The 54,679-nt window shown below is 67.9% G+C and carries 54 protein-coding genes and 1 tRNA gene (1 of these 55 cut by a window edge); 27 read left to right on the top strand and 28 right to left on the bottom strand.

Features of this window, described 5'->3' with window-relative positions; all coding sequences use genetic code 11:
- Positions 1-477: the 5' end (the start) of a UDP-N-acetylglucosamine 1-carboxyvinyltransferase gene (gene murA / locus AC07M9_RS18680; RefSeq protein WP_494885838.1), read on the bottom strand. The gene continues 807 nt to the left of window position 1, outside the view; the window shows 477 of its 1,284 coding nt (coding positions 1-477); its start codon is at positions 475-477; its stop codon lies beyond the left edge, outside the window.
- A 167-nt stretch (positions 478-644) separates the two neighbouring features.
- Here murA and AC07M9_RS18675 point away from each other — a divergent pair, with 167 nt between their 5' ends.
- A complete protein-coding gene (locus AC07M9_RS18675) occupies positions 645-1,526 on the top strand; it encodes a UTP--glucose-1-phosphate uridylyltransferase (protein ID WP_494885836.1) in 882 nt (293 codons plus the stop codon).
- Positions 1,527-1,671: 145 nt separating this feature from the next.
- On the opposite strand, the gene AC07M9_RS18670 is transcribed toward AC07M9_RS18675, so the two are convergent.
- From AC07M9_RS18670 to AC07M9_RS18655, 4 genes are all read right to left on the bottom strand, one after another.
- A complete protein-coding gene (locus AC07M9_RS18670) occupies positions 1,672-2,346 on the bottom strand; it encodes a lytic transglycosylase domain-containing protein (RefSeq protein WP_494885834.1) in 675 nt (224 codons plus the stop codon).
- 130 nt (positions 2,347-2,476) lie between these two features.
- Positions 2,477-3,586, bottom strand: coding sequence for a phytase (locus AC07M9_RS18665; RefSeq protein WP_494885833.1), 1,110 nt, complete (start codon positions 3,584-3,586; stop codon positions 2,477-2,479).
- The gene (locus AC07M9_RS18660; RefSeq protein WP_494885832.1) at positions 3,586-6,399 is read right to left on the bottom strand and encodes a TonB-dependent receptor; all 2,814 of its coding nucleotides are present in this window, start codon (positions 6,397-6,399) and stop codon (positions 3,586-3,588) included. Before AC07M9_RS18660 ends, AC07M9_RS18665 begins: the two co-directional genes overlap by 1 nt.
- A gap of 276 nt (positions 6,400-6,675) precedes the next feature.
- Positions 6,676-6,750: transfer RNA gene (locus AC07M9_RS18655), tRNA-Thr, on the bottom strand.
- A 126-nt stretch (positions 6,751-6,876) separates the two neighbouring features.
- On the opposite strand from AC07M9_RS18655, the gene AC07M9_RS18650 reads away from it, so the two are divergent.
- From AC07M9_RS18650 to AC07M9_RS18610, 9 genes are all read left to right on the top strand, one after another.
- Positions 6,877-7,083 (top strand): hypothetical protein, encoded by a 207-nt coding sequence (locus tag AC07M9_RS18650; RefSeq protein WP_494885830.1) that lies wholly within the window; start codon positions 6,877-6,879, stop codon positions 7,081-7,083.
- A 63-nt stretch (positions 7,084-7,146) separates the two neighbouring features.
- Positions 7,147-7,833 (top strand): 2,3-diphosphoglycerate-dependent phosphoglycerate mutase, encoded by a 687-nt coding sequence (gene gpmA / locus AC07M9_RS18645; RefSeq protein WP_494885829.1) that lies wholly within the window; start codon positions 7,147-7,149, stop codon positions 7,831-7,833.
- Between the two features lie 33 nt (positions 7,834-7,866).
- Positions 7,867-8,322, top strand: coding sequence for a 5-(carboxyamino)imidazole ribonucleotide mutase (gene purE / locus AC07M9_RS18640; RefSeq protein WP_494885991.1), 456 nt, complete (start codon positions 7,867-7,869; stop codon positions 8,320-8,322).
- 28 nt (positions 8,323-8,350) lie between these two features.
- Positions 8,351-9,409 carry a 5-(carboxyamino)imidazole ribonucleotide synthase gene (locus AC07M9_RS18635; RefSeq protein WP_494885990.1) on the top strand — a complete coding sequence of 353 codons (1,059 nt, stop codon included), beginning with the start codon at positions 8,351-8,353 and terminating at the stop codon, positions 9,407-9,409.
- Positions 9,410-9,421: 12 nt separating this feature from the next.
- A complete protein-coding gene (locus AC07M9_RS18630; protein ID WP_494885827.1) occupies positions 9,422-9,907 on the top strand; it encodes a dihydrofolate reductase in 486 nt (161 codons plus the stop codon).
- A gap of 12 nt (positions 9,908-9,919) precedes the next feature.
- Positions 9,920-10,849 carry a bifunctional riboflavin kinase/FAD synthetase gene (locus AC07M9_RS18625; protein WP_494885825.1) on the top strand — a complete coding sequence of 310 codons (930 nt, stop codon included), beginning with the start codon at positions 9,920-9,922 and terminating at the stop codon, positions 10,847-10,849.
- A 54-nt stretch (positions 10,850-10,903) separates the two neighbouring features.
- Positions 10,904-13,900: an isoleucine--tRNA ligase gene (locus AC07M9_RS18620; RefSeq protein WP_494885824.1), complete on the top strand. Its 2,997-nt coding sequence runs from the start codon at positions 10,904-10,906 to the stop codon at positions 13,898-13,900.
- Entirely contained in the window at positions 13,900-14,436 is a 537-nt protein-coding gene (lspA, locus tag AC07M9_RS18615) for a signal peptidase II (protein WP_494885823.1), read from the top strand. Before AC07M9_RS18620 ends, lspA begins: the two co-directional genes overlap by 1 nt.
- A gap of 4 nt (positions 14,437-14,440) precedes the next feature.
- On the top strand, positions 14,441-14,881 hold the full coding sequence (locus AC07M9_RS18610) for a DUF3035 domain-containing protein (protein WP_494885822.1): 441 nt from the start codon (positions 14,441-14,443) through the stop codon (positions 14,879-14,881).
- A gap of 295 nt (positions 14,882-15,176) precedes the next feature.
- Here the strand turns inward: AC07M9_RS18610 and AC07M9_RS18605 are convergent, their stop codons facing one another.
- On the bottom strand, positions 15,177-16,511 hold the full coding sequence (locus tag AC07M9_RS18605; RefSeq protein ID WP_494885821.1) for a hemolysin family protein: 1,335 nt from the start codon (positions 16,509-16,511) through the stop codon (positions 15,177-15,179).
- A 189-nt stretch (positions 16,512-16,700) separates the two neighbouring features.
- Here AC07M9_RS18605 and AC07M9_RS18600 point away from each other — a divergent pair, with 189 nt between their 5' ends.
- Both AC07M9_RS18600 and AC07M9_RS18595 read left to right on the top strand, forming a co-directional pair.
- A complete protein-coding gene (locus AC07M9_RS18600; RefSeq protein WP_494885819.1) occupies positions 16,701-17,375 on the top strand; it encodes a YiaD family glycine zipper/OmpA-like lipoprotein in 675 nt (224 codons plus the stop codon).
- Between the two features lie 158 nt (positions 17,376-17,533).
- Positions 17,534-19,090: a DUF1570 domain-containing protein gene (locus tag AC07M9_RS18595; RefSeq protein WP_494885818.1), complete on the top strand. Its 1,557-nt coding sequence runs from the start codon at positions 17,534-17,536 to the stop codon at positions 19,088-19,090.
- Between the two features lie 37 nt (positions 19,091-19,127).
- Here the strand turns inward: AC07M9_RS18595 and AC07M9_RS18590 are convergent, their stop codons facing one another.
- On the bottom strand, positions 19,128-19,922 hold the full coding sequence (locus AC07M9_RS18590; RefSeq protein WP_494885817.1) for a 3'(2'),5'-bisphosphate nucleotidase CysQ: 795 nt from the start codon (positions 19,920-19,922) through the stop codon (positions 19,128-19,130).
- Positions 19,923-20,110: 188 nt separating this feature from the next.
- Between AC07M9_RS18590 and sucC the strand changes: the two genes are divergently transcribed.
- The 6 genes from sucC (at position 20,111) to AC07M9_RS18560 (ending at position 25,002) form a co-directional block, all read left to right on the top strand.
- On the top strand, positions 20,111-21,310 hold the full coding sequence (sucC, locus tag AC07M9_RS18585) for an ADP-forming succinate--CoA ligase subunit beta (protein ID WP_494885815.1): 1,200 nt from the start codon (positions 20,111-20,113) through the stop codon (positions 21,308-21,310).
- A gap of 255 nt (positions 21,311-21,565) precedes the next feature.
- Positions 21,566-22,312: an electron transfer flavoprotein subunit beta/FixA family protein gene (locus tag AC07M9_RS18580; RefSeq protein ID WP_494885813.1), complete on the top strand. Its 747-nt coding sequence runs from the start codon at positions 21,566-21,568 to the stop codon at positions 22,310-22,312.
- Positions 22,312-23,244 (top strand): electron transfer flavoprotein subunit alpha/FixB family protein, encoded by a 933-nt coding sequence (locus AC07M9_RS18575; RefSeq protein WP_494885812.1) that lies wholly within the window; start codon positions 22,312-22,314, stop codon positions 23,242-23,244. The genes AC07M9_RS18580 and AC07M9_RS18575 overlap by 1 nt, the downstream gene beginning before the upstream one ends.
- Before the next feature lie 122 nt (positions 23,245-23,366).
- Positions 23,367-24,272, top strand: coding sequence for an energy transducer TonB (locus tag AC07M9_RS18570; RefSeq protein ID WP_494885811.1), 906 nt, complete (start codon positions 23,367-23,369; stop codon positions 24,270-24,272).
- Entirely contained in the window at positions 24,272-24,544 is a 273-nt protein-coding gene (locus tag AC07M9_RS18565) for a hypothetical protein (protein WP_494885809.1), read from the top strand. The genes AC07M9_RS18570 and AC07M9_RS18565 overlap by 1 nt, the downstream gene beginning before the upstream one ends.
- A gap of 8 nt (positions 24,545-24,552) precedes the next feature.
- A complete protein-coding gene (locus tag AC07M9_RS18560) occupies positions 24,553-25,002 on the top strand; it encodes an energy transducer TonB (RefSeq protein ID WP_494885807.1) in 450 nt (149 codons plus the stop codon).
- On the opposite strand, the gene AC07M9_RS18555 is transcribed toward AC07M9_RS18560, so the two are convergent.
- The 6 genes from AC07M9_RS18555 to AC07M9_RS18530 form a co-directional block, all read right to left on the bottom strand.
- Positions 24,999-25,526, bottom strand: a complete 528-nt coding sequence (locus tag AC07M9_RS18555; protein ID WP_494885806.1) for a GNAT family N-acetyltransferase — start codon at positions 25,524-25,526, stop codon at positions 24,999-25,001. The two genes, AC07M9_RS18560 and AC07M9_RS18555, sit on opposite strands and share 4 nt — an antisense overlap.
- 17 nt (positions 25,527-25,543) lie before the next feature.
- Positions 25,544-26,752 (bottom strand): DUF445 domain-containing protein, encoded by a 1,209-nt coding sequence (locus AC07M9_RS18550; protein WP_494885804.1) that lies wholly within the window; start codon positions 26,750-26,752, stop codon positions 25,544-25,546.
- A 94-nt stretch (positions 26,753-26,846) separates the two neighbouring features.
- The gene (locus AC07M9_RS18545; RefSeq protein WP_494885802.1) at positions 26,847-30,275 is read right to left on the bottom strand and encodes an efflux RND transporter permease subunit; all 3,429 of its coding nucleotides are present in this window, start codon (positions 30,273-30,275) and stop codon (positions 26,847-26,849) included.
- A 17-nt stretch (positions 30,276-30,292) separates the two neighbouring features.
- Positions 30,293-31,546 carry an efflux RND transporter periplasmic adaptor subunit gene (locus AC07M9_RS18540; protein WP_494885800.1) on the bottom strand — a complete coding sequence of 418 codons (1,254 nt, stop codon included), beginning with the start codon at positions 31,544-31,546 and terminating at the stop codon, positions 30,293-30,295.
- A 296-nt stretch (positions 31,547-31,842) separates the two neighbouring features.
- On the bottom strand, positions 31,843-32,142 hold the full coding sequence (gene sciP, locus AC07M9_RS18535; RefSeq protein WP_160984234.1) for a CtrA inhibitor SciP: 300 nt from the start codon (positions 32,140-32,142) through the stop codon (positions 31,843-31,845).
- Positions 32,139-32,489 carry a hypothetical protein gene (locus tag AC07M9_RS18530; protein ID WP_494885799.1) on the bottom strand — a complete coding sequence of 117 codons (351 nt, stop codon included), beginning with the start codon at positions 32,487-32,489 and terminating at the stop codon, positions 32,139-32,141. The genes sciP and AC07M9_RS18530 overlap by 4 nt, the downstream gene beginning before the upstream one ends.
- Positions 32,490-32,635: 146 nt before the next feature.
- Between AC07M9_RS18530 and mnmA the strand changes: the two genes are divergently transcribed.
- Positions 32,636-33,790 carry a tRNA 2-thiouridine(34) synthase MnmA gene (mnmA, locus tag AC07M9_RS18525; RefSeq protein ID WP_494885988.1) on the top strand — a complete coding sequence of 385 codons (1,155 nt, stop codon included), beginning with the start codon at positions 32,636-32,638 and terminating at the stop codon, positions 33,788-33,790.
- Positions 33,791-33,947: 157 nt separating this feature from the next.
- On the opposite strand, the gene AC07M9_RS18520 is transcribed toward mnmA, so the two are convergent.
- Complete coding sequence (locus AC07M9_RS18520; RefSeq protein ID WP_494885797.1) at positions 33,948-34,310, bottom strand: hypothetical protein; 363 nt, start codon at positions 34,308-34,310, stop codon at positions 33,948-33,950.
- A gap of 74 nt (positions 34,311-34,384) precedes the next feature.
- Here AC07M9_RS18520 and AC07M9_RS18515 point away from each other — a divergent pair, with 74 nt between their 5' ends.
- A complete protein-coding gene (locus AC07M9_RS18515) occupies positions 34,385-35,548 on the top strand; it encodes a serine hydrolase domain-containing protein (RefSeq protein WP_494885986.1) in 1,164 nt (387 codons plus the stop codon).
- Positions 35,549-35,684: 136 nt separating this feature from the next.
- On the opposite strand, the gene AC07M9_RS18510 is transcribed toward AC07M9_RS18515, so the two are convergent.
- Genes AC07M9_RS18510 through AC07M9_RS18470 form a run of 9 tightly spaced genes read right to left on the bottom strand, consistent with a single transcriptional unit; the run spans position 35,685 to position 42,209 of the window.
- On the bottom strand, positions 35,685-36,056 hold the full coding sequence (locus tag AC07M9_RS18510) for a HesB/IscA family protein (protein ID WP_494885796.1): 372 nt from the start codon (positions 36,054-36,056) through the stop codon (positions 35,685-35,687).
- Positions 36,053-36,556 (bottom strand): GNAT family N-acetyltransferase, encoded by a 504-nt coding sequence (locus tag AC07M9_RS18505; RefSeq protein ID WP_494885795.1) that lies wholly within the window; start codon positions 36,554-36,556, stop codon positions 36,053-36,055. The genes AC07M9_RS18510 and AC07M9_RS18505 overlap by 4 nt, the downstream gene beginning before the upstream one ends.
- Positions 36,553-37,020, bottom strand: a complete 468-nt coding sequence (locus AC07M9_RS18500; protein ID WP_494885794.1) for an SUF system Fe-S cluster assembly protein — start codon at positions 37,018-37,020, stop codon at positions 36,553-36,555. The genes AC07M9_RS18505 and AC07M9_RS18500 overlap by 4 nt, the downstream gene beginning before the upstream one ends.
- Complete coding sequence (locus AC07M9_RS18495) at positions 37,017-38,222, bottom strand: aminotransferase class V-fold PLP-dependent enzyme (protein ID WP_494885793.1); 1,206 nt, start codon at positions 38,220-38,222, stop codon at positions 37,017-37,019. Before AC07M9_RS18495 ends, AC07M9_RS18500 begins: the two co-directional genes overlap by 4 nt.
- Positions 38,219-38,956, bottom strand: a complete 738-nt coding sequence (locus tag AC07M9_RS18490) for a SufD family Fe-S cluster assembly protein (RefSeq protein WP_494885792.1) — start codon at positions 38,954-38,956, stop codon at positions 38,219-38,221. Before AC07M9_RS18490 ends, AC07M9_RS18495 begins: the two co-directional genes overlap by 4 nt.
- Positions 38,953-39,705: a Fe-S cluster assembly ATPase SufC gene (gene sufC, locus AC07M9_RS18485; RefSeq protein ID WP_494885791.1), complete on the bottom strand. Its 753-nt coding sequence runs from the start codon at positions 39,703-39,705 to the stop codon at positions 38,953-38,955. Before sufC ends, AC07M9_RS18490 begins: the two co-directional genes overlap by 4 nt.
- A gap of 7 nt (positions 39,706-39,712) precedes the next feature.
- The gene (locus tag AC07M9_RS18480; protein ID WP_494885790.1) at positions 39,713-40,207 is read right to left on the bottom strand and encodes an endonuclease domain-containing protein; all 495 of its coding nucleotides are present in this window, start codon (positions 40,205-40,207) and stop codon (positions 39,713-39,715) included.
- A 42-nt stretch (positions 40,208-40,249) separates the two neighbouring features.
- Positions 40,250-41,755: a Fe-S cluster assembly protein SufB gene (gene sufB / locus AC07M9_RS18475; RefSeq protein ID WP_494885788.1), complete on the bottom strand. Its 1,506-nt coding sequence runs from the start codon at positions 41,753-41,755 to the stop codon at positions 40,250-40,252.
- A gap of 1 nt (position 41,756) precedes the next feature.
- On the bottom strand, positions 41,757-42,209 hold the full coding sequence (locus AC07M9_RS18470) for an RrF2 family transcriptional regulator (RefSeq protein WP_494885786.1): 453 nt from the start codon (positions 42,207-42,209) through the stop codon (positions 41,757-41,759).
- Between the two features lie 438 nt (positions 42,210-42,647).
- On the opposite strand from AC07M9_RS18470, the gene AC07M9_RS18465 reads away from it, so the two are divergent.
- The 3 genes from AC07M9_RS18465 (at position 42,648) to AC07M9_RS18455 (ending at position 47,324) form a co-directional block, all read left to right on the top strand.
- On the top strand, positions 42,648-43,694 hold the full coding sequence (locus AC07M9_RS18465) for a quinone-dependent dihydroorotate dehydrogenase (RefSeq protein ID WP_494885784.1): 1,047 nt from the start codon (positions 42,648-42,650) through the stop codon (positions 43,692-43,694).
- A gap of 10 nt (positions 43,695-43,704) precedes the next feature.
- Complete coding sequence (gene ggt, locus AC07M9_RS18460; RefSeq protein ID WP_494885782.1) at positions 43,705-45,423, top strand: gamma-glutamyltransferase; 1,719 nt, start codon at positions 43,705-43,707, stop codon at positions 45,421-45,423.
- A gap of 83 nt (positions 45,424-45,506) precedes the next feature.
- A complete protein-coding gene (locus AC07M9_RS18455; RefSeq protein ID WP_494885780.1) occupies positions 45,507-47,324 on the top strand; it encodes an AMP-dependent synthetase/ligase in 1,818 nt (605 codons plus the stop codon).
- 7 nt (positions 47,325-47,331) lie between these two features.
- On the opposite strand, the gene AC07M9_RS18450 is transcribed toward AC07M9_RS18455, so the two are convergent.
- Complete coding sequence (locus AC07M9_RS18450; RefSeq protein ID WP_494885778.1) at positions 47,332-48,444, bottom strand: calcium:cation antiporter; 1,113 nt, start codon at positions 48,442-48,444, stop codon at positions 47,332-47,334.
- Between the two features lie 159 nt (positions 48,445-48,603).
- Here AC07M9_RS18450 and AC07M9_RS18445 point away from each other — a divergent pair, with 159 nt between their 5' ends.
- Positions 48,604-49,722, top strand: coding sequence for a zinc-binding metallopeptidase family protein (locus AC07M9_RS18445; protein ID WP_494885777.1), 1,119 nt, complete (start codon positions 48,604-48,606; stop codon positions 49,720-49,722).
- Positions 49,723-49,731: 9 nt separating this feature from the next.
- On the opposite strand, the gene AC07M9_RS18440 is transcribed toward AC07M9_RS18445, so the two are convergent.
- The 4 genes from AC07M9_RS18440 to AC07M9_RS18425 all read right to left on the bottom strand — a co-directional run bounded on the left by AC07M9_RS18440 (position 49,732) and on the right by AC07M9_RS18425 (position 51,846).
- Positions 49,732-50,259: a hypothetical protein gene (locus AC07M9_RS18440; protein ID WP_494885984.1), complete on the bottom strand. Its 528-nt coding sequence runs from the start codon at positions 50,257-50,259 to the stop codon at positions 49,732-49,734.
- Between the two features lie 136 nt (positions 50,260-50,395).
- Complete coding sequence (locus AC07M9_RS18435; protein ID WP_494885775.1) at positions 50,396-51,199, bottom strand: bifunctional sulfur carrier protein/thiazole synthase protein; 804 nt, start codon at positions 51,197-51,199, stop codon at positions 50,396-50,398.
- A 44-nt stretch (positions 51,200-51,243) separates the two neighbouring features.
- Positions 51,244-51,456 carry a sulfur carrier protein ThiS gene (thiS, locus tag AC07M9_RS18430; protein ID WP_494885774.1) on the bottom strand — a complete coding sequence of 71 codons (213 nt, stop codon included), beginning with the start codon at positions 51,454-51,456 and terminating at the stop codon, positions 51,244-51,246.
- An 18-nt stretch (positions 51,457-51,474) separates the two neighbouring features.
- Positions 51,475-51,846 carry a MerC domain-containing protein gene (locus tag AC07M9_RS18425; protein WP_494885772.1) on the bottom strand — a complete coding sequence of 124 codons (372 nt, stop codon included), beginning with the start codon at positions 51,844-51,846 and terminating at the stop codon, positions 51,475-51,477.
- A gap of 143 nt (positions 51,847-51,989) precedes the next feature.
- On the opposite strand from AC07M9_RS18425, the gene AC07M9_RS18420 reads away from it, so the two are divergent.
- The 3 genes from AC07M9_RS18420 to rpsI all read left to right on the top strand — a co-directional run bounded on the left by AC07M9_RS18420 (position 51,990) and on the right by rpsI (position 54,215).
- Complete coding sequence (locus AC07M9_RS18420; protein WP_494885771.1) at positions 51,990-53,060, top strand: COX15/CtaA family protein; 1,071 nt, start codon at positions 51,990-51,992, stop codon at positions 53,058-53,060.
- Between the two features lie 151 nt (positions 53,061-53,211).
- Complete coding sequence (gene rplM / locus AC07M9_RS18415; RefSeq protein WP_007687966.1) at positions 53,212-53,691, top strand: 50S ribosomal protein L13; 480 nt, start codon at positions 53,212-53,214, stop codon at positions 53,689-53,691.
- Complete coding sequence (rpsI, locus tag AC07M9_RS18410; protein WP_494885769.1) at positions 53,691-54,215, top strand: 30S ribosomal protein S9; 525 nt, start codon at positions 53,691-53,693, stop codon at positions 54,213-54,215. The genes rplM and rpsI overlap by 1 nt, the downstream gene beginning before the upstream one ends.
- Positions 54,216-54,679 lie beyond the last annotated feature (464 nt).

The raw sequence follows: 54,679 nt of genomic DNA, 5'->3' as shown, positions 1-54,679 counted from the left end.
GCCGCCGTCGGGCGCAATGGCGCGCACGTATCCGGCCGCCATCTCGATCGTCGCGCCCAGCGCTTCCATGACCTTGAGATGCAGGTCGATCGGGCGGTTGCCGATGGCACAGCCGCCGGGCAGCGACACGGTCGCCTCGCCCATGCGCGCCAGCATGGGCCCCAGCACCAGGATCGAGGCGCGCATCTTGCGCACGAGATCGTAGGGCGCGACCGAGCTGGTGATCCGCGTCGCCTGCAGCGTCATGACGCGGCCGAAGTCCTCGGGACGGCTGCCGGCGATCGCGGTCGAGACGCCGAACTGGTTCATCAGGTGCTGGAAGCCGTCGATGTCGGCAAGGCGCGGCAGGTTGCGCAGCGTCAGCGGCTCTTCGGTGAGCAGCGCGCAGGGCACCAGCGTCAGCGCGGCGTTCTTGGCACCCGAGACGGGAATCGTGCCGGAAAGGCGCTTGCCGCCCTCGATGATGATCTTGTCCATCCCCGTCCTTTAGCGGCAAACGCGGGCCGGGCAACGGGGCGGCGAGGCGTTCCAGCCGAAAAGAACGGCGGATTAAAGCTTCCTTAGGGTTAATATGGCCTTGTTGCGCAATACGCATTTAACGGCTTTAACCGCACTGCAACATGAGCGAGGCACGATCCGGTTCCATGAGTGACAACACCTTCCGCAAGCCCGTCCGCAAGGCCGTCTTCCCCGTCGCCGGCCTCGGCACCCGCTTCCTCCCCGCCACCAAGGCGATTCCGAAGGAACTGCTGCCCGTCGTCGACCGGCCGCTGATCCAGTACGCCGTCGATGAGGCGCGCGAGGCGGGGATCGAGGAATTCGTGTTCGTCACCGGCCGCGGCAAGACCGCGATCGTCGAGCACTTCGACACCGCCTACGAGCTGGAAGCAACGATGACCTCGCGCGGCAAGTCGCTCGAGCCGCTAGAATCCACGCGCATCCAGCCGGGCAACCTCGTCACCGTGCGCCAGCAGGTTCCGCTCGGCCTCGGCCACGCGGTGTGGTGCGCGCGCGCGGTGATCGGCGACGAGCCTTTCGCGATCTTCCTCCCCGACGAACTGATGTACGGCACCCCCGGCTGCATGGCGCAGATGGTCGAGGCCTACAACGAAGTGGGCGGCAACCTCGTCTCGGTGCTCGAAGTGCCGATGGAGGAGGTTTCCAGCTACGGCGTCATCGCGCCCGGCGCGGTCAACGGCGCACTCACCGAGGTCAAGGGCCTGGTCGAGAAACCCAAGGTCGCCGACGCGCCCTCGAACAAGATCGTCTCGGGCCGCTATATCCTCCAGCCCGAAGTCATGGGACTGCTCGAAACCCAGGGCAAGGGCGCGGGCGGCGAGATCCAGCTGACCGATTCGATGGCCAAGCTGATCGGCCAGCAGCCGTTCCACGCCGTCACCTTTGCCGGCCGCCGCTTCGACTGCGGTTCCAAGCTGGGCTTCGTCGAGGCGACCCTGGCCATTGCGCTTGACCGTCACGACCTGCGCGACGATGTGCGCGCCATGGCGAAGAAGCTGCTGGGCTGAGTTTCGATCCTCGCGGATTTCTCAAGAGCGCGCTGCCGGGAGGCGGCGCTCTCTTTCTTTGCGTGAGCTGCCCCCTAACTCGTCATCCCCGTGAAGGGGTTTTTGAAATCAAAGGTAAGTCTTGATCGGGAAGGATGGCGGTCGGCTACTGCCGGACCGGATCGGTCAGCCGTGCCATGATGGCGGCGACGTAGAGCTGGGTCTCGCGGATGTTGGGGATGCCGCCGGCCTTGACCACGCGCGCGGGGCCGGCGTTGTAGGCGGCGAGCGCCTTCTCGATGTTGCCGCCGAAGGCGTCGAGCTGCATGCGCAGGTAGCGCGCCCCGCCTTCGAGGTTGGAGGTCGGATCGGCGGAGTTGACGCCCATCTGCGCGGCGGTGCCGGGCATCAGCTGGGCAAGGCCGCGCGCGCCGACAGGCGACATGGCGCGTTCGTTCCAGCGGCTTTCCTGCCAGACCACCGCTTCGAGCAGGGCGGGGCTGATGTCGTATTTGGCGGCCAGGGCCGCGACGCTGGTCCGCCAGCGGGTGGGACCGGCGGAGTCGAGCGCCTGCGTGAGGGACAGCGGATGGGGCTCGGCATCGACCGCGAAGGGCGTTTCCGCGACCTCTGACGGCGCGGTGGCGACCGTGGTGCCGATGAAGCCGACGCCGGACGCGGGGTCGACCTGTGCAAGATCGGGCAGCGCAAGCGCCGTGGGGCCGCCCGCGACCCACTCGGCGCCGGCATCGCCGATCTGCATGACGTCGGCATGAGCCAGGCCGGGCGAGACGCTACCCAGCAGCGCCAGAACGGCACCCAGAGCATCCTTGCGCGTCATCGATACGATTCCCTGACCATGGCCGTCGTCCTGTTGCATCCGCGGCACGAATGACATGCGGATGCGCGTCTTTCGTTTGTCGTCCCCGGCCCGGCTTCACCGGGAGGTTGCGCGGCCGGGCCTCTGCCTTTTACTTCATTCCCAGTGCGGTGCGAATGGCCTTCCAGGACAGCATCTTGAAGTTCTGCGCCTTGGGGGCGTTGTCGCCGTCCTGGGCGATGAACAGGCCCTCGGGGAAGGCCGGGCCGAAATCGCCGAGGATCACTTCGATGCCGTCGGTGTCGCTGGTGCCGCCGAGCGTGCCGCCCTCGATGCGGAAGCGGCCGGCAGGCTTGTCGGTGTCGAGGTCGAACAGCGCATAGGCGTTGTCGCCCTGGCTCGAGGCGACCAGCCAGGCGCGGCCATCGGCCTGGCGCGCGATGGCGAGGCCCTCGATATCATCGACGAGCCCGTCCGTCTCGCCGACCCTGGCGTAGCTCTGGGCGGTGAGCGCCGCGCCTGAGAGCGGGACCTTCCAGATCGCGACGTCTTCCTCGGCGACGTAGAGCGTCTTGGTCACGTCATCGACCACGCAGCCCTCGGACTGGGTTGCGAACTTGACGTCGCGCAGGTGCTCGGCCGCGACCTTGCCGCCGCGCTCGACGAGGCGGCTTTCGGCGACGGTGCCGTCCTTGAGGACGACATAGGCGCGCGCCAGTTCGCCGGGGGCGAGGGGGGCGCCCATGCAGAAGCCGTAGGCTTCGGCCGGGGCGTGGCCGGGCTTGAGGAACGGCTCGGTTCCCAGCACCGTGAGCTTGCCGGTCGCGCCGTCGAGCGTGAACAGGGCGATCTTCGGCTCGGCGCGGTCGGTGCGGTCGCTGGCGCCGACGAGGATGCGGGGGGCGCCGCCGGGCATGCGCACTTCGCGCAAATCGGCGTTGTTCAGCGCTCCGGCGGGGGAGAAATCGCGCACCTGGCCGTCGAGGCCGTAGACGTAGAGCCCCGCCTTCTTGTCCGTCCCCAGCACGAGGCTGGCGGCGGGGTTGGCGGCGTTGCGCCAGATCGCCGGGTCGTCGGCGGCATCGGCATTGCCGGTGCCGACCGGGACCGTCTCGGCCTGCGCGGGGACATTAGCAGCGGGATAGCGTGGGCGTAAGGCCGCATCAGCGGCAACGCCGGTGCCGGTGGAAGCGCAGCCGGCCAGCAGCAGGGCCGGGAGCACTGCTCCCGAACCCAGCTTTGCGAGGGCAAGAAGGCGCATCAGAACGACACCCGCGCGCCGAACTTCACGGTCGAGCCGTATTCCTCGTACTGCAGCACGCGCTTGGCGCCCGCGAGGTTCTGGTAGGCGAAGTACTTCGCGTTGTTGACGTTCACCCAGTCCGCGAAGAGGCGGATGTTGTCGGTCAGCTTGTACTTGGCCGAGAGGTCGACCTGGAAGTGCTGGTTGACCACGCGGTCCTCCTCGCTGTCGCCGCCCACCTCGTCGAGGTACTTGTCGCGGAAGGTGCCGGCGGCGCGCAAGGACACCGGGCCCTTCTCGTAGCCGAGCACGACGTTGAAGGTGTTCTTCGCCGAGCTGGGCAGCGAGATGCGGCGTTTGATGTCGATCGCGTTGCCCTCGGCGTCCTCGCCTTCCTGCAGCACGGTGCCGCGCGCGTAGGTGTAGGTGTAGTTCACCTGGGCGAGCAGGCCGTCGAACGGCGAAGGCAGCATCGAGAAGACCTGGCTGTAGCTGACTTCCACACCGGCGATCTCGGCGGTGTCGCCGTTCACCGGGATCGTCACCTGGTCGTAGGCGACGCCGTCGATCACGGCGCCGTCACGCAGCACCTGCTCGTAGGTGTAGTCCTTTACCGACTTGTAGAAGCCGCCGACCGAGAGCGCGCCGTTGTTGGCGAAGTAGTATTCGAAGCCCGCGTCGAGGTTCCAGGCCTGGTAGGGCTTGAGGTCCGGGTTGCCGAACTCGGCCTCGTTGTCCTCGTTCACGGTGTAGCGCGGGGCCAGCTGCGAGAACTTGGGGCGCACGACGGTCTTGTAGCCGGCGAGGCGGGCGACGAGGTTCTGCTGCGGGCTGAAGCGCAGGGTCAGGCTCGGCAGCCAGTTGGTGTAGCTGCGCTTGTACTGCACGGGGTCGACGATGACCTCTTCCTCTTCCTCGAGGTCGGTGACGAGGTTGCCGTTCAGTTCGTTCTTGGTGTGCTCCATGCGTACGCCGCCGATGACGCGCAGCGTCGAGCTGTCCCAGCGCGCCAGCGCGTAGCCGGCGATGATGTCTTCCTTGACCGAGTAGTCGTCGGTCGCCGAAGCAAGGTCGCTCTCGTAGGGGTTCACCTCGAAGGCGTCGGGATTGGCGTCGAGGAAATCGCGCGGGCCGGTCTTGCTGGAGACCGGGCCCATGTCGACCAGGCGGTAGGTCTGCGTGCCCAGCACGTCGGCCAGCGTGTAGTCGGCGCCGTCGGCCAGATCGAGGTACGACATGTTGAAGTTGTACGACTTCTTGCGCCAGCGCGCCTTGGCGCCCGCCTGGACGGTGAAGTCGCCGTCGCTGCCGGCGAACGTGCGGGCGAGGTCGGCCTTGAGCGCCCATTCCTCGTCCCGGCTGTCGGACAGGGTGGTCAGCTCGGTCTTGTCGAACTCGTATTCCGACGCATCGTTGAAGCTGTCGGCGCCGCTGGTGACCGAATAGGTCGGGTAATAGGTCTTGCTGTTGTCGATGGCGACGACCGTGCCCGAGCGGAAGCGCGCGCGGAACGAGGTCGGGTCGATCGAGCCGTTCTCGTACTCGGTCGACTTGGCGTAGCTGCCCAGCCAGTTGAACTTCCAGGTGCCGGTATCGGTGTCGCTGCCGATCGAGACCGAGCGGATGCGCTGGCGCTCGAAGCGGTCCTTGAGGTCGCGCTCGACGGTGATGCGCTGGTCGGCGCCGTCGAAGGTCGCGCTGGAGTCGGTGATCGAGCTCGGGCCGTCATCCTCGAAATCGCCGAAGTCGAGCGTGGTGCGGCGGCGGTATTCGTGGTCGTCGAACTGGGCCCAGTTGCCGCGCACGAAGGCCTTGGTGGTGTCGGACACGCGCCAGTCGGCCGAAAGCGCCGCGTTGATGCGGGTGCGCTCGACGTCGTAGTCGCGGTACTCGACCGAGTCGGCCCAGGCCTGGCCGTCGTCGCCCGCGTGCCAGCCGCCGGTCTCGACGTTGTCGGTCTCGAACTTGCGCTTGTAGTAGCTGACCGAGCCGGCGATGCCGAAGTCGTCGCCGATCTTCTGGGTGAAGTCGAAGGCGCCCTTCGGGGTCACCTTGCCCGAATAGTCGTTCCAGCTGCCCTCGGCGGTGACCGAGTAGCGGTTCTTCTTCGAATCGAACGCGCTGGTGGTGTTGATCTCGACCGAGGCGCCGATGAAGTCGCCGTCCATGTCGGGGGTGAAGCTCTTCTTCACCTCGATCGATTCGATGGTGTCCGAAGAGATGACGTCGAGCGCGACCGAGCGGACGTCCGATTCGGGAGCGGGCATGCGCACGCCGTTGACCGACGTGCCGTTGAGGTCGGGGTCGAGGCCGCGCACCGAGACGAAGCGGCCTTCGCCCTGGTCGTTGAGGATGTTGACGCCGGGGAGGCGGCGCAGCGATTCGGCGACGTTCTGGTCGGGGAACTGGCCCACGGCATCGCGCGTCAGGACCGATTCGACGCCGTCGGCGGCCTTCTGGCGCGACAGGGCGCTGGTGAGGTTGGCGGTCTGGCCGGTGACGAGGATGTCGCCGCCGCCCACCGCGTCGAGGTTGAAATCGTTCGAAACGCGGCCGCTCGCGGGGACGGTGAGGCTCTGCGTGGTGACTTCGGCGCCGACGTAGCGGGCCTCCAGCGTGTAAGTGCCGGCGGGCACGTCGCCGAACACGTAAGTGCCGGCACGGTCGGTCTCGGCGGTGCGGTTCAGTTCGACGATGCGGACCGTGGCCGACTGCAGGCCGCGCGCGCCGGTGGCGTCGTTGACGTGGCCGGCGACCTCGCCCGCGTGGGCGATCGTGGCGAAGGAGGCCGAGGCGAGCAGCCCCGCGAGGAGCTGGATCGAACGAGTCATGTCTGGAAAGATTCCCTGTACGACGTTGTATGTCTTGCAGGGGCCCCTAAGCGGGTTTCATGACAGTCCGGTGGTGTTGTGATGACGGTTCGATGACAGTGCGCACGGCCTCCACGGCACCGGGCCATGCCGCGTCGTACCCTTGAGAAGAGAGCGTGCCCCATCCCACCTGCGACGCGGCGTTCGGACCCGAACGCGCGCGGCCTCGGCGGCGGTCCCCGGTCAGGCCGGGGACGACGCGGTGTTTCGATGTCGTCGCAGGGAGTTGGGGGAGAATGGTGCTGCTAGGGAGGATTGAACTCCCGACCTCGTCATTACCAATGACGCGCTCTACCACTGAGCTACAGCAGCGCCGTTCCGGCCCCGGCGGCGGGGCATGTCCCGGTCACCCGGGGCAGGGCCGCGCTATTGTCCGTGGCCGCGCCGCTTGTCAAGCGCCGCTTGCGCTTTTTCGGGCGCGGCGCCATTGCCGGGGGCATGAGCGACGATCGAGGGACACCGGCGCGGGCGCCCAAGGCGGCGGAAAAGCTGGCGCGCGAGGACAGGCTGGCCGCCAAGCTGCGCGAGAACCTGCGCCGCCGCAAGGCCCAGGCCCGCGCGCTCTCGGCTTCCGGCCCGGACGACGGCGCGATCAATGCGGATGGCGAATCGGTCAGGCTTCCCAAAGCGCCCCCGGAAAGCTAGGGGCTCCCCAGCAGTTTGATCGACCTCGCGGCGCGGCGCGTCGCCAGCAAAGGGAGCTATGCCTTGCCTCGCCTGATCCTTCTCCGCCACGGCCAGAGCCAATGGAACCTCGAGAACCGCTTCACCGGCTGGTGGGACGTCGACGTCACCGCGAAGGGCGAGGCCGAGGCCCGCGCCGCCGGCGCGCTGCTCAAGGACAAGGGCCTGCTGCCCGACGTCGCCTTCACCTCGCTGCAGACCCGCGCGATCAAGACGCTGCACTTCGCGCTCGAAGCCGCCGGCATCCTGTGGATCCCCGAGACCAAGGACTGGCGCCTGAACGAGCGCCACTACGGCGGCCTCACCGGCCTCGACAAGGCGGAGACGGCGGCCAAGCACGGCGAGGACCAGGTGAAGATCTGGCGCCGCAGCTTCGACATCCCGCCGCCGGTGCTCGAGCGCGGCAGCGAGTTCGACCTGTCGAGCGACGAGCGCTACGCCGGCATCGACGTGCCGATGACCGAAAGCCTCAAGGACACCATCGCGCGCGTCCTGCCTTATTACGAAGGCTCGATCGTCCCGCACCTCCACGCCGGATCGACCGTGCTGGTCGCCGCACACGGCAACAGCTTGCGCGCGCTGGTCAAGCACCTCTCGGGCATTTCCGACGAGGAGATCACCGGCCTCGAGATCCCGACCGGGCAGCCGATCGTCTACGATCTCGACGACGATCTCGCCGTGCTCGACCGCTACTACCTTTCGGAGCGTTGATAGGTGGCTGAGACGGTTCCCGTTGCTATCGTCATGGGCAGCCAGTCCGACTGGCCGACCATGATCAAGGCCGCCGAGATGCTCGACAAGCTGGGCGTCGCTTGGGACGCGCGGATCGTCTCGGCGCACCGCACGCCCGAGCGGCTGGTGGACTTCGCCAAGGGCGCCGAGGCCGAGGGCTTCAAGGTGATCGTCGCCGGAGCCGGGGGCGCCGCCCACCTGCCCGGCATGGTCGCCTCGATGACGCACCTGCCGGTGCTGGGCGTGCCGGTTCAGTCCAAGGCGCTCTCGGGGCAGGACAGCCTGCTCTCGATCGTGCAGATGCCCGCCGGCATCCCGGTCGGCACGCTGGCGATCGGCGAGGCGGGGGCGGCCAACGCAGGCCTGCTCGCCGCCGCGATCCTCGCAACTGCGGATGATGCGCTGGCGGCCAGGCTCAAGGACTTCCGCGCGGCGCAGACGGCGAGCGTCGCCGAGCGTCCGGCCTGACCCTCATACGGATACTGATCGAGGCATGATGATCCCCCCCGGCGAAACCATCGGCATTCTCGGCGGCGGCCAGCTCGGCCGGATGATCGCCGTGGCCGCCGCGCAGCTCGGCTACCGCTGCCACGTCTACGCGCCCGAGGCCGACTCCATCGCCGCCGACGTCTGCGCCCAGTTCACCTGCGCGCCCTGGGACGACGCCGAGGCCATGGCCCGCTTCGCCGCCGACTGCGCCGTCGTCACCTATGAGTTCGAGAACGTCCCCGTCGCCCCGCTCGCCGCGCTGGGCGATACCCCGCTGCTCGCCCACGCCCGCGCGCTGGAGACGGCGCAGGACCGTCTCAACGAGAAGCGCTTCGTCAGCGATCTCGGCGGTATCCCGGCGCCCTTCGCTCCCGTCGACAGCGCCGCCGACCTCGCCGCGGCCATCGCGAGCATCGGCGCGCCCGGCATCCTCAAGACCCGGCGCGACGGTTACGACGGCAAGGGCCAGTGGCGCATCATGGCGCCCGAGGACGCCGATGGCCTCGTCCTGCCCGACACATCGCTGGTCTACGAAGGCTTCGTCACCTTCTTCGCCGAGTTCTCGGTGATCCTGTGCCGGGGCGCGGACGGCGACATCCGCTTCTTCGATTCGGCGCACAACGTCCACGAGAGCGGGATCCTCGCGCTCAGCACCCTGCCTGCGCCGGGCGCCCTGCTCGCGCAGGTCCCCGCCGCGCGCGAACTCGCCGCCAGGGTCGCCAAGGCGCTCGACTACGTCGGCGTGCTGACGCTGGAGTTCTTCGCGACCGAAGAGGGGCCGGTGTTCAACGAGATGGCCCCGCGCGTCCACAACTCCGGCCACTGGACCATCGAGGGCGCGGTCACCTCGCAGTTCGAGAACCACGTCCGCGCCATCTGCGGGCTGCCGCTGGGCGGCACCGGCATGGCCGCGAAGGGCGTGGAGATGCGCAACCTCATCGGCGACGAGGCGCACGACTGGCCGGCGATCCTCGCCGATCCCGCCAACCACCTCCACCTCTACGGCAAGGCCGCCGCGCGCCCCGGTCGCAAGATGGGCCACGTCACCCGTCTGACACTGGGCTGAGGCGGCAGGGGCGTGGCGCAGGACCTCTTCCTCATCTACGCCCGCGCGGGCAACGGCACGATCGGCCGCGACGGCGCGCTGCCCTGGCGCCTGCCGGCCGACCTCAAGCGGTTCAAGGCGCTGACCATGGGCAAGCCGATGGTGATGGGCCGCAAGACCTTCGAGAGCTTCCCGTCCCCGCTTCCCGGCCGCCGCCACATCGTGCTCACCCGCGATGCCGCATGGAGCGCGCCGGGCGCCGAAGTCGCGCATTCGGTGGACGAAGCGCTCGCGCTGGCGGGCGAGGGCGAAGTGGCGGTGATCGGCGGCGCGCAGATCTATGCGCTGTTCCGCGATCGCGCCGACCGGATCGAGCTGACCGAAGTCCACGCCGACTACCCCGGCGACACCCACATGCCCCCGCTCGGCCCCGACTGGCGCGAGACCGCGCGCGAGGAGCATCCGGCTGACGGTTCCTATCCGGCGCACGCTTTCGTGTCGCTCGCGCGCGCCCTATAGGCCCTTGCACCCATGATTCGCCTCGACAACCGCCTGCCTGTTCCCGATTCGCTGCGCGGCGCCGTGCTGGCGCTGGGTAACTTCGACGGGTTCCACCAGGGCCACCAGGCCGTCGTGGGCGAGGCGATCCGCTGGGCGAAAGCCGAGGGCCGCCCGGCCATCGTCGCCACCTTCGATCCGCATCCCGTCCGTCACTTCAAGCCCGACGCCGAGCCCTTCCGCCTCACTACGCTCGACCAGCGGCAGGAGCTGTTCGCCGCCGCCGGGGCGGACGCGATGCTGGTGCTGCATTTCGACGCGGCGATGGCGGCGATGCCCGCCGACCACTGGGTCGAGGAAATGCTGGTGCGCCACATGGGCGCGGCGGGCGTCGTGACCGGAGACGACTTCACCTTCGGCCGCGCGCGCGGCGGCAACCCGCGCGTCCTCAGCGAAGTCGGCGCGCGGCATGGTCTGGAAGGCCGCACGGTCGGCCCGGTCAGCGACGCCGAGGGCACCGTCTCCTCCAGCCGCATCCGCGCCGCGCTGAAATCGGGCGACTGCGAGACGGCGGCGCGCCTGCTGACCCGCCCCTTCGCCATCCGCGGCCGCGTGCAGCACGGCGACAAGCTGGGCCGCACCATCGGCTTTCCCACCGCCAACCTCGACATGGCGACGTACCTGCGACCGCTCTACGGCATCTACGCGGTGACCGGCCGCATGCCCGACGGCCGCGTGGTGACCGGCGCCGCCAACATCGGCATCCGCCCCACCTTCGACCCGCCCAAGGAACTGCTCGAACCGCACTTCTTCGACTTCGCGGGCGACCTCTACGGGCAGGAGATCGAGGTGGCCTTCCACCACTTCCTGCGCCCCGAGGCGAAGTTCGATTCGCTCGACGCGCTGATCGAGCAGATGGGCTGGGACTGCGACCGCGCACGGGAACTGCTGGCGAAGCTGTAATCGGTCTGCCCACACTTCCAACAAACCTGCATTTGCTCTAGTGCGCGTCCCGTCATGACCGAACAGCGCGATTACAGAGCAACCGTCTTCCTGCCGAAGACCGATTTCCCCATGAAGGCCGGGCTCCCCCAGAAGGAGCCGGGCATTCTCGCGCGCTGGCAGGCCGACGATATTTACCGCAAGACCCGCGACGCCCGCGCGGGGCGCGAAAAGTTCATCCTCCACGACGGCCCGCCCTACGCCAATGGCGACATGCACATCGGCCATGCGCTCAACCACATCCTCAAGGACATGGTGGTGCGCACGCAGACGCTGCTGGGCAAGGACGCGCCCTACGTGCCCGGCTGGGACTGCCACGGCCTGCCCATCGAGTGGAAGGTCGAGGAAGAGTACCGCAAGAAGAAGAAGAACAAGGACGAGGTTCCCGCCGAGGAATTCCGCGCCGAATGCCGCGCCTATGCCCAGAACTGGGTCAACGTGCAGCGGGAGCAGTTGAAGCGCCTCGGCATCAACGGCGACTGGGACAACCCCTACCTGACGATGGACTTCCAGGCGGAGGCCACCATCGTCGGCGAACTCCTCAAGTTCGCGGCTAACGGCATGCTCTATCGCGGCGCCAAGCCGGTGATGTGGAGCCCGGTCGAAAAGACCGCGCTGGCCGAAGCCGAAGTCGAGTACGAGGACATCGTCTCGACCCAGATCGACGTGGCGTTCGAGATCGTCGAATCGGCGGTGCCCGAACTGGTCGGCGCCCATGCGGTGATCTGGACGACGACGCCCTGGACGATCCCGGTGAACCAGGCTTTGGCTTATGGGCCGGATATCCCATATACTTTAGTCGAGTTGTCCCTTGAGTACGGCGGTAGTCGAGAAATAAGCAGAGAAGAATTTGACACCGCGATATCTCGTTTGAGGACATCCGGAGTTCTTCCTGAAGGTAGATTCTTGATCGCAGAGTCTCGAGTAGATGAATTTTTGGGCCGCATGAAGCAGGCGGCACTCCAAATCGACCTGTCCGACTTGGGCATGACCGTGCTGGGTATCATCGGCTGCCCAGTCAGAGGTCGAATAAATGGTGACGACCTCGCCGGCACCGTCGCGCGCCATCCCATGCACCACCTCGGCGGCTTCTTCGCCGAACCGCGTCCGTTCCTGTCCGGTGATTTCGTCACCACCGAGAGCGGCACCGGCCTCGTCCACATGGCGCCCGACCACGGCGAGGACGACTTCGACCTGTGCAAGGCCAACGGCATCGGCCCCAAGTTCGTGGTCGAGGCCGACGGCAAGTACCGCGAGGACTGGCTCTGGCGCGGTGGTGAAGGCTCGGTCATCAACCCCAAGTTCAACGCCCCCGACGGCCCGATCTGCTCGGACCTGCGCGAAGCGGGCGGGCTGCTGGCGGCCTCGGCGGACTACAAGCACAGTTACCCGCACTCGTGGCGCTCCAAGGCCAAGGTCATCTACCGCTGCACCCCGCAGTGGTTCGTGCCGATGGACAAGGTGATGACCCATATCTCGCCCAAGACCCGCGCCGACACGCGCTGGGAGAACGAGGGCGGCGCCATCGACCCGGTCGAGGAGGACCTGTGCTCCGCGCCGACGCTGCGCGAGGCCGCGCTGGAGGCGATCGCCGAGACCCGCTTCGTCCCCGACAAGGGCCGCAACCGCATCGGCGCGATGGTCGAGGGGCGTCCCGACTGGGTGCTCTCGCGCCAGCGCGCCTGGGGCGTGCCGATCACCCTGTTCGTCCACCGCAAGACCGGCGAGTACCTCGTCGACGAGGCCGTCAACGACCGTATCCTTGCCGCGATCCTCGCGAAGGGCGTCGATGCCTGGTCGGACGAGGCCGCGCAGGACCTGCTCGGCAATGAATACGCCGCCGAGGACTACGAGCGCGTCGTCGACATTCTCGATGTCTGGTTCGATTCGGGCTCGACCCACGCCTTCGTGCTCGAATCGGGCCGCTGGCCCGACCTCCTGCGCCCCGAGGGCTATCAGGGTCCCAAGGCCGACCTCTACCTCGAAGGCTCCGACCAGCATCGCGGCTGGTTCCAGTCCTCGCTGCTGGAAAGCACCGCGACGCGCGGCCATGCGCCCTACAAGGCGGTCCTGACCCACGGCTTCACGATGGACGCCAAGGGCTTCAAGATGTCGAAGTCGCTGGGCAACACGATCAGCCCGCTCAAGGTCATGGAGACCAACGGCGCCGACATCATCCGCCTCTGGGCGCTCTCGGTCGACTTCACCGAGGACCACCGCATCGGCGACGAGATCCTCAAGGGCGTGGCCGACCAGTACCGCAAGCTGCGCAACACCCTGCGCTACCTGCTCGGCGCGCTCGACGGCTTCGACGAGGCCGAGCGCGTGGACGTGGCGGACATGCCCGAGCTGGAGCGCTACGTGCTCGCCCTGCTGGGCAAGCTCGACGCCACCTTGCGCACCGCGATCGACGCCTTCGACTTCAATACGTACGTCCGCTCGCTGCTCGACTTCTGCAACGAGGACCTCTCGGCGTTCTTCTTCGATATCCGCAAGGACTGCCTCTACTGCGACGCGCCCACGGACCCGAAGCGCCGCGCCTACCGCACCGTGCTCGACACGCTGTTCCATGCGCTGATCCGCTACGCCGCGCCGGTGATCGTCTTCACCGCCGAGGAAACCTGGGGCTCGCGCTATCCGGATGGGGGCAGCGTCCACCTGCTCGAATGGCCCGAAGTGCCGGTGGCCGAAGCCGACCTCGACCGCTGGGCCGAGCTTCGCGGCTTGCGCGCGGCCGTCACCGAGGCGATCGAGCCGCTGCGCCGCGAGAAGGTCATCGGCTCCAGCCTGGCGGCCGAGGTCACCGTACCGGCCTCGGCTCCCGAGGCTGATCTGGCCGAACTGTTCATCACCGCGAAAGTCGCGCGCGGGCAGGGCGAGGGTGTGAGCGTCACCCCGTCCCATGACCACAAGTGCGGCCGCTGCTGGCGCCATCTCCCCGAAGTCACCGTGGACGGCGACCTGTGCGACCGCTGCGACGATGTCGTGGACGCGATGGAGCCGCAGGCGTGATGGCGGCGAACCCCTGGCGCAAGCGGCTGATCGGCCTGCTGATCGCGGCCATCGTCTTCGCCGTCGATGTCGGCATCAAGGACTGGGTGGTCGGCGGCCTGCGGCTGAACGAGATCGGCCAGATCTACGTCCTGCCGTTCTTCAACCTGACCTGGACGCAGAACTTCGGCGTCTCGCTCGGCCTGTTCACCGCCGGCTCGCCCGAGGCGCGCTGGGGGCTGGTGGCGATGACCGGCGCGATCGCCGCCTTCGTGCTCGTCTGGCTGCTGCGCGAGCGCAAGCTGCCCGACATCGCGGCGCTGGGCATGGTGCTTGGCGGCGCCGCCGGCAACATCCGCGACCGCTTCGACGTCGGCTACGTGATCGACTATGCGGACCTCCATATCGGCGGTTTTCGCCCCTTCCTCATTTTCAATCTCGCCGACGCGGCGATCACCATCGGCGTCCTGATAATCCTTGCCCGATCCCTGCTTTCGCGCGAAAAGCCCGAGACAGCGGCGGAACCCGCCCCCGAGGCTCAAAAGAATGCGAGTTGAATTGATGCGCATGAAGAAAACCGGTGCCCTTCTCCTCGTCGCGACCGGCGCCGTGATGCTGTCGGCCTGCGGTAGCACCGGGCTGTTCAACCGCAGCCGTCCCGACGAGTTCGCCGTCCAGCGCCAGACCCCGCTGGTGGTGCCGCCCGACTTCTCGCTGAGCCCGCCCAAGGAAGGCCAGCCGCGCCCCGCCGACGAATCGCTCCAGCAGCAGACGCTCGACGCGCTGTTCGGCGGCCCGCAGGCCCGCAGCGAGATCGAGAAGACCACGCTCGGCCTCGCCGGCACCTCGGACCCGGCGATCCGCTCCACAGTGGGCGACCCGGGCACTTACACCGTCGCCAAGGGCCAGATCACCCGCGCCATCCTCGCCGCCCCCGAAGGCGACGGCCGCGACGCGCAGACCTCGACCGGTGCGGCGCCGAGCCCCAGCGCGGGCGCCTGAGCCTTCGGTTCGGAGTTACGGAAAAAGGCCGGGCGAAAGTCCGGCCTTTTTCATTGGGGCGGGGGCCTTCGACGGGCTCAGGCCGAGCGGGGTTTGGGCGGCGTTGGCGGGTACGCGGTTGCCCTCCGTTCAGCGTGGGGCTTTCGGCTTCAGCAAAAGAGTACGGCGTGGACAGGGCACCAGTCCCGCCCCATTTCCCCGTCGTCCCCGGCTGCGCGGGGACGACGGGTTCCTTGGGGAGATGTAGCCCCGCTCCGCCTGAGCCTGTCGAAGGCCCCGACGGCGAATCGCGGGCTCAGCCGTCGCCGCTGACCCCGTCGTCGGCGTCCTCGTCCACGTCCGCGCTGACCAGGATCTTGTCGATCTTGAGCCCGTCCATGTCGACGACCTCGAAGCGCCAGCCCTGTTCGGAAAAGTGCTCGCCCTCGCGCGGGACTTTCTTCAGCACGGCGAGGATGTAGCCCGCCAGCGTCGCGAATTCGCGGTCGTCGGGCAGGGTCATGCCGAGCCGGTCGGCCAGGGAATCGGCCGGCATCGCGCCCGAGACAAGCAGCGAGCCGTCCTCGCGCTCAACCACCATCGGCTCGTCGCCCTCGTCCTGGTGGGCGACGAAGGTGCCCGCCAGCGCCGCCAGCACGTCGGAGGGCGTCACCAGCCCCTCGAGGTGGCCGTATTCGTCGTGGACCACCGCCATCGCCACTTCGGCGGTCTGCAGCTTGCGCAGGGCGTCCATGGCGTCGAGCTGGTCGGGGATGACCTCGGCCTTGCGCATCATCGCGCGCACGTCGACCGGGCGGCCCGCGACGAGACAGGCGAGCACTTCGCGCACCTTGAGGATGCCGACGATGTTGTCGGGCGTACCGTCGCCCACCACCGGCAGCAGCGAGTGCGGCGAAGCCTCGATCTTGGCGCGCAGCTGGGCCTCGTCGGCATCGACGTCGATCCAGTCGATCTGGTTGCGCGGGGTCATCAGCTCGCGCACCGGGCGGTCGGCGAGGCGCATGACGCCGGTCATGATCGCGCGTTCGTCTTCCTCGATGACGCCTGAACGGGTCGCCTCGGCGAAGATCATGTGCAGTTCCTCGGCGGTGAGCTGCTCGGAATCGCCTCGCCGGATCGAGAACAGGCGCAGGATCAGGGCGGAGGAGCGGTCGAGCAGCCACACGAACGGGCCCATGATGGTCGCCAGGATGCTCATCGGCCGCGCCATGATGAGCGCCACCGGCTCGGCCATGCGCAGCGCCAGCTGCTTGGGTACCAGCTCGCCGACGACGACGCTGGCATAGGTGGTGGCCATGATGACCACCGCGAAGCCCGCCTCTCCGGCGAAACGCACGGGCAGGCCCAGCGCGACAAGCCGCTCGCCGACCGGCCCGCCGAGGCTGGAGCCCGAATAGGCGCCGGCGATGATGCCGATGAGGGTGATGCCGATCTGCACGGTCGAGAGGAACCGTCCGGGATCGGCGGCAAGGTCCAGCGCGGTCTGCGCCGCCCGGCTCCCCTTGTCGGCGAGCGCCCTCAGGCGCGGTGCGCGTGCGGATACGATGGCCAGTTCGGACATCGAGAACAGGCCGTTGATCAGGATCAGGCCGGCGATGATGAGGAGGTCAGTCCAGGGAAAGGGCGTCACAATGCCGTATCGCTAGCAGAGATTGCGGCATGTGCGAAGCGCTCGTGAAGAACGGCAACGCTTTGCAACCCGATGATCGCCGGGAACCGAGGCCGGCGATAGGGGTTGAGCCGGCAACAGCCATTTGCCATTCATGTCCACTATCGCACAGATGCCTTTCAAGGGCACAACAGAGGAAGGGCCTCCAAGATGAACAAGTCGCGCCTGATCACGTCGGCCGCCGCGGTTTTCGCGATGGTCACCGTCTCCGCCTGCGTCACCGACCCGAACACGGGTGAGAAGAAGGTTTCGCGCACCGCCATCGGCGGCGTCGGCGGCGCCGGCCTCGGCTACCTGCTCGGCAGCGTCATCGGCGGCAAGACCGCGCGCATCGTCGGCGCCGGCATCGGCGGCGTCGCCGGCGGCGTGGTCGGCTACCAGATGGACAAGCAGATCAAGGAGCTGAAGGAACAGACCGCTGGCTCGGGCATCGACGTCAGCCAGGAAGGCGACGGCATCCTCGTCAACCTGCCCGACGTCACCTTCGCGGTCGATTCGACGCAGATCAGCGGAGCGTTCCAGGCTTCGCTCGACAAGGTCGCGCAGTCGATGATCCAGTATCCCAACAGCCTCATCGACGTCTACGGCCACACCGATTCGACCGGATCGGCGGCGTACAACATGGACCTGTCGAAGCGCCGCGCCGATGCGGTGGGCCGCTATCTCATCACGCGCGGCGTCTCGTCCTCGCGCATCCAGACGCAGGGCATGGGCAAGGACCACCCGGTCGCCGACAACACCACCGCCGAGGGCCGCGCGCTCAACCGCCGCGTCGAGATCAAGATCACCCCGGTGACGACCGACGACGTCAACGCGGCGAAGTAACCAGCTTCCGCCGGAAGCGGGATCGGGGAAGGGGTCGGCGCCGCAATGCGCCGGTCCCTTCTTTTTTGGTCCGCCGTCGATGCGTTCTTTCCATAAGGTAACTTGTTTCGCCCCTCATAGCGGCTAGGCTGAGCGCTTACCGGGTTCGGGGGGACTTGATGCATTTGAGGATGTTGGCGGCGCTTGCGGCGGCGTGGCTCTGCTCGGGGCTGGCTTGCGAAGCGCGGGCGGAGACGCCCTGGCTCGAGGCGTCGAGCGAGCATTTCGTCATCTACGCGCAGGACAGCGAGCGCGACATCACGCGCTTCTCGCAGCAGCTAGAACGCTATCATGCGGGCATGGCGCTGCTGCTGGACCGGCAGGCACCGGCGCCCAGTCCGTCGAACCGCGTGACCGTCTACGTCGTGCGCACCGCGAAGGAAGTGCGCGAACTCCATGGCGGCGACAACAAGTTCGTGGGCGGGTTCTATGTGCCCAACGCCGGCGGATCGCTGGCGATCGTGCCGACGGTCGATTCGGGCAACGGCGTGGTCAACTGGTCGATGGTGGTGCTGCTGCACGAATATGCGCACCACTTCCTGATCTCGTCGAGTTCGCTGCCGATGCCGCGCTGGTTCGGCGAAGGCGCGGCCGAGTTCTTCGCCTCCAGCAAGTTCGAGCCCGACGGCGGTATCTGGCTGGGCCGGCCCGCCAATCACCGCGCCGGCGAGCTGTTCTATGCCACCGACGTGAAGGTCGCCGACCTGCTCGATCCCACCGACTACGACAAGCGCAAGCACACCAGCTACGATGCGTTCTACGGCAATAGCTGGCTGCTCTACCACTACCTGACCTTCGACAAGGCGCGCGAGGGCCAGTTCTCGCGCTACCTGGCGCTGCTGCGCGACGGCAAGGGCCAGCGCGCCGCGGCGGTCGAGGCCTTCGGCGACTTCGCCCTCCTTGAAAAGGATGTCGACCGGTATCTGGCCAAGCGGCAGATGACCGCGCTTCGGCTCACCGCCGACAAGGTGCCGATCGGCAGGATCGCGATTCGCCCGTTGTCCGCGGGGCAGGCGGCGATGATGCCGGTGCGCATCCGCTCCAAGCGCGGCGTGACCGCGGAAGAGGCGAAGGGCCTTCTGGTACAGGCGCGTGAAGTCGCCTCGCGCTTCCCGGGCGATGCCGCCGTCCTCTCCGCGCTGGCCGAGTGCGAGTACGATGCCGGCAACGACAAGGAAGCCATCGCCGCCGCCGACGCCGCGATCGCGATCGATCCCGCGCAGGTCAACGCCTATGTCCAGAAGGGTCTGGCGCTGTTCCGCATGGCGCCCGAGGCGGACGATACGAAAGCCGCCTACAAGGCCGCGCGCGCCCCGTTCATCGCGCTCAACCGGATCGAGAACGACCATCCGCTGCCGCTCGTCTACTTCTACCGCAGCTTCGTCGAGCAGGGCGAGGAACCTTCGCCCCTGGCGCTGAATGGACTGATTCGGGCGGCCGAGCTGGCGCCGTTCGACCTCGGCCTGCGCATGAACCTCGGGCAGGCGCTGCTGCATGCCGGGCGCCCGGCGGATGCCAGGGTCATTCTCACGCCGGTCGCCCACAATCCCCATGGCGGCGGCGGCGCCGACTACGCGCGCCGGATGATCGAACGGATCGACAAGGACCCGACCTGGAAGGGCGAAGGCGGCGTGGGAGAGGATGGGGAGAGCGTCGAGGCCGCAGCGGGCGACTGATCGCCGGGGCCTCTCGCTTCGGAAGAGGCCTTCGAGATCAGGCCGAGAAGCGCACCGCGCGGTCGGCAAGGCGTTCCACGGCAGCCTCATGGATGCCGGTCGAGGCGACCATCACCCCGAAGGCGCGGGGGTCGTGCTTGTTGTAGTTGAGGGGCTGGCCGAAGGCATCGGTCACCACCGCGCCCGCCTCGCGCGCGATCAGGCCGGCGGCGGCGATGTCCCATTCGTAGCCCCAGCGTAGCGTGGCCAGCAGGTCGGCCTCGTCGGCCGCGACCATCGCCATGCGCAGCGCGATCGAATTGGGCTGGTCGACGAGCTGGAGGTCGGCATCCTCGGGCGCCAGCTTGTGCGCGGGCACGCGCGAGCCGGCGAGCGATTCGCGGCGGCTGGCGACCAGGCGCCTGCCGTTGCGCCATGCGCCCTTGCCCGCCTCGCCGAACCAGAACTCGCCGCCTTCGTCGCGTTTCCTGACCGGCGCATGGAGATAGCCGAGCAGCGGACGGCGGGTGTTCACCAGCGCCACCGAGATCGCCCACCCCGTCCGCCCGCGGATGAAGTCGCGGGTGCCGTCGATCGGATCGACCAGCCAGACCAGCTCGGTCCCCTGGCGCTCGCGCGTGTCGACCGTCTCTTCCGAGAGCCAGCCTGCCGCAGGCAGCAGCGCGCGCAGTTCGGTCTTGAGGAAGGCATCGACGGCGAGGTCGGCGGTGCAGACCGGGCTGCCGGGGGTCTTTTCCCACGATTCGAGGACATGGCCATCGCCCGGCCAACCCGCCAGGGCTATGCGCCCGGCCTCCCGGACTATGGCTTCCAGTCTGTCACGATCAATCATGGGTCATCTTTCGATGCTTAATTGCTATTGCGAACTCTTATCATTTTAGCAGGATCAATTTCTCGTCCGCTATGCATTTGCGCAGGCTCCGGGACTTTTCAAGCCGGCAGGGATGTGCTTATGCGGCCGGGCGAAACTATGGCTACGGCGCCTTCCCAAGGAACCTCCAGCAGAAAGCGATTTGAGCGATGAACATTCACGAATATCAGGCCAAGGAACTGCTCGCGAAGTATGGCGTGGGTATCCCCGCCGGCATCGCCGCGCTGACCGTAGAGGAAGCGGTTGCCGCCGCCAAGCAGCTCCCGGGGCCGCTCTACGTCGTGAAGGCGCAGATCCACGCCGGCGGACGCGGCAAGGGCAAGTTCAAGGAACTTAGCGCGGACGCCAAGGGCGGCGTGCGCCTCGCCAAGTCGATCGAGGAAGTCGAGGCTTTCGCCAAGGAAATGCTCGGCAACACCCTCGTCACCATCCAGACGGGTGATGCCGGCAAGCAGGTGAACCGCCTCTACGTGACCGACGGCGTCGACATCGAGAAGGAATACTACCTCTCGATGGTCGTCGATCGCGCCACCAGCCGCGTCGCCCTGATCGTCTCGACCGAAGGCGGCATGGACATCGAGGAAGTCGCCCACTCGACCCCCGAGCGCATCACCACGATCACCGTCGATATCGCCTCGGGCTTCCAGCCGCACCACGGCCGCGCCGTCGCCTTCGCGCTGAAGCTGACCGGTGAGCTCAACAAGCAGGCCCAGAAGATCTCGAAGCAGCTGTACGAGGCCTTCGTCTCGCTCGACTGCGACATGCTCGAGATCAACCCGCTGGTGGAAACCAAGGACGGCAACCTGCTCGTCCTCGACACCAAGATGAGCTTCGATTCGAACGCCCTGTACCGTCACCCCGACGTGATGGAACTGCGCGACGAGACCGAGGAAGATCCGGCCGAAGTAGAAGCCTCGAAGTACGACCTCGCCTACATCAAGCTCGACGGCGACATCGGCTGCATGGTCAACGGCGCCGGCCTTGCCATGGCGACGATGGACATCATCAAGCTCAACGGCATGTTCCCGGCCAACTTCCTCGACGTCGGCGGCGGCGCCAACAAGGAGAAGGTGACCGCGGCGTTCAAGATCATTCTCGCGGATCCCGCCGTTAAGGGCATTCTCGTGAACATCTTCGGCGGCATCATGAAGTGCGACGTCATCGCCGAGGGCATCGTCGCCGCGGCGAAGGAAGTGAACCTCTCGGTTCCGCTCGTCGTCCGCCTCGAAGGCACCAACGTCCAGCAGGGCAAGGACATCCTGGCCAATTCCGGCCTCGCGATCGTCCCCGCCAACGACCTGGGCGACGCGGCCAAGAAGATCGTCGCGGAAGTGCAGAAGGTCGCCTGATCGGCGCCGAAATGCCGATCGCGCGCTTCGTGCTCACGATCACTTGACGAATACGCAGACGGCGGGGGTTTCGCGACCCCCGCCGTTTCTGCATGGTCGCTCCGCAACTCTGCAGCGTAGCTGAGCTTTCCTGTCCCCAAGCGCTTCCCGTTTCGGCGGGGGTTGACGGGGCGGTAAAGGGACGCGATAGCTCGCTCCAACAGTTTTAATCGCGCGGTTAAATCCGCCGTCCCAGCAGTGAGAGGACAGATCGCAATGAAGATCCTCGTACCCGTAAAGCGGGTGATCGACTACAACGTGAAGCCGCGGGTCAAGGCCGACGGCACCGGCGTGGACCTCGCCAACGTCAAGATGAGCATGAACCCCTTCGACGAAATCGCCGTCGAGGAAGCCATCCGCCTCAAGGAAGCCGGCAAGGCCGAGGAGATCATCGCGATCTCGGTCGGGCCGACCAAGGCCCAGGAAACCCTGCGCACCGCGCTCGCCATGGGCGCCGACCGTGCGATCCTGGTCGAAACCGACGCCGAAGTGGAACCGCTGGCCGTCGCCAAGATCCTGAAGGCGATCGTCGGTGAAGAAAACCCCGGCCTGGTGATTCTGGGCAAGCAGGCGATCGACGACGATTCGAACCAGACCGGCCAGATGCTCGCCGCGCTGCTCGGCCGGCCCCAGGGCACCTTCGCCAGCAAGGTCGAGATCGACGGTGAATTCGTCGCCGTGACCCGCGAGGTCGACGGCGGCCTCGAGACGGTGAAGCTCGCGCTTCCCGCGATCGTCACCACCGACCTGCGCCTCAACGAGCCGCGCTACGCTTCGCTGCCCAACATCATGAAGGCGAAGAAGAAGCAGCTCGATGTGAAGAGCCCCGCCGATTACGGCGTCGACATCGCCCCGCGCCTCAAGACCGTCAAGGTCTCCGAGCCGCCGGTGCGTTCCGCCGGCATCAAGGTCGCCGACGTCGATGCGCTCGTCGCCAAGCTCAAGGAACTGGGAGTAGCCTGATGTCCAAGACTCTCGTCTGGGTCGAACACGACAACGCCTCCGTCAAGGACGCGACCCTCGCCGTTGTCACCGCCGCCTCCAAGCTCGGTGAAGTCCACCTGCTCGTCGCCGGCTCGGGTTGCCGCGCCGTGGCTGACGAAGCCGCCAAGATCGCCGGCGTGGGCAAGGTCCACCTCGCCGACGACGCGGCTTACGAGCACGCGCTGGCCGAGAACCTCGCGCCGCTGATCGTGGAGCTCATGGGCCATCACGACGCCTTCCTGGCGCCGGCCACCACCACCGGCAAGAACGTCGCGCCGCGCGTCGCCGCCCTGCTCGACGTCGCGCAGATCTCGGACATCCTCTCGGTCGAGGGCGAAAAGACCTTCACCCGTCCGATCTACGCCGGCAACGCCATCGCCACGGTCGAATCGAGCGACGCCAAGCTGGTGATCACCGTGCGCGGCACCGCCTTCGCCAAGGCCGAACCCACCGGTGGTTCGGGCGTGGTCGAGGACGTCTCGGGCGCCGGCGATGCGGGCCTGTCCAGCTTCGTGGGCGCGGAAATCGCGACCTCGGAACGCCCGGAACTGACCAGCGCCAAGATCATCGTCTCCGGCGGCCGCGCGCTGAAGGACGGCGAGACGTTCGAGGCGATCATCATGCCGCTCGCCGACAAGCTCGGCGCCGCCGTCGGTGCCAGCCGCGCCGCGGTCGACGCGGGCTACGTGCCCAACGACTACCAGGTCGGCCAGACCGGCAAGATCGTCGCGCCGCAGGTCTACATCGCGGTCGGCATCTCGGGCGCGATCCAGCACCTCGCCGGCATGAAGGATTCGAAGACCATCATCGCCATCAACAAGGACGAGGACGCCCCGATCTTCCAGGTCGCGGACATCGGCCTCGTCGCCGACCTGTTCACCGCCGTACCGGACCTCACCGGCAAGCTCTGAACCGGCCCGCAGGGACTGCTACAGAAAAGAAGCCCCGGTTGGTGACAGCCGGGGCTTCTGCTTGTCAGGGCCTTGGATTGGCGCTTTATTTCCGTCCGACCTTCGCCCCATGAGGATACGACATGACGCTGCGACTCGTGTTCCTGCCTGCCGTCCTGACCGCCGCCGTGGCGCTTTCCGCCCCGGCGCTGGCCGAGACCAGGGTGGTCACCGCCACTTCGCCCTGGAAGGTCGACTACACCGGTAACGCCTGCCATCTGCAGCGCGGCTTCGGCACGGCGGAGGAGCCGGTGCTGGTGCAGTTCGAGCAGCTGGCGCCGGGGGACTTCTTCCACTTCACCGTGGCGGGACGCGCCTTCTCGGGCGTCACCGATGCCACGAAAGTGACGCTCTCCACCGGGCCCGACGGCAAGCCGATCAGCACCCGCTTCACTCTCGGCGACATGCAGGCCGGCGACGGGCAGAAGCTGACGACGCTGTTCTTCATGAGCACCACGCTCAACGGCCATGGCGAGGGAGAGGCCCGGCCCGCGCCTGTCACCAGGGAGCGGGCGGCGCAGGTCACCTCGCTGATCGTCGGCTGGGGCGGCAAGGGGGTGCAGATCGGCACCGGCCCGCTCGGCAACGCTCTCGCGGCGATGGACAGCTGTACCGAGGGTCTGGTGAAGTCCTGGGGCCTCGATCCCGCACAGCAGAAAGCGCTCTCCCGCTGGCCGAAACCGCTGACGGATTCCGACACATGGCTTCCCCGCAGCAGCTATCCCGCCGACCTCGCCAGCGAAGGCGAACAGTCGCTGGTCGACGTGCGCCTGATGATCGACGCGACCGGCGCGGTGAGCCAGTGCCAGGTGGTCAACGGCTTCAACGAACCGCGCTTCGCCAAGGTGACCTGCGACAGGATCAGCCAGCGCGCGAAGTTCGAGCCGGCGCTCGATGCGGCGGGCAATCCGGTGGCGTCCTACTCGGTGCGCCGGGTGATGTGGGTGGTCGACCGCAAGCCGCGCATGCCCCAGCAGCGCAAGCGCTGATGGCTAAGGGGATACGCGATGCGATGGGGGCGGCGATGGCGGCTCTGCTTGCCGTGCCGATGCCGGCGCATGCAGATGGCGCGGTACTCGCGGCCTCGACGCCCTGGGTCCTTGACGCCACGCCATCGGGATGTGCGTTGCGGCGCTCATTCGGAAGCGGAGACACGCCGCTGGTTCTGGAAATGCAGCGCTTCACGCCCGGCGACAATTTCCAGCTGATCATCAACGGCGGCGAACTGCGCGGGATCACCGCGATGTGCCGGGCGCGGTGACGCCGCAGATGGAAGCGCAGGCCGACGTCATCACGCTCCAGTTGCGCGGTAGGGCCATCACTCTGAAGACGGGGCCGCTGGACAAGCCCTTCGCCGTTATGCGCCAGTGCACGGACGCGCTGGTCGAAAGTTGGGGTCTGGATCCCACGACGCAGAACAGCCTGTCGCGGCGAACGAAGGCCAGAGGCATACAAGCGTGGGCCAAGCGCGTCGATTACCCTTCCGGGCCAGCGGCGCGAGGCCAGCAGGCGCGTGTCAATTTGCGTTTTCTGGTGGGCGCCGATGGCAAGCCCACCGACTGCAAGGTGCTGCGTTCCTACAACGAGCCTGCGTTCGATGCGGCGGCCTGCAGGTCACTGATGTCCTTCGCCCGGTTCGAACCGGCCTTGGATCGGACAGGGAATCCGGTGGCGTCCTACTGCAACGGGACGATCATCTTTGCGGCGTGGCGCGCCTAGGCGCCGCGCTCCAGCAGCATCATCGAGACCCGATCCTCGCCTTCGTCGAGGTCGTGGCGGGCGTAGCGCACGAAGCCGAGCCTTCCGGCCAAGCGCTCCGACGCGACGTTGCCTTCCTCGATCATGCAGGCGATGCGGCGGGGCCCATGGGCCGCGTCGAACCACGCGAGCACCGCCTCCATGACCTCGCGTGCGACCCCCTGGCCCTGGTGGTCGCGGCGCACGATCCAGCCCGCCTCCGCGACGTCCTCCATGCGCAAGTGGGCCTCGAAGCCGCGCATCGAGTGGAAGACACCGCAAGTGGCGACAATCGCCGCCGCGCCGCGGACCCGGACCATGAACGTGCCGTATCCGTGCAGCGCCCAGGACCCGGCGTTGCGCATCAGCCGGTCGAACTGCGCGTGCGGATCGGGCCGCGCCGGGCCGAGGTAGCGGCGCGTCTGCGCGTCGGCCAGCAGGCGGCACAGGTCGGGCAGGTCGCCCGCCACCGGGCGCCACAGCTCGAAGCGCCGGGTCGTCAGCATCGGTCCCGCCGCCTCGCTCACAGCAGCCGGTCCACCGCATGGATGCACACCCCGAACAACCCGCCGACGAGGGTGCCGTTGATGCGGATGAACTGCAGGTCGCGGCCCACCGCGCCCTCGATGCGGTCGCTGACGGTGCGCGCGTCCCAGCGTTTCACCGTCTCGGAGACGAGGCGCACGATCTCGTCGCCGTAGCGCGCGGTGACACCGACCAGGGTGCGCCGGGCGAAGCGGTTGATCTGCGACTGCAGGCGCGGGTCGTCGCGCAGCGCGCCGCCCAGTTCGCCGAGCATCGTCGTCAGCTGCCCGCCGAGCGCGGTGTCGGGGTTGCGCGCGGCGTCGACCAGCTTGCGCCGCAGGCGTTCCCACACCGACTGCCACCACTGGCCGACCGCCGGGTTGGCGATCATCTCGCGCTTGGCGCTCTCGACCCGCTCGCGCGTATGGGGGTCATTGACGAGGCGGTCGGCGAGGTCCTGGAGCATCTGCTCGACCTTGGCCTTGAGTGGATGGTCGGGCTGGACGATCATCTCGGCAAGCAGCTTGTAGAGCCCATCGAGCACCGAATTGGCGATGCGGCTGTCGAGGCCGGTGAGGCGCAGCAGGCTGTGCGCGCGCTCGCGGATCATCGAGCGGACGATCTCCTCGTTCGCCTCCAGCGCCTCGCCGGCCCAGCGGATCGCGCCTTCGATCAGCGGGCGGTGGCGGCCGTCGGCGATCGCGGCGGAAAGCATCTGGCCGAGCAGCGGGGCGATTTCCACCCGCTCGAGCTGGCGCGCGAGCCCGGCGCGGACCTGGTTGCCGAGCCGCTCCGGATCAAGCGATTCGAGCACGTCGGCGACGAGGTTCGCCGCGCCCGCGCGGATGCGCGACTGGCCGCCGCGCCCGGGATCGGACAGGAATCCGCCCGCCGCGCCCGCGAAATTGAAGGCGTTCACCCGCCGGGCGACGACCTGCGCGGTCAGGAAATTGTCGCGCAGGAAAGCCGCCATCGAATCGGCGATGCGGTTCTTGTTCTCGGGAATGATCGCGGTGTGCGGGATCGGCAGGCCAAGCGGGCGGCGGAACAGCGCGGTGACGGCGAACCAGTCGGCCAGGCCGCCGACCATCGCCGCCTCGGTGAAGGCGATCGCGTAGCCCCAGGCGGGATGCTCGCCTGCAAAGCGCCGCAGCACGACGAAGGCCACCGCCATCGCCAGCAGCAGACCGGTGGCGAACAGGCGCATCCGGCGGGCCTTGTCCTGCGGGACGCCCGTCGATGCTGGTCCCCCTGCGCTTCGCCCGGCTGGCGGCAACTTGTCCCTTTCTACGCGATCGCGGTCATTCGGCGGGCTGGGGGCGATAGGTTTTCTCGCTCCCGCCCGGCCCGTGAAGCTTGGGATCGTACGTCAGCAGCGACTTGCGCAGCTTGGGCCCGATCCTCTTCTCGAAACCATCGGCGAGGCTGAAGGCTGCCGGGACGATCACGAGCGTGAGCAGGGTGGAGAGCAGCAGCCCGCCGATCACCGTCACGCCCATCGGCGCGCGGAAGGCCCCGTCGCCCGAGAGCGACAGCGCGGTTGGCACCATGCCTGCGGTCATCGCGACCGTGGTCATGACGATCGGCTGGGCGCGCTTGTGGCCCGCGTCCATGATCGCGTCGAGCTTGTTCACGCCCTTGGCCATCTCCTCGATCGCGAAGTCGATCAGCAGGATCGAGTTCTTGGCGACGATGCCCAGCAACATCAGGATGCCGATGTAGACCGGCATCGAGATCGGCTGGCCGGCCGCGGTCAGCGCCAGCATGCCGCCCAGCGGCGCCAGCAGCAGCGAGGCCATGTTCACCAGCGGCGAGACGAAGCGCTTGTAGAGCAGCACCAGCACCGCAAAGACCAGGAAGATGCCGCTGACCACCGCAACGATGAAGTTGGAGATCATCTCGCCCTGCCACTTGTCCTCGCCGACAGGGGCGTTGGAGACGCCGGCCGGCAGGTTCTTCATGATCGGCAGCGCCTGGATCGCCGCCATCGCCGGGCCCTTGACCTGGCCCTGGCCGAGATCGGCGCCCACGAAGATGCGGCGCGACTGGTTGTAGCGCTGGATCTGCGTGGGGCCGGCGCCGAAGCGGATCTCGGCGACGCGGCTGAGCGGCACCGAGCCGCCGTTCGTGGTGGCGACCGGCAGGTTCTCGATCGTCGAGAAGTCCCGGCGCGAGGTGCGGTCGAGGATCACGCGGATCGGGATCTGGCGATCGCTCAGCGAGAACTTGGCGGTGTTCTGGTCGATTTCGCCCATCGTCGCGATGCGGATGGTCTGGCTGAGCGCGCCGGTCGTCACGCCAAGCTGCGCGGCGAGGTCGAGGCGGGGCACGATGACCAGTTCGGGGCGCTGCAGGTCGGCGGCGATGCGCGGGGCGACGATGCCGGGCACCGTGCGCATCTGCTCGACCAGCGTCTGCGCGGTCTTGCCCAGCAGTTCGGAATCGCTGCCCGAGAGCATCACCGAAATGTCGCGCCCGCTGCCGAAGCCGCCCGACTGGGTGGCGAAGGTCACGCGCGCGTCAGCGAAGTCCTGGAGCGCGGGGGCGAGCCGGCGTTCGAACTCGATGCTGGTCGAATCGCGCTCCTTCGCGGGCTTGAGCGCGATGTAGAGCGTGGCCTTGCCCTCGCCTGAGAACTCGAGCACGCGCTTCACTTCGGGCTGCTGTTCGAGCAGGTGGGTGACGCGGCCGGCGACGGCCTCGCTCTGTTCGAGGGTGGTGCCGGGCACCATCTCGATCTTGACCTCGCTGGTGTCGTTGTTGGTGGGCGGCTGGAACTGCTGCGGCAGCCCCGCGAGCAGCGCGAAGGTCACCACGAGGGCGTAGATACTGGCGCAGAAGGCGTAGAAGCGGTGGTCGTGCATGCGCGCGATCACGCGGTCGGTGTAGTAGCGATACCACCGCCCGAACGCGCCGAACACGGCGGCGAGGAGGCGCAGCAGCTTGCCCAGCCCCCAGATCGCCAGCGGGATGCCCAATGGCGCGAGCACGGCGGCCAGCACGAAGGCGGCCTTGGCGAGCCCGATTTTGGTCAGTCCGCCCTGCAGGGCCGTGAACAGCAGCGCGGCAAGGCCAAGACCAGCGCCGATCAGCACGATGAAGAACAGCGCCGCCACGAGCGGATACCACCAGGCGCGCGGCTGCGGCACGAGCCGGGCGCGCAGGCGTTCGGCCTCCCGGCTGTCGAGCGTCCAGGCGAGGACCTTCATGTAGAAGTCCATGGCCTTGCCGCCGCCGTGCTCGGCGTGGCCGTGCGACTTGAGGAAATAGGCCGCGACCATCGGCGTGATGACGCGCGCGACGGCAAGGCTCATCAGCACCGCGGCGACGACGGTGAGACCGAACGCTTTGAAGAACTGCCCGGGAATGCCCGGCATCAGGCCCACCGGCAGGAACACCGCGACGATCGAGAACGTCGTCGCGACGACCGCCAGGCCGATCTCGTCGGCGGCGTCGATCGAGGCCTGGTATGCGCTCTTGCCCATGCGCATGTGTCTGACGATGTTCTCGATTTCCACGATGGCATCGTCGACCAGCACCCCCGCGACCAGGCTGAGGGCCAGCAGGGAGAGGAAGTTCAGCGAGAAGCCGAGCAGGTCCATGAACCAGAACGTCGGGATCGCCGAGAGCGGGATCGCCAGCGCCGAGATCATCGTCGCGCGCCAGTCGCGCAGGAACAGGTAGACGATCACGATCGCCAGCACCGCGCCCTCGACCAAGGCTTCCATCGAGCTGGTGTACTGGCCGCGCGTGTAGTCCACCTGCGAGAACAGCTGGGTGATGTGGATGTCGGGATGCAGCTTGCGAATTTCGTCCAGCTTCTTAGCCGCCGCGTCGTACACCGCCACGTCCGAGGCGCCGCGGGCACGCTCGAAGCCGAAGGTCACGACCTCGCGGCCATGGACGCGGGCGACGTCGGTGCGGTCGGAATAGCCGTCGTAGACGCTGGCGATGTCGGCCAGCTTGATCTGGCGGCCATTGCCGAGGTTGATGCGGGTCTGCGACAGCGCATAGGCGTTCTGCGCATTGCCGAGTACGCGCACCGACTGGCGCGAGCCGGCTATCTCGGCCTGGCCACCGGCGGCATCGACGTTGACCTGCCGCAGCACGTTGTTGACGTCGTTGGCGCTCACCCCCATCGCGACCATGCGGTTGGGATCCACCACCACGCGGATCTCGCGGTTGACGCCGCCGTCACGGCTGACCGTCGCCATTCCCTCGACCGAGAGCAGCGACTTGGAGATGGTATCGTCGACGAACCAGCTCAGCTGCTCGATCGTCATGTCGTCGGCCGCCACCGCGAAGTAGGCGAGGCTGCCGCCGCCACCGGCTTCGATCTTCGAAACCTGCGGCTCGAGAATGCCGTCGGGCAGCTCGCCGCGGATCTGGTCTACCGCGTTCTTGACCTGGTTGGTGGCGATGTCGGCATTGGTGCCGACCGAGAAGAACACGATCGTGGTCGAACGGCCCTCGGAGGCGGTCGACTGGATTTCCTCGACCCCCGGGATCGAGCGCACCGCGCCTTCGATGATCTGGGTGATCTGCGTCTCGATCTCGGTCGGCGCGGCGCCCGGCTGCGAGACCCCGACGTGGACGCCGGGGAACTCGATGTCCGGCATGTTGTTCACGTCCATCCGGTTGAACGAGACGATGCCGGCGATCATGACGCCGATGAAGAAGACGATGGGAATGATCGGGTTGCGGATCGACCAGGCCGAGATGTTGCGCATTGGTTTTCAGCCGTCCGTCAGCTGGCGGGGCTGGTGGAACTGGGGGCGGAAACCGCCCGGGTCTTGACCTTGTCGCCGTCGTTGAGGAACCCGCCGGCGCGCAGCACCACCTTCTCGGTGCCGTTGAGGCCCGACTTGAGCGTGATGCCCCTGGCGGTGACGAGACCGGTGGTGACCGGGCGGCGGTGGACCTTGTCGGCGTTGTCGACGACGTAGACGAACGCGCCCTTGGCGTCGTTCTGGATCGCCGATTCGGGCAGCATCGGCGCCACCACGGCACCGCTCTCGATCACCGCGCTGGCGAAGCCGCCGGGGCGTAGGGCCGGGTCGAACTTGAGCGCGATGCGCGCGGTCCCCTGGCGGGTGTTGGTGTCGATCACCGGGGAGAGCTGCCAGACCTGGCCGGTGAAGGTCCGGCCCGAGCCGACCGGCGTCACCTTCGCCTCGACGCCCACTGCCAGCGCGGCGAGGTCGTCTTCCGACAGCGCCGCGAGCAGTTCCATTTCGCCGCCCTTGGCGAGGCGGAACAGCACGCCACTGCCGCCGCTCACCACCTGGCCGAGCTCGACGTTGCGTTCGAGCACGAGGCCGGACGCCGGGGCGACGATGTTGAGGCGGGCATTCTGGGCGCGCAGCTGGCCGAGGGTGGCGCGCGCGACGTTGACGCGGGCGACGGCGGCGTCGCGCGTTGCGGTCAGGCGGTCGACGTCGGCCTTGGAGATGAAGCCGCGGTCGACCAGCTTGAGGCCGCGATCGAGGTTGGACTGGGCGATGCGCGCGTCGGCGGCGGCGACGTCGACCTGGGCCGACTGGCTGGCGGCCGCCTGCGTCTGCACCGAGCGGTCGATCACCGCGAGGACCTGACCCTGCTGGACCCAGTCACCGGCCTCTACGCGGATTTCGCGGACTTCGCCGCCTTCGCCGACCGAGCCCACCGGCATCGAGCGGCGCGCGGCGAGCGAGCCGGTCGCGCTGATCTCTCCGGCGACGGTCGAGCGACCGGGGACGACGACGGTCACGACGGGCACCTGCGCGGCGCCGGCGTCGGCGGCGCTTTGCTTGTCGCCACTGTGGACGAAGAACCAGATGCCGACGATCAGCACGCCTACCACGACCGCGACGATCCAGATCCAGCGGCGCGAGCGGCGGTCCTGTTCGTCGTCGACGGCCAGCGGGTTGCCGGCCGCGTCGACGGCATCGGGGGAGCCGGCAGGCTCACCCACATAGTTGCCGGGAGCCCGGCCGGGTTCAATCTTGCCGTCGTAGTTCATCTGGTCACCGCAAGCATCACGCGCGTCTCGGGCGGCGTGATTTCTCCCGCCACGCCAGTGGTATCCGCGCGTTCAAGGCACGGTCCCCCGATGTGGCTCAAATCCACCTGTTCCATATACGGGCTGCAACAGGGTGGCAATCTGCAGTCGGTTTGCGGTCGATCCGCATCGACGAACGACTTCGTTGCGGTGCGACTGCCGGATACAGCTATATTGTTGCGCCATAACGCGAAAAGGCGACCGCGAAGCTCTGTCCGCGGTCGCCTTTCGATTGCAGCCGAACGGGCCGGGCTGGATCAGTACTTCTGCTGGCGCTCGTAAAGATCGCGGTAGTGTTGGATTCGCGTCACACGCAGGCCCTGCATGCCCGAGCGATCGACCGCGCGCTGCCACGAGGCGAACTCCTCGAGCGTGAGCTGGTACCGCTCGCATACTTCGTCGATCGTCAGCAGGCCACCATTGACGGCTGCGACGACTTCCGCCTTGCGGCGCACGACCCAGCGGGTCGTGTTGGCTGGCGGCAGCGAATCTACGGTTAACGGTTCGCCGAGCGGACCGATCACCTGCGCAGGCCGGATTTTCTGGTTCTCGATCATCTTTGCCCTCGCTCGCCGCTTGCATTCTCACCGGCGACGGGAGGAGACATGCCCTCCCCGGACTTGCCATTGCTTGAACCATCAAGGTTAACGAATCTTGAAGATTCCTGATAAGTGGTTAACGTCGAGGCCGCGCAGCCGTCGAAGCTGCCGCGCAGGTGCAGACGGGCGGCCGCGTTGGTGCCCTCGGTGCCGCGTTGACCCTGGGCGGCGAAAAGGCGTGAACGCAGGGCTTCCCAGTCGATCTGCCGAAGATCGCCCGCTAGCGGACGATCGGCGAACCCTGCACCAGCGCGATCCTGCGCATCCCCTGTTTCCGGGGCCTTGTAATGATGTGCGATGTTCATGATGCGGGGCTATAACCCGGCCCTCGTCAAGAGATCGTAAAAGCCGCTTTTACCCCTCCTTCACCATTGCCGGCAGCCGGGCTTGTCAGGACGGCAAACGCGGAAGGTAGGAAAACGGAGCGTTTGCCTGTATGGGCGCGCGGGTGATGACTCTCTCCGCCGACCTTCTGTCCGGGCTCCACCCTGCCGACCTGTTCCAGCTTGCCGCCCCGCTGGCCGCGCGCCGCGTGGTCGTGGCCATGTCGGGCGGCGTGGACAGCTCGGTCGTCGCCGCGCTCGCCGCCGCGAGCGGCGCGGAGGTGATCGGCGTCACGCTCCAGCTCTACGACTACGGCGCCGCAACCGGCCGCAAGGGTGCCTGCTGCGCGGGCGACGACATCCGTGACGCGCGTGCCGTGGCCGACCGCCTGGGCATCGCCCACTACGTCTTCGACCACGAGAGCGCGTTCCGCGAGGAAGTAGTCGAGCGCTTCGCCGACGATTATCTCGCCGGGCGCACGCCGATCCCCTGCATCCGCTGCAACATGGGCCCCAAGTTCACCGACCTCCTGGCGATGGCGCGCGAACTCGGCGCCGACTGCCTCGCCACCGGTCACTACGTGCGCCGGGTGATGGGGCCGGCGGGGGCCGAACTGCACCGCGCCCTCGATCCGGCGCGCGACCAGAGCTATTTCCTCTACGGCACGACCGAGGCGCAGCTCGACTTCCTGCGCTTCCCCCTGGGCGGCCTCCCCAAGACCGAAACGCGCCGGCTCGCCGAGGCGGCGGGGCTTCGGAATGCCGCCAAGCCCGACAGCCAGGACATCTGCTTCGTGCCCGACGGCGACTATGCCAAGGTCGTGCGCTCCGTGCGCCCCGAGGGGGAGGCGCCCGGCGAGATCGTCCATGCCGAGACCGGCGCGGTGCTGGGCAGCCATCGCGGCGTGATCCACTACACCGTCGGCCAGCGCCGCGGCCTCGAGATCGGCGGCCAGCCCGAGCCGCTCTACGTCACCGGCATCGAGGCCGAAACCCGCCAGGTCCGTGTCGGCCCGCGCCGCCTGCTCGCCACCGCCGCGGCGCGGGTGGTGGAGACCAACCGCATCGGCCCGCTGCCGCACGGGCCGCTGACCGCCAAGGTCCGCTCACTGGCCAGGCCGGTGCCGATCACGCTCGAAGGACCGCTGGGCGAGGGCGCTCCGGTCACGATCCGCTTCGCCGAGCCCGAATACGGCGTCGCCCCCGGACAGGCGGCGGTGATCTATGCGGGCGAGCGGGTGGTCGGCGGCGGCTGGATCGATTCGACGCAAAGCGCGGTCTGAGGACTGCCCGGCGCGCTGCGACATAGAGCCGTGCCTCAAGCTCTTTTCGCGCTCTCCGTGAAGGCAGGGGCGTCCCTGAAGCACCTGCCCGCCGCGCCGGAGTCGGCCGGGGTCCCGCCTTCTCGGGAAGGGCGGAAACCGTTGCAGGCGGCGTGACCTACTCCCGCCACGGCTCCAGCTGGCAGCCGCGCGCTTCGCGGTAGTCGGCGCGCTGGGTGGCCAGCAAGGGCACGGAACCGACGACGGCCCGGCCCGCCGCATCTTCCGACAGCGAGACCATCCCGGCCACGCCGCTCAGCCCGGCGACCTTGAGGTCGCCCTCGCACGATTCCATCGGGCGCTGCGAGACGAAGCGGCACACGCAGCCGACGCGCGCGCCATAGGCGGCGCCGACCAGCGCCTCCTCGCGCAGCCCCTGCCAGGCGAAGGCGAGCGCGCCGCCGAGGGCCAGCACCGCAAGCACCGCAAGGTTACGCTTCCAGCGCGAGGGTTGCGCCGCGAAGTGCGTGCCTTGGGGCACGGTAACCTTGTCCCCCGCTCCGGATTTCCCGGCTGTTGCCATTCTTAAGCACCTCGCACATCACACCGCGCGTCATGCCGGTGCGCCGCCTTTCCCATACCTTCGCCCTGCTCGCGCTGCCAAGCCTCGCGCTGTCGACTTTGGCGGCCTGTGGACAGTCCCCGCCCGAGGGCCCGCCGCCGCCGAGCGCCGAGGCGCAGGCGGCGATCCGCGACGACGGCGGCGCCCCCCCCGCGGCGCTCGGCCGCGCGATCGACGCGGTGTTCGAGGACGGCGCGGTCGGCCGCACCGACGCGCTGGTCGTCATGAAGCGCGGCTCGGTGATCGCGGAGCGCTACGGCGCGGGAATCGGGAGCGAAACGCGCCTGCCCGGCTGGAGCATGGGCCAGTGCGTCACCGCGCTGATGATCGGCCAGCTGGTCAGCGACGGGCGGCTGCGGCTGAACGAATCGGCGCCCGTCCCCGAATGGCAGCGCCCCGGCGACCCGCGCGGCGCGGTGACGCTCAAGCAGCTGCTGCAGATGCGTTCGGGGCTCCGCCACGACGAATCGGCCGTGGCCGGAAAGGGACGGATCGAGGCCGAATCGGACCGCATGCGCATGCTGTTCCTCGACGGGCGTGACGACATGGCCTCCTATGCCGAGGCGCAGCCGCTGGAAGCGCCGGCCGGCAGCACGTTCGAGCCGTCGTCGGCCAGCGCGGTGATTCTTGCCGATCTTGCTGCCCGCGTGCTCTCGCCCGACCGGAACCCGGTTCGGCGGCGGCAGGCGGTGGGCGATTACCTCAAGACCCGCGTGCTGCTGCCGATCGGCATGGGCTCGACGATCGTCGGCTACGACCGGGCGGGGACGATGATCGGCTCGGGCATGATCCATGCCTCCGCGCGCGACTGGGCGAAGCTGGGCGAGTTCCTGCGGCATACGGGTTCGATCGGCGGCGCGCAGGTCCTGCCGCGCCGCTGGGTGCAGTTCATGCTGGAGCCTTCGCCGCGCGAGCCGGGCTACGGCGCCGGCGTCTGGCTCAACCGCGCGGGGGCGGGGGACACGGCGCGGCTCTATCTGGGCACGGCGCCGAGGAACGTGTTCGGGTGCATCGGGGAATATGGGCAATACGTGATCAGCTCGCCCGACCAGTTGCTGACCGTCGTGCGCATCGGCCACAGCGACGCCGCGCAGCAGCGCGAAGTGCATGACCGGCTGGGCGCGCTGCTGGCGCTGTTCCCGGGCGGGAAGGAGTAGCGTGGTCTCCGGTTAGACCGGGGATGGGTGGATATTGCGCCCCGGAGCGTTCGAGAGGTCGCGCCTAAAGTACGCCAGCGGTCCCCGCTTGCGCGGGGACGACGTGTGGATCAGGGGGTGAGCAACACGCCGCGCCTCAGACCGTGAAGCTTTCGCCGCAGCCGCAGGCGCCCTTGGCGTTGGGGTTCTCGAAGGTGAACCCGGCGGTGAAGTCGTCCTCCACCCAGTCCATCGTGCTGCCCACGAGGTAGAGCACCGAGGACCCGTCGATGTAGAACACGCCGCCGGGAGTCTCGATCTTCTCGTCGAACCTGGCTTCCTCGGTCACGTAGTCGACCGAGTAGGCGAGGCCCGAGCAGCCGCGGCGCGGGGTGGAGAGCTTGACGCCGATTGCGCCCGCGGGCGCCTCGCCCATGAGCTTGGCGATGCGGGCCTCGGCGCTCGGCGTCAGGATGACGGCGGCGGGGCGGGCACGGGCAGGGCGGGTGGTCGTGGTGGTTTCGGTCATGTCAGCCTCTTCTGCCAGAACAGCGCGCTGCCGGCCTCGGGGTCAAGCTGGAAGTCGCCGTAGCCCAGCGATGCGTAGAGTTCCTTGGCGCGGTGGTTGCCACTGAGCACTTCGAGTGTCACCTTGCAGGCGCCGCGTAGGCGCGCCTCGGCCTCGATCGCGGCGAACAGGGCACGGGCGATGCCCTTGCCGCGCTGGCCGGGGATCACCGAGACGTCGTGGATATTGACCAGCGGCCGCGCCACGAACGTCGAGAAGCCCATGAAACAGGTCGCCAGGCCCACCGGCTCGCGGTCAAGGCGGGCGAGCAGCGCGAAGGCGCCGGGCACCAGCGCCATCGCCGGGACCAGTCGCTCGCGCACGTCCGCCGACAGCGACTCGCCGCCGCCCATCGGATCGCGCGCATAGGCGTCCAGCACCAGGACGAGCGCCGCCGCATCGCCGGGATCGGCGAAGTCGGCGCGCGTGATCGCCAGGTCGAGGACGGCCACTTCGCTCACAGCATTCCCAGTTCCAGCTTGGCCTCGTCGGTCATCTTGGCCATGTCCCACGGCGGATCCCAGACGAGGCTCACTTCGCAGTCGCGCACGCCGGGCACCGCCGCGACGCGCATCTCGACTTCGCCGGGCATCGATTCGGCGACCGGGCAGTGCGGCGTGGTCAGCGTCATGGTCACCGCGACCGCAGCCTCTGGCGAGACTTCGACGCCGTAGATGAGGCCCAGGTCGTAGATGTTGACCGGAATCTCGGGGTCGAAAATCTCCTTGAGCGCGGTGATCACGCCTTCGTAGATTTCGCCGCCGGGCGCGGCGGGGTCGGTGTCCTGCGGCTTTTCGGCCAGGAATCCGTCGAGATAGTCGCGCTTGCGCTCCGCCGGGGGCGGCACGGCGTCATCGACGCGGGCTCGCGGCGGGGCCGGCGCGGCCTCGACTTCCTCGATGCTGAAAGGCTTGTCGTCACTCATCCGAAAATTCTCCGTGTGCGCTCGATCCCTTTCAGGAGCGCCTCGATGTCGGCTTCGTCGCTGTAGAGGCCGAAGCTGGCCCGTGCCGTCGCCGGTACACCCAGATGCTCCATGAGCGGCTGGGCGCAGTGGTGGCCGGCGCGGATCGCCACGCCTTCCTCATCCAATATGGTGCCGAGGTCGTGCGGATGCACCCCGTCGAGCGCAAAACTGACGATGCCGAGCGCATCATCCGGCCCGAACAGCGTCACGTCGTTACGCTTGCGCAGTTCGGAGCGCAGCAGTGCGGCAAGGTCGCGCTCGTGGCGTTCGGCGCGGTCGAGGCCGATGCCCGAAAGCCAGTCCATCGCTGTCGCCATGCCGAGCGCCTCGATGATGTTGGGCGTACCCGCCTCGAAGCGCTGCGGGGCGGGGGCGAAAGTGGTCTTCTCGAAAGTCACGCGGTCGATCATTGCGCCGCCGCCCTGCCACGGGGGCATGGAATCGAGGATTTCCTTACGCGCCCAGAGTACGCCGATCCCCGTGGGGCCGTAGAGCTTGTGCGCGGAGAAGGCGTAGAAGTCGCAATCGAAGGCGGCCATGTCGAGGGCGAGGCGGGGCGCGGCCTGGCAGCCGTCGATCAGCAGCTTCGCGCCGACAGCATGGGCCAGCCTCGCCGCCGCCGCCACGTCGAGCACCGAGCCGAGCACGTTGGAGACATGCGCGAAGGCGACCAGCTTGTGGGCGGGGGTGAGGATGCGCTCGGCCGCCGCAAGGTCGATGCGGCCGTCGTCGGTCAGCGGGCAGATGTCGATTTCGACGCCGGTTTTCTCGCGCAGGAGTTGCCATGGCACGATGTTGGAGTGGTGCTCCAGCATCGAGAGCAGGATGCGGTCCCCCGCCTTGAGGTTGGCGGCGCCCCAGGTCTGGGCTGCGAGGTTGATCGATTCGGTGGCGCCGCGCGTGTAGACGATCTCGTCCTCGCGCGCGTTCATGAAGGCGGCGACGCGGCGGCGGGCCGCCTCGAAAGCCAGCGTCATGTCGGCCGAGCGGGCGTATACGCCACGGTGGACGGTGGCGTAGTCGGCGCCCATCGCGCGCACGGTGGCGTCGATCACCGCGAGCGGCTTTTGCGCGGTGGCGGCGGTGTCAAGGTAGTGCCAGTCTCCGGCGAGCCCGGGGAACTGGTCCTTTACGACGAGTTCTGCGGTTTGCAGGGTCACAGGATAGCCTCCAGTCGCGCGATCGCCGCTTCGCTCAGTTCCGTTTCGCCGGGCGCGCCGGTGAAGGCTTCGGCGATGAAGGCCTGGAGCATCAGGCGCTTGGCCTGCGGCGGCGTGAGCCCGCGGCTCATCAGGTAGAACAGTCCGTTGGCGTCGAGTTCGCCCACCGCGCAGCCGTGCGCGGCCTTGACGTCGTCGGCGTAGATTTCCAGCTCGGGACGCGCATTGGCGGTCGCGGTGCGGTCGAGCAGCATGGCGCGCACCGACTGTTCGGCGTCGGTGCCGTCGGCCCCGCGCTCCACCGCGATGCGGCCGAGGTAAGTGCCGGTCGCATGGCCCGCGAGCACGGTGCGGATGATCTGCGCCGAGGTGGCGTTGAGCGCCGTGTGGGTGACTTCGGTGACGATCTCCAACGTCTCGGTGCCGGTGGCCAGCTGCGCCGCGCCGAGCGTGAAGTCGGCGCCTTCGCCGAGGCGCACGTCGATGGCGATGCGGCCGAAGGCAGGGCCGGCGGTCAGCACGCGCAGGTCGAACTTCGCGCCCTTGCCGAGCGTGATGGTCATATGGCGCGCGACCGCGTCCGCGCCGGTCTCGACGATCTGGTGCGAGGCTTCCTCGCCGTCAGCGACCGCGATCTCTTCCGAGAGGATCGGCCAGAGACCGCGCAGGGCCTCGATGTCCGAGTAGCGGAAGTCCTCGTCCTTGCGGCTGGGCAGGGTCAGCTCGACGTTCATGCCGTCTCCTGCACCACGGCCTCGTAACCTTCTTCCTCGAGCCGCAGCGCGAGGTCGGCGCCCCCGGTCTTGACGATGCGGCCGCCCGCGAGGACGTGGACGAAGTCGGGCTTCACGTAATCGAGCAGGCGCTGGTAGTGAGTGATGAGCAGCACCGCCTTGTCGGGCGCGCGCATGATCGCGTTGATGCCCTCGCCGCAGATGCGCAGCGCATCGATGTCGAGGCCGCTATCGGTCTCGTCGAGGATCGCCAGCTTGGGGCCGAGGATGCCCATCTGCACCATCTCGGCGCGCTTCTTCTCGCCGCCGGAGAAGCCGACGTTCACCGGGCGCTTGAGCATGTCCATGTCCATGCGCAGCAGGCCCGCCTTCTCGCGCGCGAGCTTGAGGAACTCGCCCCCCGACAGCGGCGGCTCGCCGCGGCCCTGGCGCTGGGCGTTGGCCGCCTCGCGCAGGAACTGGACGAAGGAGACGCCGGGGATCTCGACCGGGTACTGGAAGCCGAGGAACAGACCGGCGGCGGCACGCTCGTGTGGCGCCAGTGCGAGCAGGTCCTGCCCTGCGAAATCGACCGAACCGCCGGTCACCTCGTAGCCGGGCCGGCCGCCTAGCGTGTAGCCCAGCGTCGACTTGCCCGCGCCGTTGGGGCCCATGATCGCGTGGATCTCGCCCGGGTTGATGGTGAGCGAGAGACCCTTGAGGATCGGCTTGTCGGCGACGGTCGCCTGGAGGTTGGTGATCTGGAGCATGGTCAATTCAGCCTTCGTCGCTCATGTAGTTGCCGGCGGCGGGCGGCGCGGCCTTCCGGCGGGCGCTGCGCTTGTCGAACGGGACGGCCATCTCGGCGTTGATCTCGCGCATCACCGCCTCGATGTTGGCGACCACTTCGTCCTCCGAGAAGCGCAGCACGCGGATGCCGACTTCGGTCAGCTTGCGGTCCTGCAGTTCGTTGAAGTCGGGGTTCGAATCCTCGGCGCTGAGCTGGATCACGATCCAGCGCGAGGGACAGGCGAAATCGACGATCGCCGAGCCGACGATCGACTGACGGACGAACTTCACGCCGCCGAGCCGGGAGCCGGCGAGCTGCGTCCACAGCGTTTTCTGCGCTTCGGTGGGGTTGCGGCGCTGCTCCTTGGCGCGTTCCTTGAGCTTCTCGAGACGCGCGCCGGTGACGGCGAAATTCGCCTTCACGTCGGCCTTGGGGCCGCTCTCGGCGCGGCTGATGCCCAGGGTTTTACGGGCGGCGGTCATGGATTCTCGTCCTTCGTCATATGTGTCAGTTGGGCAGGGCGTTCAGCCCACGCTCCCTTCGAGCGAGATCCCCAGCAGTTTCTGCGCCTCCACCGCGAACTCCATCGGCAGTTGCTGCAGCACTTCCTTGGCGAAGCCGTTGACGATCAGCGCCACCGCGCTCTCGGTGTCGAGGCCGCGCTGCTGGGCGTAGAACAGCTGGTCGTCGCTGATCTTGCTGGTGGTCGCCTCGTGCTCGATCTGCGCGGTGGGGTTGCGCACCTCGATATAGGGGACCGTATGCGCGCCGCACTCCTTGCCGAGCAGCAGCGAGTCGCACTGGGTGAAGTTGCGCACCCCGTCCGCGTTGGCGGCGACGCGCACGAGGCCGCGGTAGGTGTTGTTCGACTTGCCGGCCGAGATGCCCTTCGAGATGATCGTCGAGCGGCTGCCCTTGCCGTTGTGGATCATCTTGGTGCCGGTATCGGCCTGCTGGTAGTTGTTGGTGACCGCCACCGAGTAGAACTCGCCGACCGAATCCTCGCCGTTTAGCACGCAGCTGGGGTACTTCCAGGTGATCGCGGAGCCGGTCTCGACCTGGGTCCAGCTGATCTTGCTGCGCGCGCCCTGGCACAGGCCGCGCTTGGTGACGAAGTTGTAGATGCCGCCCTTGCCCTCGGCATTGCCGGGGTACCAGTTCTGCACCGTCGAGTACTTGATCTCGGCGTCTTCCATCGCGACCAGTTCGACCACGGCGGCGTGGAGCTGGTTCTCGTCGCGCATCGGCGCGGTGCAGCCCTCGAGATAGGAGACGTAGGAGCCCTTCTCGGCGATGATCAGCGTCCGTTCGAACTGGCCCGTATTCTCCGCATTGATGCGGAAATAGGTGCTCAATTCCATCGGGCAGCGCACGCCCTCGGGAATGTAGACGAAGGTGCCGTCGGAAAAGACCGCGCAGTTCAGCGTCGCGAAGTAGTTGTCGTGGACGGGGACGATGCGCCCCAGCCACTTCTTCACCATCTCGGGATATTCGCGGATCGCCTCGGAGATCGAGCGGAAGATGACGCCCGCCTGCTCCAGCTCCTTGCGGAAGGTGGTGGCGACCGAAACCGAATCGAACACCGCGTCGACCGCGATCTTGCGCGCGCCCTCGACGCCGGCGAGCACTTTCTGCTCCTCCAGCGGAATGCCGAGCTTCTCGTAGACGCGCAGGATCTCGGGATCGACCTCGTCGAGGCTGCCGAGCAGGTCCTTCTTCTTGGGCGCGGCCCAGTAGTAGGACTCCTGGTAGTCGATCGGCGGCACGTTGAGCTTGGCCCAGTCCGGCGGGGTCATCTCCAGCCAGCGGGCATAGGCCTTGAGGCGCCAGTCGAGCATCCACTCGGGCTCGTCCTTCTTGGCCGAGATGAAGCGGATGGTCTCTTCGGACAGGCCCTTGGGGCCGTATTCCTGCTCGATGTCGGAGGACCAGCCGTGCTCGTAGTCGGCCACGCGCGCGGCGGCGTCATGCGCGGCCTGGTCGCGCAGGGGAGCATCGCGTTCAGCCATGCGGGTCGTTTCCTCGGTCATCTCAAACTTCCTCGACGAGCTGGGTCAGCACCACCTGGGCGAGTGCGCCGCGCACGGCGGCGTTCACCTGCGGCCAATGGCCCTTCACGTTGCAGCTTTCCTCCAGCGAGCAGTCGCTTTTGACGCGATCGAGGCAGGAGGTGAGCGCGATGGGCCCTTCTACCGCCTCGACGATGTCGGCAAGCGAAATCGCCGCGGGCGGCCGGGCCAGCTTGAGCCCGCCGCCGACGCCGCGCGACGAGCGCATGAGCCCGGCGGCGGTGAGCTTGCTGACCAGCTTCTGCACGGTGGGAACAGGAAGACCCGTCTCCATCGCCAGCTGCGCCGCGGACACGCGCGCGCGGCTGCGAATCGGCGGGCCGCCCGCCTGTTCGATCAGCGCACAGGTGCCGCAATGCCGCGCCGCGGCGGACATGATGATGACGGCATAGTCTGCCATGCTGGACAGGCGCATCGTGGTGTTTCCAGACCCGGATCTAAATCGGAGCGATTTCTTCCGATTTCACCTAGTGCAGCAGGGGCCCGGTTTCAATGGGCGTTTTGCCAAGGGTCCCGAGGGTGGCCTGTGGTTTGGCGCCGGGCCCATAGCCTGTCTGGCAAGAGTCGCAAACCATGGATTTCCGCCTGCATCGACGGATCGTCACGCAGGGTGCAGCGAAAAAAGGCGGCTGTCGGTCGTAACCGGCAGCCGCCATCAAGGTAATAAAGAACTCGAGCGCATCCCGCTACGAGCCCTTCGGGTCGCAGGTCTCGTGTATGCCCCGGCCCGGGCGATTTATTGTATAAACGCGACACGTTCTCATCCGGCGAAAGGCCTAACGGGCTTTTTCATCTCGCGCGCGCAGCACAAGAAGCGTTTGAGCAACACCTTGTGTCCGGTTATGCGCGGGCAGTGCTGTACGACCTCATCAGACCCGCCCTTTTCCGACTCGAGGCCGAGCAGGCCCATGGTCTCGCGCTGCGTGCGCTGAAGCTCGCCGCGCCCTCGCGCGCGCCGCGTTTCCCTGCCGCGCTGGCGAGCCAGGTGGCGGGACTATCATTTCCCAACCCGGTCGGCATGGCGGCGGGTTTCGACAAGGACGGCGAAGTGCCGGATGCGCTGCTGGGGATGGGCTTCGGCTTCGCGGAAGTCGGTTCGATCACGCCCCTGCCGCAGTCGGGCAACCCGCGCCCGCGCCTGTTCCGGCTGGTCGAGGACCGCGCCGTCATCAACCGCATGGGCTTCAACAACGGCGGCGCGCAAGTCGCGGTCGATCGGCTCGAGGGGCGCAGCGGAAAGCCGGGCGTGCTCGGCATCAACATCGGCGCCAACAAGGATTCGGCCGACCGCGTGGCGGACTACGCGATCATGGCGAGGCTGATGGCGCCCCTGGCGAGCTATCTCGCGGTCAACATATCGAGCCCCAACACGCCGGGCCTGCGCGCGCTGCAGGACGAATCGGCGCTGACCGGCCTGCTCGACGCGGTGATCGCGGCGCGAGACGCCGTCTGCCCCGAGGGAAAACGCCCCCCGGTCTTCCTTAAGGTCGCCCCAGACCTCGAGCCCGCCGACATCGACGCCATCGCGCGGATCGCCATCGACCGGCGGCTGGGCGCGCTTATCGTCTCCAACACCACGATCTCGCGGCCGACGCTGGCTTCGGTCCATGGCGGCGAGACCGGCGGGCTGTCGGGCGCACCCTTGCGCGACCTCGCCCAGCAGCGCCTGCGTGATTTCCGCAAGGCGACCGGCGGCGCGGTGCCGCTCGTCGGCGTCGGCGGGATCGCCACTGCGCAGGACGCCTGGGCGCGCATCCGTGCGGGCGCCAGCCTCGTCCAGCTCTACAGCGCCATGGTCTACCAAGGCCCGACGATTGCGCGCGTTATCTGCAAGGGCCTGGTCGAACTGATGAAGCGCGATGGCTTCGCATCGATTGCAGAGGCGGTGGGAACCGAATAACCAGTCCGCGATGTCCAGAAGCCTGACCCTGGGGCTGTTCGCCCCGCTCGCCCTGACGGTTGCCGGCTGCGCCGCCGCCCCCTCCCCGCTTCCGGCCCCGGCTGCTCCGGCACCCGCGGTCTTCGATGCCGGCATGGTCAGCGCCGCCGACCCGCGCGCGGCCGAGGCAGGTGCCGCGATCCTGCGTCAGGGCGGCAGCGCCACCGACGCCGCGATCGCGACGATGCTCGCGCTCAATGTCGTCGAGCCGCAAAGCTCGGGGATCGGCGGCGGCGGCTTCCTCATGCTTGCCGACGAGCAGGGCCATGTCGAATCGTGGGACGGGCGCGAAACCGCGCCCGGGGCCGCGACGCCATCGCGTTTCCTTGATGCCTCGGGCCAGCCGCTGCCGTTCCGCACTGCCGTGATCGGCGGGCGCAGCGTCGGCGTGCCGGGCAACATCGCACTCGCCGCGAAGATCCATGCCGAGCACGGCAAGCTGCCCTGGGCCGACCTGTTCCAGCCCGCCATCCGCCTCGCCCGCGATGGTTACGCGCTGTCCCGGCGCGGCCACGATTCGCTTGAGCGCTCGCCCGATACCGGCGCGCACGACCCAGCGGCCCGCGCGATCTACTACGGCGCCGACGGCCAGCCGCTGCCGATCGGCACCACGATCCGCAATCCCGCGCTTGCCCGCACGATGGAACTGCTGGCGGCAAAGGGCGCTGCCGGTTTCTACAAGGGCCAGCTGGCGCGCGAGATAGCCACCAAGGTCGCCGCCGAGACCTCCACCGACGGCAGGATGACCGAGGCCGACATCGCCGGCTTCACCGCTAAGCAGCGTCCCGGCCTCTGCGCCAGATACCGCGTCTACCGGATCTGCAGCATGGGCCCGCCCTCCTCCGGCGCGACCACGGTCCTGGCGACTCTGGTGCAGCTGGAGGGCTTCGACCTTACCGCGCTGGGCCCCGATTCTCCGGTTGCCTGGCACCTCCTCGCCGAATCGCAGCGCCTCGCCTATGCCGACCGCGAGCTGTTTCTCGGCGACCCGGACTTCGTGCCGGTGCCGGTCGAGGCGCTGCTCGATCCCGCCTATCTCCACCGCCGCGGTGCGCTGATTGCGGCCGACCGCACGATGCTCAAGGTCGCCGCCGGCCTTCCCGCGCCGAAACTGGCGCGCGGGGAGGGGCCGGAGGAGCATGGCACCTCGCATTTCGTCGTGATCGACCGGCAGGGCAACGCCGCCTCGTGGACCTCGACGGTAGAGACCGCGTTCGGATCAGGCATCATGGTCGGCGGCTTCTACCTCAACAACGAGCTGACCGACTTCAGCTTCGTGCCCGAGAAGGACGGCGCCGTCGTCGCCAACCGGGTCGAGGGGGGCAAGCGGCCGCGCTCCTCGATGGCGCCGACGCTGGTCTACGGGCCGGACGGCAAGCTGCTGCTGGTGGTCGGCGCGGCGGGCGGCGCGACCATCCCGGTGCAGGTCACCCGCGCGCTGATCGGCGTGCTCGACTGGAAGCTGCCGGTGGACAAGGCGCTGGCGCTGCCGGTGCTCTATTCGCCCGGCGATACCGTCAACGTCGAGAAGGGTTCCAGGCTGGAGCCGATGATCCCCGCGCTCACCGCGCTCGGCCACACGGTCAAGCCCGCCGAGATGCCGCTGAAGACCAATGCGGTGATGGTCGTGGACGGACATCTCGTCGGCGCCGGCGATCCCCGGACGGAGGGTGTCGCCATCTCGCAGTAAGGGTTATCCGCAGAACCATTGTCGCAACCCTAAAGCGGCCTTACGTTGCTGCAAACAGAACGCTGAGAGGACTACGGGACGCCATGGAAATTGCCGACTTCGACAGGAGCGCGAACATCGTCTCGCTGTTCCTGGCCCGCGCCGACGCGCTGGGCGAAGCGCCGATGCTCCGGGCCAAGCACGGCGGTCAGTGGACCGCGATCAGCTGGGCCGAGGTCGCGCGGCGGGTGTGCCTGCTTGCCGCATCGCTGCGCGGGCTGGGCCTGAACCCCGGCGAGAGGGTGCTGATCGTCGCCGAGAACCGGCCTGAATGGTGCATCGCCGATCTCGCGATCATGGCGGCAGGCTGCGTCACGGTGCCCACGTACACCACCAACACCACGCGCGACCACATCCACATCCTCGAAAACTCGGGCGCCCGCGCCGCGATCGTCTCCACCGCGAAGCTGGGCAAGGCGCTGCTGCCCGCGATCGTCCAGACCGACATGTGCCGCCACGTCATCGGCCTCGAGCCGCTCGTGCCGATGCAGGGCGGGGCTTACGAGACGCACCTGTGGGACTCGCTGCTGACCGGCGACGCCGCATCGGCGCGGCTTGAGGTCGATGCACGCATGGCCACGGTCGGGCGCGAGGATCTCGCCTGCATCATCTATACCAGCGGCACCGGCGGCGCCCCGCGCGGCGTGCGCCAGCATCACGGCATGCTGCTGTCCAACGTGGCGGGCGCGGCCGAGGTCATCGACCAGGACTTCGGCTGGGACCAGGGGCCGGAGAAGCGCGAGATCTTCCTGTCGTTCCTGCCGCTCAGCCATGCTTACGAGCATACCGGCGGCCAGCTCCTGCCGATCGGGCTGGGCGGCGAGATCTACTATTCCGAAGGCCTCGACAAGCTCGCCGCCAATATCGAGGAAGTGCGCCCGACCGTGATGGTCGTGGTGCCGCGCCTGTTCGAGGTCCTGCGCACCCGCATCATGCGGCAGATCGAGAAGCAGGGCGCCGTCGCGGGCCGGCTGATGGACTGGGCGGTGGCCGGCGGCCTGCGCCGTCAATCGGGCAAGCGCCGCCTCGCCGACTATCCGCTCGACATGCTGATCGAGCGCACCCTGCGGCCCAAGGTCCGCGCCCGCTTCGGCGGGCGGATCAAGGCGCTGGTGTCGGGCGGGGCGCCGCTCAACCCCGAGATCGGCGTGTTCTTCGATGCCATGGGCCTGACGCTGCTGCAGGGCTACGGCCAGACCGAGGCGGGGCCGATCATCAGCTGCAACCGCCCTTCCGCCGGGGTCAAGTTCGACACCGTCGGCCCGCCCCTGCGCGGCGCCGAGGTGCGCATCGCCGAGGACGGCGAGATTCTCGTGCGCGGTGAACTGGTCATGGCCGGCTACTGGCAGAACGAGGCGGCCAGCACGAACGTCCTCAAGGACGGCTGGCTCCACACCGGCGACATCGGCCATTTCGACGGCAAGGGCCGGATCGCCATCACCGACCGCAAGAAGGACATGATCGTCAACGACAAGGGCGACAACGTCTCGCCCCAGAAGATCGAATCGATGCTCACGCTCCAGCCCGAGATTGCCCAGGCGATGGTCTCGGGCGACCGGCGCCCCTACATCGTCGGCCTTGTCGTGCCCGATGCCGACTGGGCGTTCGAATGGGCGCGCGACAACGGGGAGCATTTCGATTTCCGCAAGCTGCAGGACCTGCCCGCCTTCCGCGCCGCGATCCGCACCGCGATCGACCGCGTCAACGCGGACCTCTCGGTGATCGAGAAGGTACGCCAGTTCGCCTTGGCCGACGAGCCGTTCTCCATCGAGAACGAGGAGATGACCCCGAGCCTCAAGATCCGCCGGCACAAGCTCAAGGAGCGCTACGGCGCGCGGATGGACGGTCTCTACAAGGTGTGAGCGGGCTTCAGGGCACCAGCGTCGTGAACAGGTAGGTCGCGAAGATCACCAGGTGGATGACCCCCTGCACGACGGTGGTCCGCCCTGTCCCCAGCGTCATCGAGGCGACCAGCAACGTCAGGGCGAGCATCACGATCCCCCGCATCGACAGGCCGAGTTCGAGGTCGAGCCCGGCCGCGAGTGCGGTCAGCACCACCGCCGGGATGGTCAGTCCGATGGTGGCGAGCGCGGAGCCGATGGCGAGGTTCAGGCTGGTCTGCACCCGGTTCGCCCGCGCCGCACGCACGGCGGCGAAGCCTTCGGGAGCCAGGACCAGCGCGGCGATGATGATGCCGACCATCGCCTTGGGAGCGCCAGCGGCGACGACGCCGGCCTCGATCGACGGCGACAGCGTCTTGGCGAGCAGGACCACCGCCACCAGCGCAAAGGCCAGAAGCCCGGCCGAGGCGGCCGCCTTGGCGGGAGCCACCGGCGCTTCGTGGGCGTGGTCGCCTTCCTCGGAATGGAGGAAATGGTCGCGGTGGCGCACGGTCTGGGCGACCACGAAGGTGCCGTAGATGATCAGGGAGACCACCGCGACGAAGACCAGCTGCGCGCTGGAATAGAACGCCCCGCTCTGGCTGGTGGTGAAGTTGGGCAGCGCCAGGGTGACCACCGAGAGCGTCGCCAGCATCGACAGGCCGTGGGTTACGCCGCTCTGGGTATAGCTCTGTTCGTGGTGCCTCCCGCCGCCGGCGAGCAGGCACACGCCGATGATGCCGTTGATGGTGATCATGATCGCCGCGATCAGCGTATCGCGCGCCAGGGCCTGCGCGCCGCTGCCTTCGCTCAGCATGATCGAGACGATCAGCGAGGTTTCGATCACGGTCACCGCGAAAGCCAGCAGCAGCGTGCCGAACGGCTCGCCGAGGTAATGCGCGAGCACCTCGGCGTGATAGACGGCCGCCACGATCGCCCCGCAGAGGACGAGCGAGACCACGGCGACCAGCGCGACGCCCCCCGGCTTGCCCAGCGCCAGCGCGGCGAGCGCGAGCAGCGGCACCGCGATCGACCATGGTGCGAGGCCGAAGGTGGGGAAGCGGGCCTGCGGGGCGGCGGCGATCTCGTTGGACTGGCTCATCGACCGACTATAGGGACCGCGCGGCGAAGGGCCAATGCCCGGGCGGCATCTGTTGCTATTATGTACCTTGCGGGCAATTGATCGTCGTATTGCGGAAACGCCTGCGCCTGTTCCGCGTTGTGTGCGCAAAGAACATCTCTCACGGGAATCCCCAGAGCCATGCGCGCTTTCGCCTGCCCCAACTGCCGCCGCCTCAATCACTTCGAGGTCCGGGTCTGCCCGGGCTGCAAGGCGACGCTCGGCTACGACCCGGCCGTCGATGCGTTCCGGTTCCTGGCGGACAAGGCGACCGTCTGGCGGGATGCCAAGGGCGCTGCGGCCAATGTCGTGGTCTGCGCCAACAACAACGCCTACCAGATCTGCAACTGGCTGGTCGCCGCCGACGACACCACGCCGATGTGCCGCGCCTGCCGTCATAACCGCACGATTCCCGACCTGTCGCAGCCCTCGGTGCCGCCGCGCTGGGCGAAGATCGAAGCGGCCAAGCGGCGGCTGTTCCACTCGCTCATCAAGCTGGGCCTGCCGCTGGAAACCAAGGCGGACGAGGCCGCCGGCAAGAGCGGTCAGGGCCTCGCCTTCGATTTCCTCTACGACGCCGCCGCCGAGCGGGCGGGCACGCCCAAGATCACCACCGGGCACGACGGCGGCCTCATCACGCTCAACCTGATCGAGGCGGACGACGCCGAGCGCGAGCGCATGCGCCACGCGATGGGCGAGCCGTACCGGACGCTGCTCGGTCATTTCCGTCATGAGGTCGGCCACCATTACTGGTCGCGGCTGGTCGAGCCCGATCCGGCGGAACGGGAGGCGTTCCGCAAGGTCTTCGGCGACGAACGCGTGGACTACCAGCAGAGCCTCCAGGCGCACTACGCCGACGACGGCGCGAAAGTCTGGACCGACGCCTTCGTGAGCTTCTACGCAACCTCGCACCCGTGGGAGGATTTCGCCGAGACCTTCGCGCATTACCTGCACATCGTCGACGTGCTGGCGGCGGCGGGCGGCTTCGACCTCAGCCTCGCGGCGCTGCCGGGGGAGGCGGAAGGGCTGGAAGTGGAACGCGACTTCAACCCCTACACCGCAGACACCCAGGCGCTGGTCGATGCGATGGCGCCGCTGTCCTTCGCGGTGAATGCGATAAACCGCTCAATGGGCCTTCCCGACCTCTACCCCTTCCACCTCTCCGACGCGATCGTCGTCAAGCTGGATTACATCCACAACCTCGTCGCGAAGACGCGGGAAGGGCGGAAGAAAGCGGCCGCGCCGGCGGTGGCGGCCTGAGGCGGGCGGTCAGGCGGCTTCCTTCTCGATGAACTCGGGATAGAAGCTGGGCTCGCGGTCGGACCAGGCAGGGGCCGTGGCCGCGGCTTCGCTGATCGAGTGGAGCAGGGTCCGGCGGTGGTCGGGATGGATCTGCGGCAGCGCGGCGGCGCCGCAGAAGGCGCCCGGTAGCCAGGGCCGGGCCCAGGCACCCAGCAAACGTTCGTAGAGGAACCGGAAGGCGGAAAAGCTGGCCAGGCGCTCCTGCGACAGGTCGTAGGCAGCTATGCGCAGCAGCCTGCCCATAAACGGCGCGACGTCGGTAAGACCGCTGTCGTCGGGGTGCATGGCGCGCAGGAGATTGAGGTCCGCATAGGCGAGGTACTGGCCGCGGATAGAGGCGCGCTCGTCATCGCCGCGCGCCCAGAGGCTCAAGGCGTCCTGGCGTCCCAGCCCTATATCGAGGCTGCGGCGGATGTAGCGCTGTTCGCATGGAGTGAAGCTGGCGAATTCGCGCAGTTCGCCGATCGTCAGATTTGCCGTACCTGCATGGGCCATCATGGGGTTCCCGTCCTGCGCAAGGGACTCCCCCTGGCGAGTCGCATTAAACACGATTCAGGTTACCGCAGCATTTACCGTGCAATCGTTTGTTTGCGGAGAAACGCCTAGCGTCCGGGCAAGCGGTCGCTGATTTTCAGATCAGGCCGGCAAGTGGGCTCGACGGGTCGGCATAGCGGCGCTGCGCCATGCGGCCGGCGAGGTAGGCATGGCGTCCGGCCTCGACGGCCAGCTTCATGGCGCGGGCCATGCGGACGGGGTCCTTGGCTTCGGCAATGGCGGTGTTCATCAGCACGCCGTCGCAGCCCAGCTCCATCGCGACCGCCGCTTCCGAGGCAGTGCCGACGCCCGCATCGACCAGCACCGGCACTTTCGCGCCCTCGACGATGAGGCGGACCGTCACCTTGTTCTGGATACCGAGGCCCGAGCCGATCGGCGCGCCCAGCGGCATGACGGCGACCGCGCCGCACTCTTCGAGCTGCTTCGCCGCGATCGGATCGTCGACGCAGTAGACCATCGGCAGGAAGCCTTCCTTCGCGAGGATTTCGGTGGCCTTCAGCGTCTCGCGCATGTCGGGGTAGAGCGTACGCGCCTCGCCGAGCACTTCCAGCTTCACGAGGTCCCAGCCGCCCGCCTCGCGCGCGAGGCGCAGGGTGCGGATGGCGTCGTCGGCGGTGAAGCAGCCGGCGGTGTTGGGGAGGTAGGTAATCTTCTTAGGGTCGATGAAGTCGGTCAGCATCGGCGCCTTGGGGTCCGACACATTGACGCGGCGCACCGCCACGGTGACGATCTCCGCGCCCGAAGCGGTGACGGCAGCCGCGTTCTGCTCGAAGTCCTTGTACTTGCCCGTGCCGACGATGAGGCGCGAGGTGAAGGTGCGACCGGCAACGGTCCAGGTGTCGGCGGGGGCGGCGGCGGTGCTATCGGTCACGAAGCGCATCCTTTCGGGAGCGGTACTTGCTGGGTTCGGCGGAGTGGCGGCGTTCAGCCGCCGCCCACGAAATGGACGATCTCCAGCACGTCGCCGTCGGCGAGGATCACCTCGGCCAACGTCGAGCGCGGCGCGATCTCGGCGTTGCGCTCGACCGCGACCTTTTTCGGGTCGAGGCCAAGGCCCGCCACGAGGTCGGCGATGCTGGAGCCGGACGCGATTCGGCGGGGTTCGCCGTTGACGGTAAGCAGGAGTTCGTCAGCCATGCCGCCGGGCAATAGCGCTCAGCAGGCGGCGTGCAAGTTCCGAATGTGCGCGAAGGCGACAAGGCCGACCCCCAGGATCGTCAACACCGCCTCGGGCGTCCCGTGCCCGACAAACAGCGCCGCCGCCATCAGCGAGAGGCCGACGCCACCGACGATCAGCGGCGCGACGCGGCCGTGGCGCAGCACCCCGAAGCCGAGCGAGGCGACGCCGATACCCAGCGCCATCGCCAGGCCGATTCGGTGGATTTCGGGGGAAAGTAGCGCTTCGCCGCCGAGACCCAGCACACCGACCAGAACCACACCCAGCACGCAATGTACCGCACATAGGCCGCTCAGAATGATCCCGATACGGTCGAGGCGGTTTCGAATCGCGATGATGGCAGTACGCATGCGAGGCCAGATATGTAATGTTGTATCATCAATCAACCCCCGACATGCGATTGGCAGTGCGACGACACGCCCCGTCGACGTAGGTCTTGCGCAAATCCTCGCGGAAACGCAGAGGAACGCGGCATGAAAAAAGAACGCGACGCATGAGAGTGAACGACGGGCGCCCGATCATCGGGACCAGCGACGATATCGCCCCTATGGTGCGCTGGCTGCTCACTGTCGCGGTGCTGGTGATCCTCATCGTGGTGGTCGGCGGCATCACCCGCCTGACCGAATCAGGCCTCTCGATCACCCAGTGGAAACCGCTGACCGGCGCCATCCCGCCGCTCACCGACGCGCAGTGGCAGGCCGAATTCGCCGGCTACAAGCGCATCCCGCAGTATCTCGAGGTCAACGGCCCGGCGGGCATGAGGCTGGCGCAGTACAAGTTCATCTACTTCTGGGAGTGGCTCCACCGCCTGCTCGGGCGCGTGATCGGCCTCGCCTTCGCGGCGCCGCTGGCGTGGTTCTGGTACAAGCGGACGATCCCCGGCGGCTACAAGCACCGGCTGCTGGCGCTGCTGGCACTGGGCGCGCTTCAGGGCGCGGTCGGCTGGTGGATGGTCTCCTCCGGCCTCAGCGCCGAGGCGCTCGACCGGGTGAGCCACTTCCGCCTCGCCGCGCACCTGCTGGTGGCGCTGTTCACGCTGGGCGGCCTGGTCTGGACCGCGCTGGATCTGCGGGCGCTCGGCAAGGGCGAGCCGCGGGCGCGGCTGACGGGTTTCGGCGCGTTCGCGCTCGGCATGCTGGCGGTCCAGCTGTTCATGGGGGCCATGGTCGCGGGCCTGCGCTCGGGCGTCGTCGCGGGCGGCGGCTGGCTGAACTGGGACGCATGGCCGCTGATGCAGGGCAGCTTCTTCCCGGAGGGCGTCGAGTGGGCGAAGGGCACGCTCCATGCCCTCGTGAACGACCCCTACCTCACGCACTTCGTCCACCGGTGGTGGGCCTGGGCCGTGGTCGCGGTGCTGATCGTGATGGGCCGCAGGCTCAAGGCCAAGCATTACAGGCTGGTGTCGGTGGCAGTTCACGCGGCCTTCGGGACGCAGGTGCTGCTCGGCATCTTCACCGTGTGGTCGGGGGTAACGCTGTGGATCGCGGTGGCGCACCAGCTCTGCGGCGCGCTGCTGGTGGCGGCGACGGTGTGGGGCGCGCACTCGTTGGGGCGCCGATCCTGAGAGCGAGAGTATCGGCGGTATTATTTTACCTCTCTGGAATCCCGCGCTTTGCTTGACTTTATCCCCTGTTTCGACGAATTGGCCGCCTTCCGCAGCTTTCCGGGGATTCGCCTCCGGGGCCGCGAACGAAACACATAGGGATAGACCAGCCATGAAGGCGCTCACGAAGGTCACCCGGTCGATCAAGCCGGCCGAGGTGGAGAAGAAGTGGCATCTGATCGATGCCGAAGGTCTGGTGGTTGGCCGTCTCGCCGTCATCATCGCCGACCTGCTGCGCGGCAAGCACAAGCCGAGCTACACCCCGCACGTTGACTGCGGCGACCACGTCGTCGTCATCAACGCGGAGAAGGTTCGCTTCACGGGCAACAAGCTCAAGCAGCAGACCTACTACAAGCACACCGGCTACGCCGGCGGCATCAAGGAAATCACCGCGGACAAGGTCCTCGCGGGCCGCTTCCCCGAGCGCGTGCTCGAGAAGGCTGTCGAGCGCATGGTTCCCCGTGGTCCGCTCGGCCGCGACCAGATGCGCGCCCTGCACCTCTATGCAGGCACCGAGCACCCGCACGGTGGCACCCAGCCCGAAGCGCTCGACGTCGCTTCGATGAACCGCAAGAACAAGGTGGGCGCATAATGTCCGAAAACGAAACCGTTCAGAGCCTGTCCGACCTCAAGGACATCACCGGCGACGTGACCGTGGCTGACGATGCAGGCGAAACCTTCGTCCCCAAGGTATCGAACGCGCCGCTGCGCGAGCAGCAGATCGACGCCCAGGGCCGCGCCTACGCCACCGGCCGCCGCAAGGACGCCGTGGCCCGCGTGTGGATCAAGCCCGGCTCGGGCAAGATCACCGTCAACGGCCGCGACCAGGAAGTCTACTTCGCCCGTCCGACCCTGCGTCTGGTGATCAACCAGACCTTCCAGGTCGCCGGCCGCGAAGACCAGTACGACGTCGTCGCCACCGTCAAGGGTGGTGGCCTGTCGGGCCAGGCCGGCGCCGTGAAGCACGGCATCGCCCAGGCTCTCTCGAAGTACGAGCCGACCCTGCGCGCCGCCGTGAAGGCCGCCGGCTTCCTCACCCGCGACCCGCGCGTCGTCGAGCGTAAGAAGTACGGCCGTGCCAAGGCCCGCAAGAGCTTCCAGTTCTCGAAGCGCTAAGCTTCCGGAGCTTCGGCTTACGAAAAAAGGGGTCGCGGGAAACCGCGGCCCTTTTTTTGTTCCTCCCCGCCGCAGGGAGGGGGAGCACCCTCAGGATGGTGAAGGGGTTCGTTCGTTGATGAAGTGCATGCGCGAGCGATGCCTGTGCATGGCGGCGAATCGACGATGGGAAAGAACCGGCGCGAACATGGCGGCGGACGGGATGTAGGAAAACCGTAGCGGCCGGCTCCGGCGGGACCGGATGCTGCCATTTCGCCCTGTCGCGCCGCGATGGGGAGGATGGGGAGGAGCGGTTTCCCCTCTCCGTCTTCGAGGCCTGGGCACGGCCCCCGAAAACAGAAATGACCGCTTTGCGCGATTCCTGCCGAGAAGCGAACTGTCCGGAATCGCCCAATTGTCGCCATTCCCGATAGTTGTAGCGCCGTTTCAAAGCAGGCATGTTAGCGTATTGTTTCGGGAGCATG

This window comes from Novosphingobium sp. GW821-FHT09E05, from assembly GCF_059416165.1.
The sequence above is the reverse complement of the archived record's forward strand: the minus strand, read 5'-3'. Positions and strand labels throughout refer to the sequence as shown.

Coding starts and splice junctions, on each gene's coding strand:
- AC07M9_RS18575 (WP_494885812.1), top strand. CDS start 22,312: ATGTCCAAGACTCTCGTCTGGGTCGAACACGACAACGCCTCCGTCAAG.
- AC07M9_RS18570 (WP_494885811.1), top strand. CDS start 23,367: ATGACGCTGCGACTCGTGTTCCTGCCTGCCGTCCTGACCGCCGCCGTG.
- AC07M9_RS18545 (WP_494885802.1), bottom strand. CDS start 30,275: ATGCGCAACATCTCGGCCTGGTCGATCCGCAACCCGATCATTCCCATC.
- AC07M9_RS18610 (WP_494885822.1), top strand. CDS start 14,441: ATGCGCATGAAGAAAACCGGTGCCCTTCTCCTCGTCGCGACCGGCGCC.
- AC07M9_RS18650 (WP_494885830.1), top strand. CDS start 6,877: ATGAGCGACGATCGAGGGACACCGGCGCGGGCGCCCAAGGCGGCGGAA.
- AC07M9_RS18420 (WP_494885771.1), top strand. CDS start 51,990: ATGAGAGTGAACGACGGGCGCCCGATCATCGGGACCAGCGACGATATC.
- AC07M9_RS18660 (WP_494885832.1), bottom strand. CDS start 6,399: ATGACTCGTTCGATCCAGCTCCTCGCGGGGCTGCTCGCCTCGGCCTCC.
- AC07M9_RS18625 (WP_494885825.1), top strand. CDS start 9,920: ATGATTCGCCTCGACAACCGCCTGCCTGTTCCCGATTCGCTGCGCGGC.
- AC07M9_RS18565 (WP_494885809.1), top strand. CDS start 24,272: ATGGCTAAGGGGATACGCGATGCGATGGGGGCGGCGATGGCGGCTCTG.
- AC07M9_RS18540 (WP_494885800.1), bottom strand. CDS start 31,546: ATGAACTACGACGGCAAGATTGAACCCGGCCGGGCTCCCGGCAACTAT.
- AC07M9_RS18515 (WP_494885986.1), top strand. CDS start 34,385: ATGCCGGTGCGCCGCCTTTCCCATACCTTCGCCCTGCTCGCGCTGCCA.
- ggt (WP_494885782.1), top strand. CDS start 43,705: ATGTCCAGAAGCCTGACCCTGGGGCTGTTCGCCCCGCTCGCCCTGACG.
- lspA (WP_494885823.1), top strand. CDS start 13,900: ATGGCGGCGAACCCCTGGCGCAAGCGGCTGATCGGCCTGCTGATCGCG.
- thiS (WP_494885774.1), bottom strand. CDS start 51,456: ATGGCTGACGAACTCCTGCTTACCGTCAACGGCGAACCCCGCCGAATC.
- AC07M9_RS18665 (WP_494885833.1), bottom strand. CDS start 3,586: ATGCGCCTTCTTGCCCTCGCAAAGCTGGGTTCGGGAGCAGTGCTCCCG.
- sciP (WP_160984234.1), bottom strand. CDS start 32,142: ATGATCGAGAACCAGAAAATCCGGCCTGCGCAGGTGATCGGTCCGCTC.
- AC07M9_RS18425 (WP_494885772.1), bottom strand. CDS start 51,846: ATGCGTACTGCCATCATCGCGATTCGAAACCGCCTCGACCGTATCGGG.
- AC07M9_RS18490 (WP_494885792.1), bottom strand. CDS start 38,956: ATGAACGTCGAGCTGACCCTGCCCAGCCGCAAGGACGAGGACTTCCGC.
- AC07M9_RS18445 (WP_494885777.1), top strand. CDS start 48,604: ATGCGCGCTTTCGCCTGCCCCAACTGCCGCCGCCTCAATCACTTCGAG.
- AC07M9_RS18600 (WP_494885819.1), top strand. CDS start 16,701: ATGAACAAGTCGCGCCTGATCACGTCGGCCGCCGCGGTTTTCGCGATG.
- AC07M9_RS18670 (WP_494885834.1), bottom strand. CDS start 2,346: ATGACGCGCAAGGATGCTCTGGGTGCCGTTCTGGCGCTGCTGGGTAGC.
- AC07M9_RS18595 (WP_494885818.1), top strand. CDS start 17,534: ATGCATTTGAGGATGTTGGCGGCGCTTGCGGCGGCGTGGCTCTGCTCG.
- AC07M9_RS18580 (WP_494885813.1), top strand. CDS start 21,566: ATGAAGATCCTCGTACCCGTAAAGCGGGTGATCGACTACAACGTGAAG.
- sucC (WP_494885815.1), top strand. CDS start 20,111: ATGAACATTCACGAATATCAGGCCAAGGAACTGCTCGCGAAGTATGGC.
- sufB (WP_494885788.1), bottom strand. CDS start 41,755: ATGACCGAGGAAACGACCCGCATGGCTGAACGCGATGCTCCCCTGCGC.
- AC07M9_RS18560 (WP_494885807.1), top strand. CDS start 24,553: ATGGAAGCGCAGGCCGACGTCATCACGCTCCAGTTGCGCGGTAGGGCC.
- AC07M9_RS18500 (WP_494885794.1), bottom strand. CDS start 37,020: ATGAGTGACGACAAGCCTTTCAGCATCGAGGAAGTCGAGGCCGCGCCG.
- AC07M9_RS18440 (WP_494885984.1), bottom strand. CDS start 50,259: ATGGCCCATGCAGGTACGGCAAATCTGACGATCGGCGAACTGCGCGAA.
- AC07M9_RS18635 (WP_494885990.1), top strand. CDS start 8,351: ATGATCCCCCCCGGCGAAACCATCGGCATTCTCGGCGGCGGCCAGCTC.
- sufC (WP_494885791.1), bottom strand. CDS start 39,705: ATGCTCCAGATCACCAACCTCCAGGCGACCGTCGCCGACAAGCCGATC.
- rpsI (WP_494885769.1), top strand. CDS start 53,691: ATGTCCGAAAACGAAACCGTTCAGAGCCTGTCCGACCTCAAGGACATC.
- AC07M9_RS18455 (WP_494885780.1), top strand. CDS start 45,507: ATGGAAATTGCCGACTTCGACAGGAGCGCGAACATCGTCTCGCTGTTC.
- purE (WP_494885991.1), top strand. CDS start 7,867: ATGGGCAGCCAGTCCGACTGGCCGACCATGATCAAGGCCGCCGAGATG.
- AC07M9_RS18450 (WP_494885778.1), bottom strand. CDS start 48,444: ATGAGCCAGTCCAACGAGATCGCCGCCGCCCCGCAGGCCCGCTTCCCC.
- AC07M9_RS18675 (WP_494885836.1), top strand. CDS start 645: ATGAGTGACAACACCTTCCGCAAGCCCGTCCGCAAGGCCGTCTTCCCC.
- AC07M9_RS18590 (WP_494885817.1), bottom strand. CDS start 19,922: ATGATTGATCGTGACAGACTGGAAGCCATAGTCCGGGAGGCCGGGCGC.
- AC07M9_RS18480 (WP_494885790.1), bottom strand. CDS start 40,207: ATGACCGCCGCCCGTAAAACCCTGGGCATCAGCCGCGCCGAGAGCGGC.
- AC07M9_RS18470 (WP_494885786.1), bottom strand. CDS start 42,209: ATGCGCCTGTCCAGCATGGCAGACTATGCCGTCATCATCATGTCCGCC.
- AC07M9_RS18530 (WP_494885799.1), bottom strand. CDS start 32,489: ATGAACATCGCACATCATTACAAGGCCCCGGAAACAGGGGATGCGCAG.
- AC07M9_RS18620 (WP_494885824.1), top strand. CDS start 10,904: ATGACCGAACAGCGCGATTACAGAGCAACCGTCTTCCTGCCGAAGACC.
- AC07M9_RS18435 (WP_494885775.1), bottom strand. CDS start 51,199: ATGCGCTTCGTGACCGATAGCACCGCCGCCGCCCCCGCCGACACCTGG.
- AC07M9_RS18510 (WP_494885796.1), bottom strand. CDS start 36,056: ATGACCGAAACCACCACGACCACCCGCCCTGCCCGTGCCCGCCCCGCC.
- AC07M9_RS18550 (WP_494885804.1), bottom strand. CDS start 26,752: ATGCGCCTGTTCGCCACCGGTCTGCTGCTGGCGATGGCGGTGGCCTTC.
- mnmA (WP_494885988.1), top strand. CDS start 32,636: ATGACTCTCTCCGCCGACCTTCTGTCCGGGCTCCACCCTGCCGACCTG.
- rplM (WP_007687966.1), top strand. CDS start 53,212: ATGAAGGCGCTCACGAAGGTCACCCGGTCGATCAAGCCGGCCGAGGTG.
- AC07M9_RS18555 (WP_494885806.1), bottom strand. CDS start 25,526: ATGCTGACGACCCGGCGCTTCGAGCTGTGGCGCCCGGTGGCGGGCGAC.